The sequence below is a fragment of the Methylibium sp. Root1272 genome, assembly GCF_001425905.1.
In the GTDB taxonomy this organism is placed as follows: Bacteria; Pseudomonadota; Gammaproteobacteria; order Burkholderiales; family Burkholderiaceae_C; genus Methylibium.
In genome coordinates, this window is the sequence record NZ_LMDY01000014.1 from 110465 (window position 1) to 165741 (window position 55277).

Sequence of the window (55277 nt, forward strand, 5' to 3'; positions counted from 1 at the left end):
CGCTGTTCTGGCGCACCTTCATCCTCCTCGCGCTGCTGCTGTGCGGCGGCATCTTCGCGTGGATGCAGACCTTCCGCGCGCTGGAGTTCGAGCCGCGCGCGGTGCAGGCGGCGCGCCAGATCGCCAGCCTGGTGAACCTCTCGCGCGCGGCGATGCGCTACGCCGATGCGATCAACCGCGTGACGCTGGTCAAGACGATGAGCGACCAGGAGTCGGTCAAGATCGTGCCGCGCGAGCCCAAGGACAAGTACGAGCCCTTCGAGGTCGACCGCTTCAGCCGCGCCGTGGGCCAGGAGCTGCGCTCGCGGCTCGGGCCGGACACGCTGGTGGCCAACAGCGTCAACGGCGTCTCGGGCCTGTGGGTCGGTTTCAACATCGAGCACGACCCCTACTGGCTGCAGGCCGACCCGAAGCGCGTCGAAGCCGTCGCGGGCAGCACCTACTTCGTCTGGACGAGCATCGCGCTGATCGCCACGCTGCTGGCGTCGGCGGTGATCGCCGGTCTGATCAACCGGCCGCTGAAGGAGCTGTCGTTCGCGGCCAGCCGCATCCGCGACGGCGAGTTCGAGTCGCGCCTCGACGAGCAGACCATGACCAGCGAGATCCGCGAGGTCAACATGGGCTTCAACCGCATGGCGCGCGAACTCGCGAAGGTGGAGGAAGACCGCGCGGTCATGCTGGCCGGCATCAGCCACGACCTGCGCACGCCGCTGGCGCGCATGCGGCTGGAAGCGGAGATGAGCGTCGTCGACGAGGAGGCCAAGCGCAACATGGCGGCCGACATCGACCAGCTCGACGCCATCATCGACAAGTTCATGGACTACGCGCGGCCCGGCGAGGTGAAGCTGGTGCCGGTGCACCTGAGCAGCGTGGTCGACCGCGAGATCTCGGCCTTCCGCGACCCGACGCAGATCCGCATCGAGTCGCGCGTGGCGATCGACACCCGCGTCATGGCCGACGACACCGAACTCGGCCGCGTGCTCGGCAACCTGTTCGAGAACGCCCGCCGCTACGGCCGCTCCACCGACGGCATCGCCTACGTGGTGGTCAGCTACGCGCGCACTGGGCCGTGGGTGATCGTCAGCGTGCGCGACCACGGGCCGGGCGTGCCGCAGCAGAAGCTCGCGCAGCTGACCACGCCGTTCTACCGTGGCGACGCCGCCCGCACCGCCGCCACCGGCGCCGGGCTCGGCCTGGCCATCGTCGAGAAGGCGGTGCAGCGCATGGGCGGCAGCTTCGAGATCGCCAATGCGAGCGATGGCGGCTTCATCGCGCACATCCGGCTGAAGCGGGCGCCGTAGACGCGGCCGCGCGGCCCGTCACGAAACGGTCACGAGAACCGGGCACGCTCGGCGGGGACGCTCGCGTACTCCCGCCCGCAACTTCCCGCCTGCCCCACCCATGAGCCTCAACGACCGGACCGATCACGACGACGACCTGATACAGCGCCTCCACCGCGATCTCGTCGACAGCTACGACGAAGAGCTCGAGATGGAGATCGACGACCGCGACCTCGTGTCGCCGTCCGGCGTGCCGAGCGATGCCGAGCGTGAGGCCCAGCGCCTGGAGCGCAGCCGCTACTTCCGCGAGCTGCTGCGCCTGCAGAGCGAGTTGGTGAAGCTGCAGGACTGGGTGGCCACCACCAAGCATCGCGTCGTCATCCTGTTCGAAGGGCGCGACTCGGCCGGCAAGGGCGGCGCCATCAAGCGCATCACGCAACGGCTCAACCCACGCGTGTGCCGGGTCGTCGCGCTGCCGGCGCCGAACGACCGCGAGCGCACGCAGTGGTATTTCCAGCGCTATGTGTCGCACCTGCCGGCCGGCGGCGAGATCGTGCTGTTCGACCGCAGCTGGTACAACCGCGCCGGCGTCGAGAAGGTCATGGGCTTCTGCAGCGAGGCCGACGTGGAGGAGTTCTTCCGCTCGGTACCCGAGTTCGAGAAGATGCTGGTGCGCTCGGGCATCCAGCTCATCAAGTACTGGTTCTCGATCACCGACGAGGAACAGCACCTGCGCTTCCTCGGCCGTATCCATGATCCGCTGAAGCAGTGGAAGCTCAGCCCGATGGACCTGGAATCGCGCCGCCGCTGGGAGGAGTACACCAAGGCCAAGGAGACGATGCTGGAACGCACCCACATCCCCGAGGCGCCCTGGTGGGTGGTGCAGGCGGTGGACAAGAAGCGCGCGCGGCTCAACTGCATCGCCCACCTGCTGGGCCAGATGCCCTACCACGAGGTCGAGCGCCCGACGGTCACACTGCCGGAGCGCGTGCGGCATGCGGACTACCTGCGCCACCCGGTGCCCGAGCACATGATCGTGCCCGAGATCTATTGAGGACTTGAGCCCTCTTGAGGGTGAGGGTCACGCGCGCAGCAGCAGGCAGACCGCGCGCGCCTCGATCGCCTCGCCGCGCCCGACCGGGCCCATCTTCTCGGCCGTCTTCGCCTTCACGTTGACCTGCGACGCCGCCACGCCCAGGCAGGCGGCGATGCGCTCGACCATCGCCGGAATGTGCGGCGCCATCTTCGGCGCCTGCGCGACGATGGTGGCGTCGACGTTGCCCACCACCCAGCCCGCCTCGCGCACCCGCTTCGCCGCCTCGGCCAGCAACGCGCCCGAGTCGGCGCCGGCGAAGCGCGCGTCGGTGTCGGGGAAATGGCGGCCGATGTCGCCCAGCGCCGCGGCGCCGAGCAGCGCGTCGGTGATCGCGTGCAGCAGCGCGTCGGCATCGGAATGGCCGAGCAGGCCGTGGCTGTGCGGGATCTCGACGCCGCCGAGGACGAGCTTGCGGCCGGCGACCAGCGCATGCGTGTCCCAGCCCTCGCCGATGCGGAACGGAAGGGGATTCATCAGCGCGTCCTCAGCAGTCGTTCGGCCAGCGCGAAATCGGCCGGCCAGGTGAGCTTGAAATTCTCCAGCGCTCCCGGCACCAGCCGCGGCGCATGGCCCAGCGCCTCGAGCGCGCTCGCCTCGTCGGTGACGGCGTCGCCGGCGGCGATCAGCGCCTCGTGCAGCAGGCCCAGGCGGAACATCTGCGGCGTCTGTGCCTGCCACATCGCGCGCCGCTCGACGGTGGCCGCGACGCGGCCCTCGCCGGGGCCGGTGCCTTCGCGCTTGAGCGTGTCGGCCACCGGCAGCGCGAGCAGGCCGCCGACCGCGTCGCCCTCGCAGGCGACGATCAGGCGCTCCACGTCCGCGGGCTGCAGCAGGCAGCGCGCCGCGTCGTGCACCAGCACCCAGTCGTCGTCGCGTGCGCCGCGCCCGGCCAGCGCCTGCAGCCCATTGAGAACGCTGGCCGCGCGCGTGACGCCGCCGACGCGCGCCACCCAGGCCTGCGCCGCGGGGGCATGGGCTTCGAACTCCCGGTCGTCGAGTGCGACGACGACCAGCGTGCCGGACAGACGTGGCACGCGCGCCAGCGCCGCCAGCGTGTGCGCGACGACGGTCCGGCCGGCGATCTCGCGGTACTGCTTGGGCCCACCTGCACCGGCCCGTTCGCCGACGCCGGCACAGGGCACGAGCGCGTAGCACCGCGGGGACTCGGGAGCGTGATTCGGGGTCATCGTGTGCCGATTCTAGAATTCACCCCGTGGATCGCCCCGCCTGCTCCCGCGGCGGGGCGATCTGCTTTCGACTTTCTTCACCGCATGGACCTTCCCGCCCTCGTTCCCGGCAAGCGCTACACCCTGCCCCGCCCGATCGGCTCGGCCGACGCGCTGCTGCTTGCGCGTTTCGCAGAACAGCGCGCCGCGCAGCGGCAGATCACCGCCATCGTCAGCGCCGAACCGGCCGACACGCAGCGGCTGCAGGACGAGCTGGCGTTCTTCGCGCCGGCGCTGCGCATCGCCGTGTTCCCCGACTGGGAGACGCTGCCCTACGACAGCTTCTCGCCCCACCAGGACCTGATCTCCGAGCGGCTGGCCACGCTGTGGCGCATCCTGCACGCACGCGGCGAGGGCGCGATCGACGTGGTGCTGATGCCGGCCACCACGGCGCTGCTGCGCCTCGCGCCACCGGCCTTCCTGGCGGCCTACACCTTCCACTTCGCGCAGAAGCAGAAGCTCGACGAGGCCGCGCTGAAGGCCCAGCTCACGCTCGCCGGCTACCAGCATGTGAGCCAGGTGGTGTCGCCCGGCGAGTACGCGGTGCGCGGCGGCCTGATCGACCTGTTCCCGATGGGCTCGCCGGTGCCCTACCGGGTGGACCTGTTCGACAACGAGGTCGATTCGATCCGCACCTTCGACCCCGACAGCCAGCGCAGCCTCTACCCGGTGCCCGAGGTGCGGCTGCTGCCGGGCCGCGAGTTCCCGATGGACGAGGCGGCGCGCACTGCCTTCCGCGCCCGCTGGCGCGAGAAGATGGAGGGCGACCCGAGCCGCTCGCGCCTCTACAAGGACATGGGCACCGGCCTGGCCGGCCCCGGCATCGAGTTCTACCTGCCGCTGTTCTTCGACGAGACCGCGACGGTGTTCGACTACCTCGGCGCCGCGGCCCAGCTGGTGCTGCACGGCGAGGTCGACACCGCGCTGAACAAGTTCTGGGGCGAGACGCGGGAACGCCACCGCTTCCTGCAGCACGACCCCGAGCGGCCGATCCTGGCGCCGCAGGAGATCTACCTGCCGCCCGAGGCCTTCTTCGCGCGATGCAACGAGCATGCGCAACTCTCGCTGCGCGGCAGCGATCCTGTGGAATGGGCCCGTCCGCTGCCCGATCTGTCCGTCGAGCGCGGCACGCCCGACCCGCTGCGCAAGCTGGAGCAGCACCTCGCGAGGCAGGGCACCGATGCCGCCGGCCCGCGCGTGCTGCTCGTCGCCGAGAGCGAGGGACGGCGCGAGAGCCTGCTCGAGCTGCTGCGTGATCACCGACTCGAGCCGCCGACGGTCGCATCGCTCGCGGACTTCGAGGCCGGCAACCACCGCTACGCGATCACCGTCGCGCCGCTGGCGAGCGGCTTCTACTGGGTCCGCGGGGCGGGCGGGCCCGGCATCCAGTTCGTCACCGAGACCGAGCTGTTCGACGCCGCGCCCACGGTGCGCCGGCGCCGCAAGCAGGAGCAGACCAGCGACGTCGACGCGCTGATCAAGGACCTGTCGGAGCTGAAGGTCGGCGACCCGGTGGTGCACGCCAACCACGGCATCGGCCGCTACGTGGGGCTGGTCAACATCGACCTGGGCGACGGGCCGAGCGAGTTCCTGCACCTCGAGTACGCCGACAAGGCGACGCTCTACGTGCCGGTCGCGCAGCTGCAGCTCATCAGCCGCTACACCGGCGTCAGCGCCGAGGAGGCGCCGCTGCACCGGCTGGGCTCCGGCCAGTGGGAGAAAGCGAAGCGCAAGGCCGCCGAGCAGGTGCGCGACACCGCCGCCGAGCTGCTGAACCTGTATGCGCGCCGCGCGGCCCGCGAGGGCCATGCGTTCCGCTTCTCCCCGCAGGATTACGAAGCCTTCGCCGCCAGCTTCGGCTTCGAGGAGACGGCCGACCAGCGTGCCGCGATCCACGCGGTGATCCAGGACATGATCAGCCCGAAGCCGATGGACCGGCTGGTGTGCGGCGACGTCGGCTTCGGCAAGACCGAGGTGGCGCTGCGCGCCGCCTTCGTCGCCGTCACCGGTGGCAAGCAGGTGGCGCTGCTGGCGCCCACCACGCTGCTGGCCGAGCAGCACTACTCGAACATCGCCGACCGCTTCGCCAAATGGCCGATCAAGGTGGCCGAGATGTCGCGCTTCCGCTCTGCCAAGGAGATCAAGGCGGCGATGGCCGGGCTGGCCGAGGGCACGATCGACATCGTCATCGGCACCCACAAGCTGCTGAGCCAGGACACCAAGTTCGCCAACCTCGGCCTGCTGATCATCGACGAGGAGCACCGCTTCGGCGTGCGCCACAAGGAGGCGATGAAGGCGCTGCGCGCCGAGGTCGACGTGCTGACGCTCACCGCCACACCGATCCCGCGCACGCTGGGCATGGCGCTCGAGGGCCTGCGCGACCTGAGCGTGATCGCCACCGCACCGCAGCGGCGGCTGGCCATCAAGACCTTCGTGCGCGGTGAATCCAACGGCACCATCCGCGAGGCGGTGATGCGCGAGTTGAAGCGCGGCGGCCAGGTCTACTTCCTGCACAACGAGGTCGAGACCATCGAGAACCGCCGCCGCGCCCTCGGCGAGCTGCTGCCGGAGGCCCGCATCGCCGTCGCCCACGGCCAGATGCCCGAGCGCGAGCTGGAGCGGGTGATGCGCGAGTTCGTGGCGCAGAAGCACAACCTGCTGCTGTGCTCGACCATCATCGAGACCGGCATCGACGTGCCCACCGCCAACACCATCGTGATGAGCCGCGCCGACAAGTTCGGCCTGGCGCAGCTGCACCAGCTGCGCGGGCGCGTCGGCCGCTCGCACCACCAGGCCTACGCCTACCTGCTGGTGCCCGACGTGGAGGGCCTCACCAAGCAGGCCGCGCAGCGCCTGCAGGCGATCCAGGACATGGAGGAGCTGGGCTCGGGCTTCTACCTCGCGATGCACGACCTGGAGATCCGTGGCGCCGGCGAGGTGCTGGGCGAGAACCAGAGCGGCAACATGATGGAGGTCGGCTTCCAGCTCTACAACGAGATGCTGTCCACCGCGGTGCGCGAGATGAAGGCCGGCCGCGAGCCCGACCTGCTGAACCCGGTGAACGTGGCGACCGAGGTCAACCTGCACGCCCCCGCGCTGCTGCCCGACGCCTACTGCGGCGACGTGCACGTGCGCCTGTCGCTCTACAAGCGGCTGGCCACCGCCGACAAGCTCGACAAGATCGACACCATGCTCGAGGAGATCGTCGACCGCTTCGGCAAGCTGCCGGCCCAGGCCCAGACGCTGTTCGACGTGCACCGCCTTCGCGTGCAGGCGCGCGCCTACGGCGTGCTCAAGATCGACGCCGGCCCGCAGGCCATGAGCATCGGCTTCCGGCCCAATGCGCCGGTCGACGCGATGCGCATCATCGAGCTGGTGCAGAAGAACCGCCACATCAAGCTGGCCGGCAACGACAAGCTGCGCATCGAGAAGGCCCTGCCCGACCCGATGGCGCGCGCCCAGTTCATCCGCGACGTGCTGCGCTCGCTAGGGCCTGTTAACGCTACCCCCATCGTTCCCGCATGAGCATGCTCCCTCCCTCCGAGTTCGCCCCGGGCCTGACGGTGCAGCGCATCGCGCCGCCGCTGAAGCTGTCCGACTTTGGCCTGATCGCCTTCGACATGGACTCGACGCTGATCAACATCGAGTGCGTCGACGAGATCGCCGACGCGGCCGGCCGCAAGGCCGAGGTCGCGGCCATCACCGAGGCTGCGATGCGCGGCGAGATTGCCGACTACAAGGACAGCCTGCGCCGACGCGTGGCGCTGCTGAAGGGTGTGCCGGTGGCGGCGATGCAGCAGGTGATCGACCGGCGACTGCAGCTCAATCCCGGCGCCGAGACGCTGGTGCAGGCCTGCCGGGCTGCGGGCCTGAAGACCTTGCTGGTCTCCGGCGGCTTCACCTTCTTCAGCGACCACGTGCGCGACCGGCTGGGCCTCGACTTCACCCGCAGCAACGTGCTCGAGGTGGCCGACGGCGCCCTCACCGGCCGCCTGGTGGACCAGCACTGGGGCGACATCTGCGACGGCGAGGAGAAGCGAAAGATGCTGCTCGCCACCTGCGCGCAACTGGGCCTCGCACCCTCGCGCGCGATCGCGATGGGCGACGGCGCCAACGACCTGCCGATGATGGGCGCCGCCGGTCTGTCGGTGGCCTACCACGCCAAGCCCGCGGTGCGGGCGCAGGCGATGGTGTCGATCGAACAGGGCGGGCTGGACCGCCTGCTCGAGGTGGCGTCGCCGGGCTGAGCGCCGCCCCTTCGCAGGGCGCGCCGGTTCGATCCGGCAGGAACGGTTTGTGCATGGCAGCAATCCACTACCAACCCCGGAGGGCCCCAGCCATGCTCGATCGCACCGCCACGAAGTTCTCCCACGTCAAGCCGACCGACACCAACTTCCGCAGCGATGGCCTGCGCGACTTCTTCCTCTACCGCGACCTGGGCATCGCCGAGGCGACCAACGGCAAGGTGATCGCGCAACTCGTGATCGCGAACAATGCACCGGAGAAAGGCACCGGATGGCACCGCCATGAGGCGGAGTTCCACATCGTGATCATGCTCAGGGGCTGGGCGAAGTTCATGTACGAGGATCAGGAGACGCTCGTCTCGGCCGGTGATTGCGTGCACCAGCGCCCGGGCGTGCGGCATTTCCTGTTCGACTACTCGCCCGACATGGAGTACCTGGAAGTCGTCGGCCCGGCCGACTTCACCACCATCGACGTCGACCCGGTCTGCGACATCCCCGCGCCCAAGGGCTGGTTCTGAAGGAGTCAGGCCCGTTTCCCCGCCAGGGCGGAAACGGGCCGGCTGCAGCCGGCGGCGGTCAGAACTCGACCTCGAGTTCCTCCATCGACTCCGGCTCGGTCTTCGCGGCGGCGATCCATTCCTGCATCTCCGGCATCGCCATCACCCGCAGGCAGTATTCGATGCACGCGCGGTCGCTGATGCGCACGTCGTAGGTCTTGAGCCGCGTGACCACCGGCGCGTACATCGCATCGGCCATCGTGCGGTGCTCGCCGAACAACCACGGGCCGCCGTAGCGCTTCAGGCAGTCCGACCAGATCTCGACCACGCGCTCGATGTCCGACTCGGCCCGGCTCCACACCTTGTAGCCCGGGAAACTGCCCTTCAGGTTCATGGGCAGCGCCGAACGCAGAGAGCTGAAGCCCGAGTGCATCTCGCCGCAGACGGCGCGGCAATGCGCGCGCGCAGCCCGGTCGGCCGGCAACAGCCCGGCCTTGGGCTTGATCTCGTGCAGGTACTCGGCGATCGCCAGGGTGTCCCACACGTCGACCTTGTCGTGGCGCAGCCGCGGCACCAGGATCGACGGCGCCAGCAGCAGGATCTCGGCCTTCACGCCCGGGTCGTCGGGCGGGAGGATGTTCTCGCTGAAGTCCAGCCCGGCAAACCGCGCGAGCAGCCAGCCGCGCAGGGACCACGACGAATAATTCTTGCTGCTGATCGTGAGCGTGGCCTTGGCCATGGTGCATCCATCCTCCTGGTGCACTCCCTCCCGCAATCGCTGTGCCAGCTTGGGGCGGCTCCGCCTCATGGCCTGCAACTTGCCTGCAGTCCCGGGCATAACCCCGCCTGTCGACGGGGGACGAGGCAGCCCATGATGTATCTGGCCTACCAGAACCACACCGATCTGCTGTCGCCGCTCCAGGCGGCGGCCAGCACCGCCGCGAGCTATCTCAGCCACGAGTGGTTCGTCCTGAAACAGCTGCCGGCGGTGCGCAAGGTGGCCGCCGCCTGCGAGGTGTTCTCGCTCGCCAAGCTCACGCACCAGCGGCCCGACTTCCGCATCAGCTCCGTGCGGGTCGGCGAGCGCGAGCTGAAGGTGCGCGAGGAGGTGGTGACCACCACGCCCTTCGCCACCCTGCTGCGCTTCGTGCGCGAGGACGCCCCGGCCGACCAGCCGCGTGTGCTGATCGCGGCGCCGCTGTCGGGTCACTTCGCCACGCTGCTGCGCGACACGGTGCGCACGATGATGGCCGACCACGACGTCTACATCACCGACTGGCACAACGCCCGCCACGTGCCGCTGGTCGAAGGCCCGTTCGGGCTCGACGAGTACATCGAGCACCTGATCCTGTTCCTGGAGACCATGGGCCCCGGCTCGCACCTGATGGCGATCTGCCAGCCCTGCGTGCCGGCACTGGCCGCGGTGGCCCTGATGAGCGAGGACGACAACCCGGCGCAGCCCCGCAGCATGTCGCTGATGGCCGGTCCGATCGACTGCCGCATCAACCCGACCGAGGTGAACAAGCTTGCGACCAGCAAGCCGATCGAGTGGTTCGAGAAGAACCTGGTGCACGACGTGCCGTTGCGCTATGCCGGTGCGATGCGGCGTGTCTACCCCGGTTTCCTGCAGCTCACCGCCTTCATGAGCATGAACCCCGACCGGCACCGCAAGGCCTTCGCCGATCTGTACCACCACATCGCCACCGGCGACATCGAGAAGGCCGAGGCCACGCGGCAGTTCTACGAGGAGTACTTCGCCGTCAACGACCTGGCCGCCGAGTTCTACCTCGAGACCGTGAAGCTGGTGTTCCAGGATTACGCGCTGGCGCGCGGCGAGTTGAACTACCGCGGCCGCAAGGTCGACACCAAGGCGATCCGCCGCACCGCCCTCTTCACCGTCGAGGGCGAGCGCGACGACATCTGCTCGATCGGCCAGACCGTCGCCGCGCACGACCTGTGCGGTGGCCTCGCGCCCTTCCGCAAGACCCACCACGTGCAGCTCGGAGTCGGTCACTACGGCGTGTTCAGCGGCCGGCGCTGGCAGCAGCAGATCTACCCGCGGGTGCGCGAGCTGATCCATGTGAGTCAGTGACGGCCACGCGCTCTGGAAAGCTGCCGTCGCAGGGCGCCGAGGGTCGGCCGGTAGACTGATCCTCCATGAAGCGGATGAAGATCGATTTCGTGTCCGACGTGGTCTGCCCCTGGTGCGCCATCGGCCTGAACGCGCTGGAGCAGGCCCTCCGGCGACTCGAGGGCGAGGTCGCGGCCGAGCTGCACTTCCAGCCCTTCGAGCTGAACCCGCAGATGCCGCCCGAAGGCGAGGAGATCGTCGCCCACCTGACCCGCAAGTACGGCATCACGCCGGAAGACTGCGCACGCAATGCCGAAACGATCCACCAGCGCGGCGAGTCGGTGGGCTTCCGCTTCGAGCCGGGCCAGCGCCGCCGCACCTACAACACCTTCGACGCACACCGGCTGCTGCACTGGGCCGGCCTCGAAGGCCGCCAGCGCGAACTGAAGCATGCGTTGCTGCGCGCCTACTTCACCGACGGCGAAAACGTCGCCGACCCCGGCCTGCTGGTGCGCGTGGCGGGCGAGGCGGGGCTCGACCCGCAACGCGCGCAGGCTCTGCTGGCCTCAGACGAGTTTGCAGCCGAGGTGCGCGAACAGGAGCAGCTCTGGCTCGACCGCGGCATCCACTCGGTGCCCTCGATCGTCATCGACGGCCGGCACCTGGTCCAGGGTGGCCAGCCGGTCGAGGTGTTCGAGCAGGTGTTGCGGGAGCTGGCCGGCAAGGCTTGATCGGCACCCTGTGCCGCCTTGTCGAGATCGGGCCCGCCCGTTCGTCGTGGGAGTGGAAGCCGGACGTTCCCCTCCCAACCTGCACGCAAGGAGACCGACATGCGATTCATGGTGATGATCAAGGCCGACCGCCACAGCGAAGCAGGCGAGATGCCCAACGAACAACTGCTCGCCGAGATGGGCCGGTTCAACGAAGAGCTGGTGAAGGCCGGCGTCATGCAGGCCGGCGAAGGCCTGCACCCCAGCTCCAAGGGCGCACGCGTGCGCTTCTCGGGCCGTGACCGCCGGGTGATCGACGGGCCATTCGCCGAGACCAAGGAACTGATCGCCGGCTTCTGGATCTGGCAGTGCGCCTCGCTGCAGGAGGCGATCGACTGGGTCAAGCGCTGCCCCAACCCGATGCCGGGCGACTCGGAGGTCGAGATCCGGCAGGTCTTCGAGGCCGACGACTTCGGTGCGGAGTTCACGCCGGAGTTGCGCGCGCAGGAAGAGCGGCTGCGCGCGGAGATCGCCAGCCGGTCGGCGACCTGACGATCACTAGTCCGCCCGCGTCGGGCCGACGGGCTCAGCGCGGCGGCGGCGAGACCGGCACCGCCTCCAGGATCCGGCCGGCCAGCGCGTCGTAGTCGCCGCCGAAGTGGTGCCCGCCCGGCAGCACCAGCGCACGCACGTGCTTCGGCGCGAGCTGGGGGCACAGGGAATCGCGTTCGTCGCTGCCGTGGATGCACAGCGTGCCTGCGGCCGACAGCTTCTGCGCCTCGGGGGCGATCGGGCGGTCGCCGCTGGCGCCGATCCAGTGGGTGACGTGGAACTCGAAGGCCGCCTTCTGGCCCAGGCCCAGCAGCGCCGTCAGCCGCACGCTGGCGCGCGTGCGGGCCGGCAGGCGGTTGATCGCGAAGGGCAGCACGTCGGCGCCCTGCGAGTAGCCGATCAGCAGCACCTCGCTGCGTTGCCAGCGCGCGGCGTAGTAGCGGATCAGGCGGTCCAGGTCGGCCGCCAGCCCCTCGGGCGTGCGCGCGCTCCAGAAGTAGCGCAGCGAATCGAAGCCGGCCACCGGCACGCCCTGCTTCGCCAGCGCGGCGGCGATGCTCTTGTCGATACCAGCCCAGCCGCCATCCCCCGACAGCAGGACGGCGAAGCGCCGCGCGTTGCCCGCATCGCCACCGGCGGCCGCCGTCGCCGGCACCTCGACGATCGGCAGGTCGGCCAACTGGGCTGGTGGCGCACCGAGCGAAACGCGGTAGGCAGCCAGGCGCGCATAGGCCGCGTCGAAGCCCGCGGTCGCGTCGCTTTTGCCCGGCGTGGCGGCCCCCGTGCCCGGCGGCAGCGCCACCCAACTGGCCTGCGCGACGCGCGCGACGAAGGCCTGGGCCACGCTCGCGCTGCAGGCTGCGGTCTCGTCGCCGCTCTGCACGGCCGCCCAGGGCGCGATCGCCTGGGTGGCCGGCAGCAACTCGACGCCACGACCACCGGCTGCCGCCTGCCAGCGCAGCGCGTTGGTGGCGCACAGCGGCGTCCTGTCGTCCAGGCGTGGGCAGAAGCCCAGCGACAGCGCCGACACGAAGCTGCCGGCCGGCGCCTGCGCCAGCACGCCGTAGGCGAAGGCGGCCCGCGGCGTGCCGGCACCGACCAGCAGCGGCTCCAGGTAGGTCGGCAGCTTCTCGATGGCCTGCACCTGGTGGGCCAGGTTCTCGAAGGCGCCCGCCGCGTACAGGCAGCTGCCGCCCTGCGCCTCGAGCCGGCGATGGAACGGCGCCAGCGGCACGGCCGCCACCAGGGCGCCGGCCTTCGTCATGGACTGCAGCAGTTGCCGCTCGGTGGCGTCGGGCCCGGCCTCGTCCGCCAGCATCAGCACGAACTGCTTCACCTCGCCCGCGGGACGAAAGACCTGCACGCCGGTGAACAGGCCGTGCGACACCGTCGGCGCGGCAGCGGCGGCCGGCTTCTGCAGCGGCGCCGATGCCGGCGGTGCCGTCCGGGCCGGGGCCGCCACCGACGCCATGACCGCACCGGCCAGCGCCACCGCGAACGCGAGTGCGCGCCGCCCGCTCATCGGGCGATCACGCCCTTGACGCCGCCGCCGATCAGCGCGGCCACGTCGACCAGCACGAACAGCGGCGCCACGCCGCCGGGTGCGGCCAGGTAGCGCGCCTCCCAGACCGGCTCGAACTTGTCCTTGAAGCTGTGCAGGCCGCGGAAGTTGTAGAAGCGCTCGCCGTGCTCGAACAGCAGCCGCCCCAGCCGCTGCCAGCGCGGCGCACGGCGCCGCTCGGCCATGCCGGCCATCGGCGACATGCCCAGGCCGAAGCGCTGGTAGCCCTGGGCCTGCAGGTGCAGCATGATCTTGGCGAACAGGAAATCCATCGTGCCGGGCGGCGACTCCGGCAGGTGACGCATCAGGTCGACGCTGGCCTCGTCCTTCGCGTCGGTCGCCAGCAGGTTGGCGAAGGCGATGATGCGGCCTTCGCGCCGCACCACCGCGACCGGCAACTGCTGCAGGTAGCGCTCGTCGAAGCGGCCGACCGAGAAGCCCTTCTCGCGCGATTTCTGCTGGCCGAGCCAGGCATCGGACACCGCGCGCAGTTCCGGCAGCGCCGCACCGACCGCCGCCGGCGCCAGCACCTCGAAGCTCAGGCCCTCGCGTTCGCCGCGGTTCACGCCGGAGCGCAGGTTGGCGCGCTTGGCGCCCTTGAGGTCGAAGTCGGGCAGGGTGACGTGCGCATGCTCGCCCAGCTTGAAGGCCTGCAGGCCGCAGTCCAGGTAGAGCGGCAGCGCGACCGGTCGCACCTGGTAGAAGGCCGCGCGGCCCCCGTGCGCCGCCGCCAGCTCGACGAAGCGCCACACGAGGTCGGGCCATTCGCGCGCATCGCCCATCGGGCCGAACAGCGACACCCAGGAGCGGCCCTGCTTTCCGAACATCAGGAAGCTGCGCCCCGACGGCGAGAACAGCAGGTGCTTGTCACCCACCAGCGCATAGCAGCCGTCGGACGACGGGCTGCCTCGCACCACGGCAGCCGCGCGCTCGATCTCCTCGGCCGTGGCCGGCGCCGCGCCGCCGGCCGGTGGGCGCAGCAACTGCCACAGGCCGAAGGCCAGGCCGATCAGCGCGACGCCCATCAGCGCGCGCAGCGAGCGCGGCGCATGCGCGTCGAGCTCGAACTGCCACCACAGCCGATGGCTGTAGGCGACCTCCTGGTAGGCGAAGAACAGCACCCACGCGCAGGCGGCGATCACACCGCCCAGCGCCAGCAGCCACTCGGGCTCGAGGCGCTGCGCGAACAGCGAGGAAGGTCGGTCGAACTGCCGGCGCGAGATCAGCAGCAGCAGCGCCAGCGTCGACAGCAGCGTCGCCTCGTGCAGTGCAATGCCCTTGGGCAGCGCCAGCACCGCCGCCACGACCGACAGCACGAGCGCCGCCCACCAGGCGGCATCGAGCCGGTGCAACAAGCCGCGCGCGACCATCAACAGCCCCAGGCCGGCGACGCTGCCGAGGAAGTGCGAGGCCTCGATCAGCGGCAGCGGCAGGTCGAGCGCGGCGAGCATCTGCCGTGCGTCCTCGGTCACCGGCGTGACGCCCGAGACCAGCAGCCACAGGCCGGCCACCAGCGCCAGCGCGGCCATCAGCCGCGGGCTGAGGCGCACCGCCAGGCGGCCGACCGGCGCGGCCACGCCGGAGCGCAGTTCGTAGGACGCGAGCAGGGCCGTGGCGAGCACCAGCGGCAGCACGTGGTAGAGGCCGCGGTACAGCAGCAAGGCGCCCAGCATCGCCTCGGTCGGCACGTGCGGGCCGCTGGCCAGCAGCATCACCGCCTCGAACACCCCCACGCCGCCCGGCACGTGGCTCAGGATGCCGGCGGTGATCGCGATGGCATAGAAGGCCACGAAGGTCGGCAGCGCGATGCGGTCGTCGGGCAGCAGGAACCACAACGCCGCGGCCGATGCACCGAGCTCGAGCGCCGAGATCGCCAGCTGGCGCAACGCCAGGCCTGCCGACGGCAACCGCAGCGTCCAGCGCGATCCCAGGTTCAGCACGCGCTGCCGCAGGCACAGCAGCAGGAATACGGCCAGCGCCAGCAGCAGCACCCCGGCGCCCGCGCGCAGCAGCCCGGGCCGCGTGTGCAGCAGCGACGCCACGTCGTCGGCCCCCCACAGCAGCCCGAGCGCGCCGAAGGCGGTGATGCCCAGCGTGAACGCGGCGGCGTTGAAGGCGATCACGCGCGCGATCTGCGGCGGCGCCAGCCCGGCCGCGGCGTACAGCCGCATCCGCACCGCGCCGCCGGTCAGCGGACCGAGACCGATGGTGTTGGACAGCGCATAGGCGACGAACGAGGTCAGCAGCACCGTGCTGCGCCCGACCCTGGCGCCCGCATAGGCCAGCGACGACGCGTCGTAACCGGCCAGCGCGAGATAGCTCGTCGCAGTGGCGAGCAAAGCGAGCGCGATGTCCGGAGACGGCGTGGCGCGCATCGCGGCCATGACGTCGGCGTAGCGCACCTCGCGCAGCAGGCCGTGCAGCGCCAGCGCGACGGCGCTCGCCAGCAGCACGCCCAGCGTGGTGAGCACCCAGGGCCGCAGGCGCAGCCACCACTCGCCCAGCCAAGGCGCGGGCGGTCGGGGTCCGAGCAGGGACGCTGGGCTGGGCTCGGTCACGGGGTGGCGGCCCAACGGCAGGCGGTCGCGCTCAACCGGCCGGCGGCGGCATCACGACGATGCCGTCTTCATCGGCATACAGCCAGTCTCCTGCCCTCACCCACACGCCCTGCACCTGCACCGCCACGTCGCGCTGGCCCTCGTTGCGCTTCTCGGTCGGCAGCGGCATCAGCGCCAGCGCACGGATGCCGACCGCGCTGGCCGCGAGTTCCGCCGCGTCGCGCACGCAGCCGTTCACCAGCACGCCGGCCCAGCCGTTGCGGGCCGCCGCGGTGCCGATGTTGCCGCCGACCAGCGCACGGCGCAGCGAGGCCCCGCCGTCGACCACCAGCACGCGGCCCCGGCCGGGTTCGTCGAGTGCGAGCTTCACGAGGCTGTTGTCCTCGAAGCACTTCACCGTGCTCACCGGCCCGGCGAACTTGCCGATGCCGCCGTAGCTGTGGAACACCGGCGGCAGCACGCGGAAGGCACCGTCGGTGTCGTTCTTGTGCGCGTCGCACAGGTCGCAGGTCGAGAAGGCAAGCCCCTCGCGCGCCTCGGGGCGGCCCGGCGCCGGGCTCGTGTCCGAGGGGTTGGTCGCTGTCGTCATGCGTTCTCCACTTTCCTGATCGGTGGTTTCACGTCCTCGCGGCGCGGCGGCAGCATCGGCTGGTGCTCGCGCGCAGGGTTGAGGATGATGGCGGTCGAGGTCTCGGTGAGGATGCAGAACTTGGTCACCACCGCGTCGAGATGCGCCACGTCGATCACGGCGATCTCGAGGATCCAGCTGTCCTCGCCGGTCACGTTGTAGGCATTGATGACCTCGGGCGTCTGCTGCACCAGCTTCACCACCCGTGCGTACTCGGCGCGGCCCACGCGGATCATCGCGCGGATGCCGTAGCCGAGCGCCTGCAGGTTGACCGTGGCGCGGTAGCCGGTGATGACGCCGGCCGCCTCGAGCTTGCGCACGCGCTCGGTCACGGCGGGCTGGCTGAGGTGGACGCGACGGCCCAGCTCGGCCATGCTCAGCCGGGCCTCGGCCTGCAGTTCGGCCAGGATGCGCGTGTCATAGGCGTCGAGACTCATCGCGGCAGACATGCTGAAGCCTAGCACGCGACTTTCCTGCAAATCAAAGGCGACGACGCCGTCTTTCCTTGATTGCGCTCTTCAGCCGCCGTGCCCGGCTTCGTAGCATTTCCGCATGAGTTCACTGGCCTCTCCCCTGCACCTGCCGCGCCCTGCTTTGTCGCCGCTGGTCCTCGCCTGCCTCGCCGCCACGTGGCTGGTCTGGGGCTCGACCTACCTCGCGATCAAGTTCGCGCTGATCAGCTTCCCGCCCTTCCTGCAGATGGGCTCGCGTTTCCTCGTCGCCGGCATGCTGCTCGCCGCGTGGATGCGCTGGGTGAGGCGCGCGCCGTGGCCGAGCGCCCGGCAGTGGCGGCACGCATTCCTCGTCGGCGCGCTGATGCTCGGCGGCGGCATGGGCGGCACCGCCTACGCCGAGCAGAGCGTGGGCTCCGGCCTCGTGGTCGCGTTCATCGCCGTGGTGCCGGTGATGATGGCGGCCGGTCTGATGCTGTGGCGCGTGTTCCCGAGCCGGCTCGAGGCGGCCGGCATCGCCGTCGGCCTGGGCGGTGTGCTGATGCTGACCCAGGGCGCCGGCTTCCAGGCCTCGGCCGCCGGCCTGGTGGCGATCGCACTGGCCTGCCTGACCTGGACCGCCGGCAGCCTGCTGAGCCAGCGCCGCACGCCGCTGGCGCCCGGAGCGATGGGCTTCGCGAGCGAGATGCTCTGCGGCGGACTGGTGCTGCTGGCGATGGCCGCGGTGCATGGCGAATACGCCACGTTCGCTCATCAGTGGCCCCCGGCACCGGTCGCCGTGGCCGCCTGGCTCTACCTGGTGGTGTTCGGCTCGCTGATCGCCTTCAATGCCTACATGCTGCTGCTCGCGCAGGCCTCGCCGGGGCTGGCCTCGAGCTACTGCTTCGTCAACCCGGTGATCGCGCTGCTGCTCGGCGTGTCGCTCGGCGGCGAAACCGTCAGCGGCTACGAGTGGGCCGCGGCCGGTGTGGTGCTGGTGGGCGTGGTGCTGCTGCTCGCCGGTCGGCGGCCCGCGGCAGCCTGAGTCCGGAGCGGGCGCTCAGGGCTTCGCGCCGATGCGCGACGCGCGCAGCAGCACGGCACCGTCGGCATCGGCCAGTGTCAGGAAACCGTGCGGCGGGACGCGTGCGGTGGCGGCACGCTCCAGCGCCGTGAGCACGCGATCCTCCTGCTCCATCGTCGGGGTGGCGCAGGCCATGCGCGTGGTGACGATGGGGCCGATCTTCAGCGTGTTGCCGCTGAGCGTGTAGCGACCGCGCAGCGTGTTGCAGCTGCCGTTGCCGGCCAGTTGACCGTCGGGACCGAAGTCGACGCGGGCCGCGCTGCGGTCGAGCAGCGGCTCGCTGCGCGCCTGCTCGATGCGCCATGCGCCGAGCACGGCCGGGTCGGGCGCAGCGGCCACGTTCGGCGGCGTGGGCGCCGGGACCGGTACCGGCGCCGATGCGGGCGGCGACGGTTGTGATGGCGCCGGCGCCGGAATGGGGATCGGCACCACGCAGGCGCCCAGACTGAGACACGCCATCACGGCAAGAGTCGATCGAAGGTGCATGACAGAACTCCTCGGGATTCAGGGGTGACGCCGCTGCATCGCGGTGGCGCGGATCGCGCTCAGCGTGCTGCGCGTGGTGCTGATCTCGGTGTCGAGTATCAGGTGCAGCAGCGTCGGCTCGTCGCGCGCCAGCGCGGCGGCGAAGGCCGATGCGAAGGCTTCTGTGCGCTCGATGCGCTCGGCCGCCCAGCCGAAGGCGCGTGCGAACAGCACGAAATCGGGATTCACCAGCTCGCTGCCGCTGACGCGGCCGGGGAACTCGCGCTCCTGGTGCATGCGGATGGTGCCGTAGCTCGCGTTGTCGACCAGCACGACGACGAGGCGGGCGCCGTGGGCCCGCGCCGTGGCCAGCTCCTGCGCGGTCATCAGCCCGTCGCCGTCGCCAGTGAAGGCGACGACGCAGCGGCCCGGCAGCAACAGGCTGGCCGCGATGGCGGCCGGGATGCCGTAGCCCATGGCACCCGAGGTCGGCGACAACTGCGTGCCGAGGCCTCGATAGCGCCAGTAGCGATGCAGCCAGCCGCTGAAGTTGCCGGCGCCGTTGGTGACGACGGTATCGGACGGGGCCAGCCGCTGCACGGTCTTCACCACCTCGGCCAGATCGAGCGGCGCGACCGGCACCGGCACGAGGTTGGCCTGGTAGTCGGCCTGCGCTGCGGCGGCCCAGTCCGACCACGGCACGACGGCCGGCGCGGCGAGCGTCTCCAGGGCGCGTGCCGCCTGCGGCATCGACGACTGCAGCAGCAGGTCTGCGGCGTAGACGCTGCCCAGTTCCTCGGCCCCGGCGTGCAGGTGGATCAGCGTCTGCCGCGGTCGCGGCGCCTCCAGCAGCGCATAGCCGCCGGTGGTCATCTCGCCCAGCCGCGGGCCGATGGCCAGCACCAGATCGGCCTCGCGCACCCGCGCTGCCAACCGCGGGTTGACGCCGATGCCCACGTCGCCGGCGTAGAGCGGATGGTGGTTGTCGAACAGGTCCTGGAAGCGGAAGGCGCAGGCCACCGGCAGCTGCCAGTTCTCGGCGAAGCGCTGCAGCGCCTGCACGGCACCGGCGTCCCAGCCGCTGCCGCCGGCGATCAGCAAGGGCCGTTGCGCGGCGAGCAGCCGTGTGCGCACCTCGCGCAGCGCGCCGGGCGCGGGCCAGGCCTGGGCCGGCTCGACGCGCGGCAGCACCGGTGCGGCAGTCGGCGTGCGCAACATGTCCTCGGGCAGCGCCAGCACCACCGGCCCGGGGCGGCCCTGCATCGCGAGGTGGAAGGCCTTCGCCACGTACTCGGGCAGGCGGTCGGCGCTGGCCACCTCGCCCACCCACTTGGCGAAGCCGCCGCTGTTGGGTCCGAACACCGCGCGGTAGTCGAGTTCCTGGAAGGCCTCGCGGTCGCGCACGTCACCGCCCACCTGGCCGATGAACAGGACCATCGGCGTGCTGTCCTGGAAGGCGGTGTGCAGACCGACGGCGGCGTTGGCGGCACCCGGTCCGCGCGTGACGAAGCAGATGCCGGGGCGCCGTGTCAGCTTGCCCTGGGCGTCGGCCATGAACGCCGCTCCGCCTTCCTGGCGGCAGCTGACGAAGCGGATGCGCCCGGCGTGCTCGAGGAAGCCGTCGAGCACCGGCAGGAAGCTCTCGCCCGGCACGCCGAAGCAGGTGCCGACGCCTTGAGCGATCAGCGCCTCGACCAGCGCATGGCCGGCCAGACGCGTGACGGGAGTGTGCATGGGCGGCACTGTAGCCGCGGCGCCGCGGCCCGCGCTGTCCGCCCGCTGGCGCCTCGGACTCAGGTGGCGAGCGCCGGCACGGCGCGGCCGCGCGCGATGCGCAGGCCGACCATCGAAGCCGACATCACGCCCAGCAGCATCATCAGCGCCGCGCCGTGGAACACGCTGTTCGGCTGCCCATGGTCGAGCAAGGCGCCGAACAGCGGCGCGGCGAGCGCGAACCCGATGTCCAGGCCGGAGTACACGGTGCCGTAGACGCGGCCGGTGGCCCCCGGCGGCGCGGCGCGCTTGATCAGCATGTCGCGCGACGGCCCGGCGAGACCGGTCCCGAAACCGGCCAGCGAGGCCGCCGCCGCCGCGGCCAGGCCTGGCAGCCAGCCGGTGCCGGTGAGCAGCAGCAGGCCGGCCGATGCCGCCATCGCGACGCCGATGGTGCGCTCCAGGCGTTGGATGCGCGTCACCAGGAAGCCGCCGATCACCATGCCGGCCGCGCCGCACAGCATGTAGCCGGTCACGACGAAGGCGGTCACGGTCAGCGGCAGGCCGTACATCTGCTGCAGCGCCGGGCTGGCGAAGCTCTGGATCGCCGTGAGTGCCGCCGTGGTCCAGAAGAAGAACGCGAAGCACAGCCACACCGACGGCAGCTTCAGGAAGGCCATCGGGTGCTCGTCGACCAGGCCGGCAGCGCCGGGCTTCTTCTCATGAGCCCAGGCACTGGCCCGGTCGTCGATCGCCTCGCGGTTCAGCACCTGAACCACCAGCACCAGCAGCGCCACGCCGCCCGCCGCCGCCGCGGCGATGCGCCAGGAACCGGTGGCCGCGGTCAGGCCGGCCATGAACACCGGGCCGAAGGCCCAGCCGAGGTTGCCGGTGATGCCGTGGACCGAGAACGCGTGGCCGAGACGCGGCTGCGAGACGCGCTTGTTCAGGATCGTGAAGTCGACCGGGTGGAAGGGCGAATTGCCGAGCCCGGCCAGCGCCGAGGCCAGCATCAGCCCGACGTAGCCGTTGGCCGTGGCCGCCATCAGGGCCGACGCGACGAACAGGCTCAGGGCCAGGAACAGCACCGGCCGCGCGCCGACGCGGTCGACCAGGAAGCCGGCCAGCGCCTGGCCGATGCCCGAGACCACGAAGAAGGTGGTGACGAGCAGCCCGAGCTCGGAATAGCTGAGGCCGAAGTCGCGGATGAAGGCCGGGAACAGCGGCGGCAACAGCATGTGGAAGAAGTGCGAGGTGCCGTGCGCCAAGCCGACCAGGCCGATGGTGCGGGCGTCCTGGCGCAGCGTGGCGCCAGCGGCCGGCGAAGAAGCGAAAGCTGGAATCTGCATGCCCCGATGCTAGGTGGGGTCGGCGCGGCGCGCTTACGATAGCGGGACAACTTCTATCGCGATCATGCCAAGACCTGCCTCGCCCCGCACGAAGCCCGCATCGACCAGCGTCGGCCCGCTGACCCCGCACCTGTTCACGCCGACGGCCGAGCGCCCGCTGCGCGCGAAGCAGCACACGCTGGCAACCGACACGCGCGTGGCGCCGCACAACCATGCCTGGGCCCAGCTGGCGTGGTCGGCCACCGGTGTGATGCGGCTGACGGCCGAGCGCGGCACCTATCTCGTGCCGCCCTCGCGCGCGGTGTGGGTGCCGCCCGGCATCGAGCACGCGATCACCGTGGTCGAGACGGCCGAGCTGCGCACGCTCTACCTGCACCAGCGACCCGGCCGCTGCGGACCGCAGCGCGACGACGCGGTGGGCAGCGACTGGCGGCACTGCCGGGTGCTCGAGGTGTCGGAGCTGCTGCGCGCGCTGATGCTGGCGCTGCCGACCGGCCCCGATGGCGAGCCGCCGGGCGCGGACGAGCTGGCGCGCGAGAAACTGATCGCCCCGCTGCTGGCCGACGAATTGAAGCGCGCCGCGCCGGTGCCGCTGGGCGTCGCGCTGCCGCAGGACAAGCGTTTGCGCACGCTGTGCGAGGCGGTGCTCGACGACCCGACGCGCCACGACACGCTGGCCGACTGGTCGCGCGATGTCGGCGCCAGCGAGCGCACGGTGGCGCGGCTGTTCCGCCAGGACCTGGGCACGAGCTTCGTGCAGTGGCGCCAGCAGGTGCTGCTGGCACGCGCGCTGTCCCTCGCTGCGCGCGGCACGCCGATGGGCCAGATCGCCACCGAGCTGGGCTATGCGAGCCCCAGCGCGTTCAGCGCAATGGTGAGGCGCTCGGTGGGCGCGCCGCCGAGCCGCTTCTTCGCGTCGGCTTGAGATGCAGGAACCCCTTGCGACGACGGTCAGTCCTCACAGTAGCCTTCTGTGGGAAAGGCGGTGGAGGTCCCGGACAAGGCGGCCATGTACTTCATATAGCGCGCCGCACGCTCCGGGGTGTTGGCGGTGATCGCTTCGATCTTCAAGCCGATGTCATAGGACAGGCGTCGCTCCGGGTCGAAGCTGTCGGCGAGGCAGGCCGTGGCGGCCATGCTGGCGCGGCCCAACTCGGCGACGGCGGCCTTGTCGTTCACGTTGACCAGCAAGCTGCGCTGCTGGACTCGCGCCGTTTGCTGCGCCGCCTTCCATTGCGCGTCGGTGAGCGAGAGCGCCGCAATATAGGCATCGATGTCGTCACGCACGCCGTTGCCGTTGGCATCGGGCCCTCGAACATCTGGGCTGCGATCCAGCTCCGGCACCTTGCCCTGTTGATTCGGCCGTGCTGTTGCAGTGCGCGATGATTGTGCGGTGTCGGGCGGCACGGGCTGCGCAAGAGCAGCCAGTGATGCGGCGGCCACGAGGAGGCCCCGACGTACAGTGCGTGACCAGCGCAAGACCGGATCCATCTTCATGCTTCCTCCCTTTTTGCAAGGCGCCCATGTTGTCGATGCGGGTGCGATCCGACCTACCGCTCCGAGGTGGGAATAAGGGGCGTCACTTGATCGGTGGGAGCATTTGGGCAGGGGTTTTGCATCTCCGACGGACGCACGCGCCCTGTGCAGTTAGGCTTGAAGGACAAACAGCCCTCGACCACTTCTGAACAGCTCGAGAATGACCCAACAGATCCTCTACGACTTCACCAAGCAGGACGCCACCGGCGCCAGCTGCACCTCGCAGGCCTGGGCCAAGGTGCCCGAGCCGCTGACGCCGGCGCGCCGCGATGAGCTGAAGGCGCGTGCCAGGCGTTTGCTCGCCGAGCGCAATGCCGTGCTGGTGGCGCACTATTACGTCGACGGCGACCTGCAGGACCTGGCGCTGGAGAGCGGCGGTTGCGTCTCCGACTCGCTGGAGATGGCGCGCTTCGGGCGCGACCACGCGGCGCAGACCCTGGTGGTGGCCGGCGTGCGCTTCATGGGCGAGAGCGCCAAGATCCTGTCGCCCGAGAAGACCGTGCTGATGCCCGACTTCGACGCGACCTGCTCGCTCGACCTGGGCTGCCCGCCCGAGGACTTCGCCGCCTTCTGCGACGCCCATCCGGATCGCACCGTGGTGGTCTACGCCAACACCAGCGCAGCGGTGAAGGCGCGCGCCGACTGGATGGTGACCAGTTCCTGCGCCGTCGCCATCGTCGAGCACCTGCATGCGCAGGGCAAGAAGGTGCTGTGGGCGCCCGACCGGCACCTGGGCCGCTACATCGCCGAGCACACCGGCGCCGACATGCTGATGTGGCAGGGCGAGTGCATCGTGCACGACGAGTTCAAGGGCCTCGAGCTCGAGCTGATGAAGCGGGAGCACCCCGACGCGCTGGTGCTGGTGCACCCGGAATCGCCCAAGCGCGTGGTCGAGCTGGCCGACGTGGTGGGCTCGACCTCGCAGCTGCTCAACGCCGTGGTGCAGAGTGAGCGCCAGACCTTCATCGTGGCCACCGACAACGGCATCCTGCACCGCATGCGCCAGCTCGCGCCGGGCAAGACGCTGCTGGAAGCGCCGACCGCCGGGAACAGCGCCACCTGCAAGAGCTGCGCGCACTGCCCGTGGATGGCAATGAACGCGCTGCAGGGCGTGGTCGACTGCCTGGAGCGCGGCACTGGCTCCATCACCGTCCCCGAACCGACCCGCGCGCAGGCGCTGGGCTGCATCGAGCGCATGCTGGACTTCGTGAAGGCCAATCCCGGGGCGATCAGCCAGCCGGCTCGCGGCTTCGTCCCCAACATCGGTGCCGCGTGATGCTTTCCTTCGACATCAACGAGACGCTCGACGAGGCGCGTGCGCGCAATGTCCGCGATGCATTGTTCGAGGACCTCGGCCGCGCCGACTGGACAGGCCGCCTGGTGCCTGAAGGCCGGCGGGTGCGCGCGCGCGTGCTGGTGCGCGAGGCGGCGGTGCTGTGCGGCCGACACTGGTTCTTCGACTGCGTGGTCGCACTCGATCCGCAGGCCGACGTGCAGTGGCACTACGCCGAGGGCGCGCGCATGGACGCCGACACGCTGGTGTGCGAGATCGAGGCCGACGCCCGCGCGCTGCTGGCCGCCGAGCGGCCGGCGCTCAATTTCCTGCAATTGCTGTCGGCCACCGCGACACTGACGCGGCGCCACGTCGACGCGATCGCCGGGGCCTCGCCGAACCCGCGCGGCTGCGCCATCCTCGACACCCGCAAGACCCTGCCCGGCCTGCGCCAGGCGCAGAAGTACGCGGTGCGCACCGGCGGCGGCCAGAACCAGCGGCTGGCGCTGTGGCACGGCATCCTGATCAAGGAGAACCACATCGCAGCGGCCGGCGGCATTGCGCAGGTGCTGGCGGCGGCGCGCGAGCTGAACGCGGGTGTCGACATCCAGATCGAGGTGGAGACCCTAGCGCAACTGCGCGAGGCGCTGGACCACGGCGCCGTCAGCGTGCTGCTCGACAACTTCGACCTGTCGCAGATGCGCGAGGCGGTGGCGGCGAACTCGGGCCGCGCGCTGCTGGAGGTGTCGGGGGGCGTCGCGCTGGATCAGGTGCGCGACATCGCCGCCACCGGCGTGGACCGCATCTCGATCGGCCGGTTGACCAAGGACGTGACGGCGACCGATTACTCGATGCGCGTGCTCGGCACCGCCTGAGCACCGGCCTCGCCGGGCGAAAAGCGGGCGCTCTGCCGCGCAATTCGGCATTTGCCGGCGCTGCACGCTCGTGACAATCAGACCATGAGTTCCGAATTCGCGGGCATCCGCAACTACCAGGAACGCGCGGTGTTCGAGGCCGTGCGCACGTGGCGCGACCACTACCCGCTGATCAGCGACGATCTGCTGCCGGACGTGGCCTGCGTGGCACTGAACCGACTGCCCGCACGCTACATCCGCCACGAGGTGGATCTGGTCTTCTACCAGAGCGAGAAGGAACGGCTGCTGGCCGAGCGCCTGGTGTCCAGCGCGGTCGGTTTCGCGTTCGAGTTCGTGCAGGCGCGCACCGCGATGCGGGCGCGTGCCTGAACCCGAGCCGCGCGCGGCTCAGGCCGCCCAGGGCGCGGCCTTGCGCTTGGGCTTGCGCGTCAGGATGGTCGGGAAGCTGACCGGTAGCGTCTGCGGGAAATCGCGGCTGTAGTGCAGCCCGCGGCTTTCGTGGCGGCTGAGCGCCGAACGCACGATGAGCTCGGCGCAATCGACGAGGTTGCGCAGTTCGAGCAGGTCGCGCGTGACGCGGAAGTTGGCGTAATAGTCGTCGATCTCGCTACGCAGCAGCTTGATGCGATGCAGCGCCCGCTCCAGGCGCTTGGTGGTGCGCACGATGCCGACGTAGTTCCACATCAGCAGCCGCAGTTCGTCCCAGTTGTGCGAGATGACGACCTGCTCGTCGGCGTTCTCGACCTGGCTTTCGTCCCAGGCCGGCAGGATCGGGCGACCGCTCTCGTGCTGCGACAGGATGTGCTCGGCGCAGGTCTTGCCCAGCACCACGCATTCGAGCAGCGAGTTGCTGGCCAGCCGGTTGGCACCGTGCAGGCCGGTGTAGGTGGTCTCGCCCACCGCATACAACCCCGGCAGGTCGCTGCGACCGTCGAGGTCGGTGACCACGCCGCCGCAGGTGTAGTGCGCGGCCGGCACCACCGGGATCGGCTGCCTGGAGATGTCGATGCCGAGCGCGAGGCAGCGCGCGAAGATGGTCGGGAAGTGCGACTTCAGGAAGGCCTCGCCGAGGTGCGTGGCATCGAGCCACACGTGGTCGAGGCCGTGCTTCTTCATCTCGAAGTCGATCGCGCGGGCGACCACGTCGCGCGGCGCGAGTTCGAGCCGCTCGTCGTGGGCCGCCATGAAGCGTGTGCCGTCCGGCAGCTTGAGCTGCCCGCCTTCACCGCGCAGCGCCTCGGTGATCAGGAAGCTGCGCTCCTGCGGGTGGTAGAGGCAGGTGGGGTGGAACTGCACGAACTCCATGTTGCCGACGCGGCAACCCGCCCGATAGGCCATCGCGATGCCGTCGCCGGTGGAGGTGTCGGGGTTGGTCGTGTAGCGGTAGACCTTGCCGGCGCCGCCGGTGGCCAGCACCACCGCCGCGGCCGGCAGTGTCTCGACGCGCTGGCGGTCGATGTCGAGCGCGTAGACGCCGTAGCAGCGCGGCGAGCCGTCGGTCTTGAGATGCCGCGAGGTGATCAGGTCGACCGCCATCCAGCGCTCGCGCAGTGTGATGTTCGGATGGCGCTTGACCTCGTCGAGCAGCACGTCGTGGATGGCCTTGCCGGTCGCGTCGGCGGCGTGCGCGATGCGCCGCACTGCATGACCGCCCTCACGGGTGAGGTGCAGGCCGAGCGGGCCTGCGGGGTCGGGCGAGAACGGCACGCCGCGCTCGACCAGCCACTCGACCGCCTCTGCGCTGTGCTGGGCGATGAAGCGCGCGGTGTGCTCGTCGACCAGGCCACCTCCCGCCTCCTGCGTGTCTCGCACATGGCTCTCGATGCTGTCGTCGCTGCCCAGCACACCGACGATGCCGCCCTGCGCCCAGGCCGTGGCGCCCTCGTCGAGGTTGCGCTTCGCGAGCACCACGACCGGATGGGTCGGGGCCAATTGCAGCGCCACCGTCAGGCCGGCCAGACCCGCGCCGATGATCACCACGGGAGACGGGGACGCAGCTTCGTGGCGGGTCGGCATGTCGGCAGTTTCAGGACCGGACGCACCGCAGCGGCGCGCCATCTGGCTCGGATTCTATCGACGGCCCCTGCCATGCCGGCCGGGTGGAAAGATCGGCCCGATCGCCCTCAGGGTGCGCATTACACTTCGTGACATTCACTCCGGATCGCTGCTCAGCCTGGCGTTGTCCATGAGTTTTTCCTCCGACCCCCACAGCCGATCGAGCCGGCCGCCGACCTCGCCGCCGGCCGCGCACGACTGGGAATCGACGCGCGTGCTGACGCAGATCTCGCCGCGCTTCGCCAATGGCCAGGCGGGTACCGCGGCGCAAACGGACGACGCGCAGGACATCGGTCGAGCGGTCGGAAATGGCGTGCGCGAACTGTTCGTCGCGTGCGAGCCGGCCGATGCGATGACGCAGCAGTTCGACCACCTGCAGCCGGAGTTCGTGGCGGTGCACGACCTGGGCACCTCGGCCTCGCGCAAGCTGCTGGGCGGCATCGCAGCGGCCAGCCAGCGTGCCGTGCAGCGGCTGGTGGTGCGGCGCAACGGTGCCGGCACCGTGCTGGCCACCATCGAATACGTCGACTGCCCCGCGGCCAACGGCCGCAGCGTGCGGCTCTACAGCACCGAGGTCGACGCCGACACCCACACCCGCCAGACCCTCGGACGCGTGCTGCTGGGGCGTGCCCGGTTGGGCATCATGATGGTCGGCGATCTGCCGGCCCATGCGCTGACGACGGCGCTGGCGCCGTGGCGCGAGGCCGTGCTGCGCGGCGGCTGGATCTGCCGCCGCATGCTCTTCATGCCGCTGAGCGCGGGGGCGGCGCTGCCGGCCGAGGTGGCCAAGTTCCGAGCGGCCACCGCGCTGGACGCCACGCCCACGGCCCAGGTCACCCGCCCGGCCGACGTCTGGGGGCAGCTCTGCCTGGCGTGGAATGCCTGGCAGCGCCAGACCAAGCCCGGCCAGGATGTGGCCTCGCTGCCGCTGCTGGGTACCGGATCCACGGCCGCTGCCGCGGCCACGGCGGCCAACGCCAGCGCGGCCCGCGCTGCGACCACGGCGCCGATCCCGATGCCGGTGGTCGGCGCACCCTCACCGACGCACGACGAGCCGCTCGAACGCTATCTGCACGACCTGAGCCAGCTCACCGGCGTCGTGAGTGCCTGCGCCTTCGACATCATGACCGGCCAGCCGATCGGCCACGCAGGCGCACGGCCGGGCCCCGATGAGCTGGGGCGCCACGGCAGTTCCGTGCTGGCCACGATGATGAGCGCCAGCCGTGCCCTCGGGCTGGGTGCGGCGGTACCCGACATGTCGGTCACCCTCGGCCAGCACCACCTGCTGCTGCGACCGCTACCCGGGCACCCGGGCGCGGCGCTGCACGTCGTGCTCGACAAGCCCCACGTCTCGCTGGCCCTGATGCTGCTGCAGCTGCGCCGGCTCGACGACGCGCTGCTGCTCGCAGCCCGGCTGCCGCGCGGCTGAGCGAGCCGTGCGGCCGGGCCCGCCGAGGCGGGCCGGTCGGCCGGTCGAGACTCAGTGGACCACGCGCCCGAAGTGGAACTCGCCCGGCGAACGGATCGGGTCCACGTCGACCGGCACCACGTCCTTCGGCGCGAACTTGCCCTCCAGCAGCAGTTTCGACAGCGGGTTCTCGATGCGCTGCTGGATCGCCCGCTTCAGCGGCCGCGCACCGAATACCGGATCGAAGCCCACCTTCGCCAGCTCCGACAGCGCCGCCGCCGACACCTCGAGCCGGATGTCCAGCTTGGCCAGACGCGCCTCCAGCGCCTTGAGCTGGATGCCGGCGATCGCCTCGATGTGCTGCGCGTCGAGCGCATGGAACACCACGGTCTCGTCGATGCGGTTCAGGAACTCCGGCCGGAAGTGCGCCTTCAGCTCGCCCCACACCGCCTCGCGGATCAGCTCCGGGTCCTGCCCAGCCATCTGCATGATGAGGTGAGAGCCGAGGTTGCTGGTCATCACGATCACGGTGTTCTTGAAATCCACCGTGCGGCCCTGTCCGTCGGTCAGACGGCCGTCGTCCAGCACTTGCAGCAGCACGTTGAACACATCCGGGTGGGCCTTCTCGACCTCGTCGAGCAGCAGCACGCTGTAGGGCTTGCGGCGCACCGCCTCGGTCAGGTAGCCGCCCTCGTCGTAGCCGACGTAACCCGGCGGCGCGCCGATCAGGCGTGCGACCGAGTGCTTCTCCATGAACTCGCTCATGTCGATGCGGATCATGGCTTCCTCGGTGTCGAACAGGAAACCGGCCAGTGCCTTGCACAGCTCGGTCTTGCCGACGCCGGTGGGGCCGAGGAACAGGAAGGAGCCTGTGGGGCGATTCGGGTCGGACAGGCCGGCCCGCGAACGGCGGATCGAATCGGACACGGCGCGGATCGCCTCGTCCTGCCCCACCACGCGCTCGTGCAGCTTCACCTCCATGTCGAGCAGCTTCTGCCGCTCGCCCTGCATCAGCTTGGCGACCGGGATGCCGGTGGCGCGCGCCACCACCTCGGCGATCTCTTCGGCGCCGACCAGCGTGCGCAGCAGCGTCGGCTTGCCGTCGACCCCGCCCTTGGCCTCCTTGGCCTGCGCGTCCTTGAGCTTCTTCTCCAGCTCCGGCAGCTTGCCGTACTGCAACTCGGCGACCTTGTTGAAGTCGCCCTTGCGCTTGAATTCCTCGATCTGCGTGCGGATGCGGTCGATGTCTTCCTTCAGGTGCGCCGAGCCCTGGGCCGTGGCCTTCTCGGCCTTCCACACCTCGTCCAGATCGGCCGCCTCGCGCTCGAGCTTCGCGATGTCCTCCTCGATCAGGCCGAAGCGCTTCTGCGAGGCCTCGTCCTTCTCCTTGCGCACCGCCTCGCGCTCGATCTTCAGCTGGATCAGCCGGCGGTCGAGCTTGTCCATCACCTCGGGCTTGGAGTCGATCTCGATCTTGACCTTGGCCGCGGCCTCGTCGATCAGGTCGATGGCCTTGTCGGGCAGGAAGCGGTCGGTGATGTAGCGGTGGCTCAACTCGGCGGCGGCCACGATCGCCGGGTCGGTGATCTCCACGCCGTGGTGGACCTCGTACTTCTCCTGCAGACCGCGCAGGATGGCGATGGTGGCCTCGACGCTCGGTTCACCGACCAGCACCTTCTGGAAGCGGCGCTCGAGCGCCGCGTCCTTCTCGACGTACTTGCGGTACTCGTCGAGCGTGGTGGCGCCGATGCAGTGCAGCTCGCCGCGCGCCAGCGCGGGCTTCAGCATGTTGCCGGCGTCGATCGCGCCCTCGGCCTTGCCGGCGCCCACCATGGTGTGGATCTCGTCGATGAAGACGATGGTCTGGCCCTCGTCCTGCGCCACTTCCTTCAGCACGCTCTTGAGCCGCTCCTCGAACTCGCCGCGGTACTTGGCGCCCGCCAGCAGCAGCGCCATGTCGAGCACCAGCACGCGCTTGCTCTTGAGCGACTCCGGCACCTCGCCGGCCACGATGCGCTGCGCCAGGCCTTCGACGATGGCGGTCTTGCCGACGCCGGGCTCGCCGATCAGCACCGGGTTGTTCTTGGTGCGCCGCTGCAGCACCTGGATCGCGCGACGGATCTCGTCGTCGCGGCCGATCACCGGATCGAGCTTGCCGGCACGGGCGCGCTCGGTCAGGTCGATCGTGTACTTCTTCAGCGCCTCGCGCTGGCCCTCGGACTCGGCGCTGTCGACCTTCTGGCCGCCACGCACCGCGTCGATCGCGGTCTCCAGCGCCTTGCGGGTCAGGCCGTGGCCGCGCACGATGCCGCCGAGATCGGTCTTGGCATCGGCGAGGGACAGCAGGAACATCTCGCTGGCGATGAACTGGTCACCGCGCTTCGCGGCATCGCGCTCGGCCGCCTGCATCAGGGTGACGAAATCGCGGCCGGGTTGTACGCCCTGCCCGCCGCCCTGCACCTGCGGCAGCCCGTTCAGGGCCACGTCCATCGCGGTCCTCAGGGCCGCGGTGTTGGCCCCGGCCCGCTCGAGCAGGGCCTTGGGGCCGTCAGGCTGCGCCAGCATCGCGGCCAGCACGTGGGCCGGCTCGATGTAGGGGTTGTCGCGCGTGACGGCGAGGCTCTGGGCATCGGCCAGCGCTTCCTGGAATTTGGTGGTGAGTTTGTCGATACGCATGGGGGAAATTCCTCCGGATTGCACCGAAGATGGGCCCGGCGGTGCGGCTTTTCAAGCGGGGCCCGGCTTGACCTGCATCAAGCAGGCCCGCTCAGCGGGCTGCGAGCCAGGCCTGTGCCAGCGCCCAGCCGAGCGCGGCACAGGCCAGCGAGCCCAGCACGTGCGCCAACGTGTGCCCCAGCGCCATGCCGTAGGATCCGCGCTGCAGCAACACCAGAGATTCGAGCGAGAACGCCGAGAAGGTGGTGAAACCGCCGCACAGGCCGGTCACCAGCAGCAGGCGCAGCAGGTCGTCGGGCCGCTGCGACAACCAGGCCGCGGCGGCGCCGATCACGAGGCCGCCCGACGCATTGATCAGCAGCGTGCCCAGCGGGAAGCCGCTCCAGGCCGGGTTGAGCCACAGGCCGACACGCCAGCGCAGCAGCGCGCCGACCGCCGAGCCGGCCGCGACGCACAGCGCCTGCAGCAGCGGCGAGGCGACGGCGGCGCTCATGCGTTGCCGTTCGCTGCGATGCCCCAGCGCCGGAGAGCGTCGTCGTCGGCGACGCGGGCATCGACCCAGCGGGCGCCCTGCGGCGTCTGCTCCTTTTTCCAGAACGGTGCCTGGGTCTTCAGGTAGTCCATCAGGAATTCGCAGGCTTGGAAGGCCTGGCCCCGGTGCGCGGAACTGACCACCACCAGCACGATCTGTTCGCCCACCTCGAGCGCTCCGATGCGATGGATGACCCGGGCGCCGAGCAGGTCGAAGCGCTCGAAGGCCGCGTCGATCATGGCCTCGATCGCACGCTCGGTCATGCCGGGATAGTGCTCGAGCTCCATGCGGCTGATCTCAGCGCCGTCGTTGCGGTCGCGTACGGTGCCGACGAAGCTGGCAACCGCGCCGACGCCGCGCTGATGGGCGCGCAATGCGGCGACCTCGGCGGACAGATCGAAGTCCTCCGTCTGGATGGTCACGCGTCCGGTCGTCATGGCACGGGATTCTCGCACCGCCCCATCCCTGGCCGCGTGCGCGGCCCACGAGCGTTCAGCCCGGCAGTTCGTCGTTCTGGCGCAGCCGCACGCACTGCGCGTGCGCGTAGAAGCGGCTCTGTTCGCACTGCACCTGCATGCAGCGGTACAGCGCGAAATTGGTCCGTGGCGCGCAGGCTTCGGCCGGAGTGCCGGGCACGGGCTCGCGGCGCGCCAGTTCGGCAGCCGGAGCCTGTGTGGGCGGCGCCGGACTGACAGCGGACGGCGCGGACGCGGGCCGCTCCGGCCGGGTCGTCACCGGCGCCGCAGCGGGCGCCACCGCCGCGGTCGTGGTGCGTCCGGGGTTGACCACGGCCGGCTCCAGCGGACGCGACGGGGGCGCGGGGGTGGCGGTCGCTTGCGGGAGCGGCGCCAACACAGGATCGGCAGCGGCCGGCGCCGCCATGCCTGCGGCGGACGGATCGTGTTGCACGAGATCCTGCTCCGCCGACGGCAGCGTGGCCGGCGTGGGCACCGTGCTTGCAAGCCGGGAGACCGGCGGGTAACCGGTCAACTGGTAGGTCGCCAGTCCTGCGACGACCAGGGCGCCCAACACGCCGGCCACCGCCCAGGGCCAGCGACGCTGACGCGGCGCGGCTGGCGCCGCAGGCCGCGCTCGTGGGGCGCTGTGCATCATGGGGTCCGAACGCAGGCCGGCCAGCCCCTGCGGCCGGCTGTCGCGCTCGAGCTCGCCCGGCCCGGACACCGACCACAGCACTTCGCGATCCTGGAAGGGGGCTGTCAGCACCGGGATGTCGGACAGCGCCAGACCGCGGCGATCCGGTGCGACCAGTGGCTCCCGTGCCACCGCCGCGGCGCCGCCGCCCATCGCCTGCAATTGCCGCCGGAACGCCGCCACCGACTGGGGCCGCTCGCGCGGGTCGGCGGCCAGTGAACGCTCGAGCACCGACACGAAGCCATGCGCGTAGCGCCCGACCGTCGAAGCGCCGGTGGCCTGCGGTGTGGCGCCCCCTGCCAGTCGCGGCGCGTTCATGCAGAACTGCACCACGGCGGCCAGAGAGTAGAGATCGGACCAGGGACCCGGCGCGTGCTCGCTCGGCGGCTCGGCCAGTTCGGGCGGCCGGAAGCCGGGCTCCGGCCACGCGGGGTGCTGCGGCAGGCGCGCACCGATCGTCGTCCGCACCGCGGCGGTGTCCAGCAGCATCGGGGTGCCGTCCGGCTGCACCAGGATCTGCCCGGGCCGGACGTTGCCGTGCACCCATCCGGCCTCGTGCAGGCTCTCCAGCGCATCGAGCAAGGGCCCGATCAGCCGGCGCAGCCAGTCCTCGCTCGGCGCCTCGTTCATCGCGGCGCAGGCTTCGGCGAGCGTGCGCCCTTCGACACGCGGCCACAGCCGGTAGGCGGTGCCACGCATCTGCCACACCGCGCCGATGCGCATCAGCGCGGGATGCAGGGGCTTGGCGAGCAGTTCCGACTCCTGCAGGAAAGCCTGCAGGCCCTCCTCCCACAAGGCAGCATGAGCCGGCGAGCGGGGCCGCAGCAGCCCGGTCGTGTCGCGCAGCGAAACCCCGGCCGGCGCGAACTCCTCGATCGTGACTTCGCCTCCCGACGCGCTGGCGGTGGCCAGGTAGCGCAGGCCGAACTCGTCCCGCGCCTGCAGCTTCTGCAGAACGAAGCTGCCCACAGCCGTGCCGGACGGGAGCCGCTGGGGCTCGACGACCGCAGGACGGGCGCTCACCGCGGGTGGACTCGCGGGGTCGGAAGGGCGAGAGATGGGAATCATGTGCAGGTGAATGACAGAGTCCGCAGCATAGACCGCAGTTCCCTGCGTTCTGGTTGCAAAGCGTATACCCGGCGACTCCGCGCAGGATCGGTGTATCCCGCGTGCCGAACCATCCCTCGAAGACAACGCCGAGGGGCTGCGCCCCGCTCAGCCGCCCGTGACCGGCGGGAAGAAGGCGATTTCGGCGCCTTCATGCACCAGCGTGGTTTCATCGTCGACCATCGCCTGGTCCAAGGCCATGCGCAGGGCGCGGCCGCGGCCCAGTGCCTCGGCATGGCGCCCGCCCCGCGCGATGAGCTGGTCTCGCAGCCCGGACAGGCGCGTGCCGGCGGCGAGTTCGACCGTTTCGCCAGGGCCGAGCGCCTCGCGAACCGAGGCGAAATAGCGCAACTGCACCTTCATGGGAGGTCTCTCATGCAAGCAATTCCGCAAACGGCAGAAAGCGGACGATGTCGCCCCGCACGATGGCCCGGCCCGGCGGGTTGTCGATCAGGCCCTCGGCCCAGACGGCGGAGGTCAGCACGCCCGAACTCTGGTTGCCGAACAGCTCGAGCCCGCCGTCGGCATTGCGCCGGGCCCGCAGGAACTCGCGCCGGGCATCCGGCCGTGGCCAGTCGAAATCCGCACGAACCGGCCAGCCAGTCGGCTCCGAGGTCGGCAGGCCCTGCAGGGCCTGCAGGACCGGGCGCACCGCGAGCAGGAAGGTCACGAAGCTCGACACCGGGTTACCGGGCAGGCCGATGAAGAGCGCCGGCCGATCGCCGTCGACCGAGCGCAGCTCGCCGAAGGCCAGCGGCTTGCCCGGCTTGATGGCGATCTGCCACAGGTCGAGCCGACCTTCCGCCTCGACGGCCGGTTTCAGATGGTCTTCCTCGCCGACCGACACGCCGCCAGAAGTGAGGATCAGGTCATGGCCGCTGGCGGCCCGGCGCAGTGCCTCGCGGGTGGCGTCGAGGCGGTCCGGCACGATGCCGAGATCGGCGACCTCGCAGCCGGCCGACTGCAGCAGCGCCTGCAGCGTGTAGCGGTTGGAGTTGTAGATGGCGCCGGGCTTCAGCGGCTCGCCGGGCATCACCAGTTCGTCGCCGGTCGAGAACAGCGCGACGCGCGGTCGGCGCACCACGCTCAGGGCCGCCGCGCCCACCGAGGCGGCCAGCCCGAGCGCCTGCGGCGTGAGCCGGCTGCCGCGCGCCAGCACCACGCTGCCGGCGCGCACGTCCTCGCCGCGGCGGCGCACCCACTGGCCGGCCGCCGGCCGGATCTGGACACGCACGCCGCCACCGTCGACCACCTCGCACTGCTCCTGCATCACGATCGCATCGGCGCCTTCCGGCACCGGCGCCCCGGTGAAGATGCGCGCGGCCGTGCCGGGCGCCAGCACCGCACCGACCTGCCCCGCCGCGATGCGCTGGCTGACGGCCAGCAGCGTGCCGGGCTGGGGCACGTCGGCCGCGCGCAGCGCGTAACCATCCATCGAGCTGTTGTCGTGCGGCGGCACGTCGAGCTGCGAGGCCACGTCGGCCGCGAGCACGCGGCCGAGGGCCTCGAAGCTGGAGACCGTCTCGGTCTCAGCCAGTGCCGTCGTGCCGGCGAGCAGCCGCGCCAGGGCGTCGGGCAGGCTCAGCATCGGCCGCGGGGGCGACATAGGCGGCTTCGTTGTCGGCGTCGTCATAGGGGGACCGGTAGTCGTGGCGCGCGGCCTGGCAGAGCAGAAAGGCCGTCACCGCATCAGCGTCGTTCAGGTCGAGCACCGGAAGCAGCGTCGGCGACGGCAGGGCTTCGGGGCTGTCGGTCGCGATCGCGACCACGAAGGGGTCGTGCGGGTACTGGACGCGCTGCCCCGTCTCGGCACGCCAGATCTCGATTTTCAGCAGGTCGGCATGCTTGAAGCCCTCGACCAGCACCCAGTCGGCGTCGGACAGCTCGGCGATCAGCTGGTGCGGATTCGGATCGGCCTCGATGTCGTACTCGCGGATCTTCGCGAGGCGCCGGTTGGAGGCAATCACCACCTCGTAGGCGCCGGCGGCGCGGTGGCGGTGCGAGTCCTTGCCAGGCTGGTCGATGTCGAAGTCGTGATGGGCGTGCTTGACGACGGAGACGCGGTGCCCGGCGAGGCGCAGGCGCGCCACGAGCTGCTCGACCAGCGTGGTCTTGCCCGAACCCGAGTACCCGCAGAAACCGACGACCTTCATCCGGCGACAGCCCTCATATCGAGCAATTCTCGACGATGTAGGCCTGCACCGTCGGTGCGCTGGCCGGCATGACCTTGAAGCGCCTGGGGAGCTGCTCCAGCCCGTCGAGCCCGGCCGGCCTCGGGGGCTCGTGGCCGAGCGCCTCGAGGATGGTGGCGGCGAACTTGATCGGCAGCGCGGTCTCCAGCACCAGCAGCGGCGTGCCGGGCTTCGCGTATGCACGGCCCACCTTCAGGCCGTCGGCGGTGTGCGGATCGATGGTGACGCCGAAGCGCTGCTGCGTGTCGCGGATGGTCGCCACGCGGTCGGCGTGCGTGCTCTTGCCGGACACGAAGCCGAACTCGCGCACCCGCGCGAACTCGGCGGGTGTCAGCGTGAAGCCGCCGTGCCGTGCGATGTCGTCGCCGAACAGCTGGCGGGTGCGCGCCGCGTCGCGACCCAGCAGGTCGAACACGAAGCGCTCGAAGTTGCTGGCCTTGGAGATGTCCATCGACGGGCTGGAGGTCTCGTGCGTGTCGGCTGCGCCGCGCACGCGGTAGCTGCCGGTGCGGAAGAACTCGTCGAGCACGTCGTTCTCGTTGGTGGCGACCACCAGCTGCTCGATCGGCAGGCCCATCATGCGCGCCACATGACCGGCGCAGACGTTGCCGAAATTGCCCGAGGGCACCGCGAAGCTCACTCGCTCGTCGTTCGTCTTCGTGGCCTGGAAATAGCCGGCGAAGTAATAAACCACCTGCGCCAGCAGACGCGCCCAGTTGATGGAGTTGACCGTGCCGATGCGCCAACGGCGCTTGAACTCCAGGTCGTTGGACACGGCCTTGACGATGTCCTGGCAGTCGTCGAACACGCCCTCGACCGCGAGATTGTGGATGTTCGCATCGGGCAGGCTGAACATCTGCGCCTGCTGGAACGGGCTCATGCGGCCGTGCGGGCTGAGCATGAAGACGCGCACGCCCTGCTTGCCGCGCATCGCGTACTCGGCCGCACTGCCGGTATCGCCGGAGGTCGCGCCCAGGATGTTCAGCGTCTCGCCGCGGCGCGCCAGTTCGTACTCGAAGAGCTGGCCGAGCAACTGCATGGCCATGTCCTTGAAGGCAAGCGTCGGGCCATTCGACAGGGCCTGCAGCGCGACGCCCGGCTCCAGCGGCTTCAGCGGGGTGATCTCGGCCGTGCCGAAGACTTGGCGTGTGTAGGTCTTGCGGACCAGCGTGCGCAGGTCAGCGGCGGGGATGTCGGCGATGTAGAGCGACAGGATCTCGCAGGCGAGGTCGGCGTACGACAGGCCGCGCCAGCGCGCCAGCGTGGCCGCATCGACACGCGGATAGCGCTCCGGCAGGTAGAGACCCCCATCTGGCGCCAGGCCTTCGAGCAGGATGTCGGAGAAGCCGCGCGGCGTGGTATCGCCGCGGGTGCTGAGGTAGTTCATGGACGATTCAGACTCACAACGAGCGTGCCGCCACGGCCCCTTCCAGCAGCCGCCGAGGCTCCGGCTTCGCCGGGCCGATGGTGGCGCCCCCTCGAGGGCGAGCGGCGAGGCCGCAATGGGGGTGGACCATCAAGACAGTTCTTCCTTGCGGATGCGCACGATGGGCGCCAGCACGGTCGGCAGCGCCTGCATCTGCGCCAGCGCCGCGTTCATCTTCCCTTCGAGCGTGTCGTGGGTCAGGATGATCAGGTCGGTCTGGCTTTCGCCCTCGGCCGACTCGCGTTGCAGCACGGCGTCGATCGAGATCGCATGGTCGGCCAGGATGCGGGTGATGTTGGCCAGCACGCCGGCCTTGTCGGCCACCTGCAGGCGCAGGTAGAAGGCGGTGACGACCTGTTCGATGGGCAGGATCGGCGTGGCAGCCACCGCATCGGGATGGAAAGCCAGGTGCGGCACCCGGTGATCGGGGTCGGCGGTGATGAGCCGGGTCACGTCGACCAGGTCGGCCACCACGGCCGAGGCCGTCGGCTCGGCACCAGCGCCCTTGCCGTAATAGAGCGTCGAGCCGACCGCGTCGCCCTGCACCACCACGGCATTCATCGCCCCTTCGACGTTGGCGATCAGGCGCGTGCCCGGGATCAGCGTCGGGTGCACGCGCAGCTCGATGCCCTGCGCGTCTTCGCGGCGCTTGGTGATGCCCAGCAGCTTGATGCGGTAGCCCAGCTGCTCGGCGTAGCGGATATCGGCCGCCTGCAGCTTGGTGATGCCTTCGATGTAGGCGTGCTCGAACTGCACCGGCGTGCCGAAAGCGATCGCGCTCATGATCGTCGCCTTGTGCGCGGCGTCGATGCCCTCGATGTCGAAGGTCGGGTCGGTCTCGGCGTAGCCCAGGCGCTGGGCTTCCTTCAGCACGGTGCCGAAGTCCAGGCCCTTGGAGCGCATCTCCGACAGGATGAAGTTGGTGGTGCCGTTGATGATGCCGGCGATCCAGTTGATGCGGTTCGCGGTCAGGCCCTCGCGCAGCGCCTTGATGATCGGGATGCCGCCGGCCACCGCCGCCTCGAAGCCGACCGCCACGCCGCGCTCGCGCGCCGCCGCGAAGATCTCGGTGCCGTGCACCGCCAGCAGCGCCTTGTTGGCGGTGACCACCGGCTTGCCGGCAGCGATGGCGGCCAGCACCAGCTCGCGGGCCCGCGTCGTGCCGCCGATCACCTCGACGACCACGTCGATGTCGGGGCGGCGCACCAGCGCGTCGAAGTCGTCGGTCAGCACCACCTCGCTGCCGAGCGTCGCGCGCGCCTTGGGCACGTCACGCGCGGCGACCGCGGCAACCTCGATGCCGCGGCCGGCGCGGCGCTGGATCTCGGCCCGGTTGCGCCGCAGCACCTGCACCACGCCGCCGGCCACCACGCCCGCGCCGAGCAGGCCCACTTGGATCGGTTTCATCTTCAATTCGGACACGGTGTCAGACGCTGTGGCGCTTGCGGTAATGGTCGAGGAAACGAGCGATGCGGCCGATCGCATCGCTCAGGTCGTCGGAGTTCGGCAGGAACACGACGCGGAAATGGTCGGGCTGAGGCCAGTTGAAGCCGGTGCCCTGCACGATCAGCACCTTCTCCTCGGCCAGCAGCTCGAAGGCGAACTGCTGGTCGTCCTGGATCGGATAGAGCTTCGGGTCGAGCCGCGGGAACATGTAGAGCGCGGCCTTGGGCTTGACCACGCTCACGCCGGGAATCTGGCTCAGCAGTTCGTAGGCCATGTCGCGCTGGCGTGCCAACCGGCCGCCTGGCGCGACCAGGTCCTTGATGCTCTGGTATCCGCCCAGCGCCGTCTGGATCGCGAGCTGACCCGGCGTGTTGGCGCACAGGCGCATCGACGCGAGCATGTTGAGCCCCTCGATGTAGTCCTTGGCATGGCGCTTGTCGCCCGACACCACCATCCAGCCGGCGCGGTAGCCGCAGGCACGGTAGTTCTTGCTGAGGCCGTTCAGCGTCACGCACAGCACGTCATCGGCCAGCGAGGCGATGCTGGTGTGGGTGTTGCCGTCGTACAGCGTCTTGTCGTAGATCTCGTCGGCGAAGATGATCAATTGGTGCTGGCGCGCGATTTCGATGATCTCGCGCAGCACGCTCTCCGGGTACAGCGCGCCGGTCGGGTTGTTCGGGTTGATGACGACGATGGCACGCGTGTTCGGCGTGATCTTGCGGCGGATGTCGTCGAGGTCCGGATACCAGTCGCTTGCCTCGTCGCACAGGTAGTGCACCGGGTTGCCGCCCGACAGCGACACCGCCGCGGTCCACAGCGGGTAGTCGGGCGCCGGCACCAGCACCTCGTCGCCGTTGTCGAGCAGCGCGTTGAGGCTCATCACGATCAGCTCGGACGCGCCGTTGCCGAGGTAGACGTCGTCGACCGTCACGCCGGAGATCGACTTCTCCTGCGCGTAATGCACCACCGCCTTGCGCGGTGCGAACAGGCCCTTGCTGTCGGTGTAGCCCGCGGTCTGCGACAGGTTGCGGATCATGTCCTGCACGATCTCGTCGGGCGGATCGAAGCCGAACACCGCCAGGTTGCCGATGTTGAGCTTGATGATCTTCTGGCCCTCTTCTTCCATCGCGCGGGCCTTGTCCAGCACTGGACCACGGATGTCGTAGCACACGTTGGCGAGCTTGCTGGACTTGGCGATGGGCTTGGGCACGAGAACTCCTGCATCTCAATGGAACGACCGCGGCGGCACTGCGCGCAGAGCCTAAAATTAGACCACAGCGCTCGCCTTCGAGCCCGCCCCGCCACACTCCCGCGCCCCATGAAACTGCAGCCCGACCGCATCGCCGTCGCCAACGTGATCAGCGGCTACACGCGCAGCAGCGTCCAGATCGGCGAGCGCACCTGGCGCGACAGCGTGGTGCTGCCCTGGCAGGGCGATGTGACACCCTGGCACGGCGCACGTTTCGACGCACTGGGGCCCCAGCATTTCGAGGTGCTCGCGGCTCTCGGTCCGGAGCTGGTGCTGTTCGGCAGTGGCAGTGCACTGCGCTTTCCTCGCCCCGAATGGCTGCGCCCGCTGATCGAGCGGCGCATCGGCTTCGAGACGATGGACACCGCAGCGGCCTGCCGCACCTACAACCTGCTGGTGGCCGAGGGCCGCAGCGTGATCGCCGCACTGCTGATCGATCCGCCGTGAGCCCGGCCCGCCGCCGCGGCGGGGCAACCGCAGTGTGTGGGGTGGCGGCATCGCTTGACAGCGCCTTTATAATCAACAGTTAGCCTTACTCGAGGCGCCTACTCAGCAGCACCCTTCATGACGCCCGCCCTCAATAAAGCCCTCCCGGAATTTGAAGCGCAGGCCACCGGTGGCGTGAAATTCACGCCCCAGGCCTATCTGGGTCAGACGGTCATCCTGTACTTCTACCCGAAGGACAATACCCCCGGATGCACCACCGAAGCGATGCAGTTTCGCGATCGCCACAAGGATTTCGTCAAGGCGGGCGCGGTGGTGTTCGGCGTGTCGCGCGACAACATGGCCTCGCACGACAAGTTCAAGCAGAACCTCGAACTGCCGTTCGAGCTGATCGCCGACACCGAGGAAAAGCTCTGCCACATGTTCGGCGTGGTCAAGAACAAGATCATGTACGGCAAGAAGGTCAAGGGCATCGAGCGCAGCACCTTCCTGATCGACCCCAATGGCGTGCTGGTCGAGGAGTGGCGCGGCATCAAGGTGGCCGGCCATGTCGACGAGGTGCTGAAGTCGGTCAAGGCGCTGAAGAAGGCTGCCTGAGCCCGACGTAACCAAGGCGTCACACAGCGGAGATTGAAGTCGGGCATGCAGTGTGCATAATGGATTCATGCCCGTGAGTCATTCACCGCATCCGAGCAAGCCGCACAGGCGACTGTGCGGCTTTTTCACTTCTTAAGGCCCTCGAAGTCCATGCCCCTGCCCAAACCGCCCGCCAAGAAAGCCTCCCTCCTCAGCGCCAGCGACTTCGATTCCCAGGCCGCACCCAAACCGGGCACCCGCGCCACCAAACAGGACAGCCCCGGCCCCGCCCTGCTCGACCTGTTCGACCCGCACCCCAAGACACCGGCGGCCAAGGCGCCTGTGCCGGCACCGGCCGCCGCGCCGCGCACGGCGCAGACCCCGGTCGCCGGCTACCTGCCGGTCAAGGCCGTCAGCCGCGGCACCGCCACGGAACCGCGCCCGCGCAAGCCGCGCGCCAGCGGCCCGCCCAAGCTGTTCGTCCTGGACACCAACGTGCTGATGCACGATCCGATGTCGCTGTTCCGCTTCGACGAGCACGACATCTACTTGCCGATGATCACGCTCGAGGAGCTCGACGGCCACAAGAAGGGCATGAGCGAGGTCTCGCGCAACGTGCGCCAGGTCAGCCGCGAGCTCGACGCGCTGGCCGGCGGCGCCGACAGCGCGAAATTCGATCCGGCGGCCGGCGTGGCGCTCGCGAAGACCGGCCACAAGGAAGCCGGCGGCACGCTGTTCTTCCAGACCACCTTCCTCGACGCCAAGCTGCCGGCCGGGCTGCCGCAGGGCAAGGCCGACAACCAGATCCTGGGCGTGGTGCAGGGCCTGCGCGAGCAGCACCCCGCACGCGACGTGGTGCTGGTGTCCAAGGACATCAACATGCGCATCAAGGCCCGTGCGCTGGGCCTGCCGGCCGAGGACTACTTCAACGACAAGACGCTGGAAGACGGCGACCTGCTCTACACCGGTGTGCTGCCGTTGCCGGCCGACTTCTGGGAGCGCCACGGCAAGACGATGGAGAGCTGGCAGCAGGGCGGCTCCACGTTCTACCGCATCGCCGGCCCGCTGGTGCCGGTGCTGATGGTCAACCAATTCGTCTACCTCGAGACCCCGGGCGCCGCGCCGCTGTACGCCAAGGTCACCGAGATCACCGGCAAGACCGCGGTGCTGAAGACGCTGAAGGACTACTCGCACGCCAAGAACGCCATCTGGGGCGTGACCGCGCGCAATCGCGAGCAGAACTTCGCGCTGAACCTGCTGATGGACCCGGACTGCGACTTCATCACCCTCACCGGCACCGCCGGCACCGGCAAGACGCTGATGACGTTGGCCGCCGGCCTGTCGCAGGTGATGGACGACCGCCGCTACAGCGAGATCATCGTGACCCGCGTGACCGTGCCGGTCGGCGAGGACATCGGTTTCCTGCCCGGCACCGAGGAAGAGAAGATGGGCCCGTGGATGGGCGCGCTCGACGACAACCTCGAGGTGCTGTCCAAGAACGACTCGGGCGCCGGCGAATGGGGCCGCGCCGCCACCAACGACCTGGTGCGCAGCAAGATCAAGATCAAGAGCCTGAACTTCATGCGCGGGCGCACCTTCCTGAACAAGTTCGTGCTGATCGACGAGGCGCAGAACCTGACGCCCAAGCAGATGAAGACGCTGATCACGCGAGCCGGCCCGGGCACCAAGATCGTCTGTCTGGGCAATCTGGCGCAGATCGACACGCCCTACCTCACCGAGGGCAGTTCGGGCCTCACCTTCGCGGTCGACCGCTTCAAGGGCTGGCCGCACAGCGGCCACGTGATGCTGGCGCGCGGCGAGCGCTCGCGGCTGGCCGATTACGCGTCGGACGTGTTGTAGGCCCACCTGCCCGGGTAGGGGCCCCATCGGGAGGCCGGAGCACAATTGACGCTCTGCACAAAAGGAGACCTGCGATGACCACTTCCCGAGACGTCTTCGTCGTCGGTGCCGCGCGCACCGCCATCGGCACCTACGGCGGCACGCTGAAGGACACGCCCCTGGCCGATCTGGCCACGCTGGCGGTCAGGACGGCGATCGAGCGCAGTGGCGCCGCGGCCGGGAGCATCGGCCACCTGGCGATGGGCAACGTGATCCCGACCGAGCCGCGCGACGCCTACCTGAGCCGTGTCGCCGCGATCAACGCCGGGCTGTCGAAGGAGACGCCGGCCTTCAACGTGAACCGCCTGTGCGGTTCCGGCCTGCAGGCCATCGTCTCGGCGGCGCAGTCGGTGCTGCTGGGCGACTGCGAGCTGGCCATCGGCGCCGGCGCCGAATCGATGTCGCGCGGCCCCTACCACGTGAACTCGGTCCGCTGGGGCGCGCGCATGGGCGACACGGCGATGGTCGACTACACGGTGGGCATCCTGCACGACCCCTTCCACAAGATCCACATGGGCATCACCGCGGAGAACGTGGCCGAGCAGTTCGGCATCACCCGCACGATGATGGACGAGCTGGCGGCCGAGAGCCACCGCCGCGCCGCCAAGGCGATCGCCGAAGGCCGCTTCAAGAGCCAGATCGTGCCGGTGGAGATCGTCACCCGCAAGGGCACGCTGAGCTTCGACACCGACGAGCACGTGAAGGCCGACACCACGGTCGAGACACTCGCCAAGATGAAGCCCGCCTTCAAGAAGGACGGCGGTCTGGTCACGGCCGGCAATGCCTCGGGCATCAATGATGGCGCGGCGGCCGTGGTGCTGGCCAGTGCCGAGGCCGTCAAGGCCGGTGGCCTGAAGCCGCTGGCGCGTCTGGTGGCCTATGCCCATGCCGGTGTGGACCCCAAGATCATGGGCATCGGCCCGGTACCGGCAACGCAACTCGCACTGAAGAAGGCCGGCCTCAAGGTGCAGGATCTCGACGTGATCGAGTCCAACGAAGCCTTCGCCGCGCAGGCCTGCGCCGTGGTGCGCGAACTCGACCTCGACCCCGCCAAGGTCAACGCCAACGGCTCGGGCATCTCGCTCGGCCACCCGGTGGGCGCGACCGGCGCCATCATCACCACCAAGGCCCTGTACGAACTGCAGCGCACCGGCGGCCGCTACGCGCTGGTGACGATGTGCATCGGCGGCGGTCAGGGCATCGCCGCGATCTTCGAGCGCGTCTGAACCGCGCGCTCGGCAGATGAAGCCCAGAGGATGGGCTTCATCCGCCGGGGCCTGCCTCAGCGGCGCAACCCGCCGCTCTGAAGAACGAAGTACTGCGGGTTCAGGCCCTTCAGCGGCTCGCGCAACTGCTCGATGTCGGCCGCCGTCGCGTGCACTTCGACCCGCGTCACCTCAGCGATCTTCAGTGCCTCGCCCAGCAGGGCACCGACATTTTCCAGGTGGGCCAGCAGGCCTGCCGCACCGTCATAGCCTTCACGGCAGTGCGCCGCGTCGCCATCGAAGCTGAAGGCGTAGTACGCGCACTTGGGCTCGCTGCGTGTCTTCTCGATGAAGCGCGCTGTCAGCGCCTTGAACTCATCGAGCTTGCCGGGCGCCACCTTGAAATAAGGCGCGATGCTGCAGCAGGTATCGGGGGTGCTCATCAATGTCTCCTGGGACAGGGTGTGGTGCGGAATGCAAGCGCGAGCGTGCCGGCCTTCACCCTCGCCGCACACCGGATGAACCCGTAAGCCAATCCCGGGGTCCTCCGCCGACGGGGATCCGCATGGGGCGGAACTGCGCACATGGATACTGTATTTATGTACAGTATTCATCTCCGTCCGCTCCTCCGCCATGCTCTCCGACCTCGCCGCCACCGCACCGTCGCCGCCACCGCGCGGCCTGGCCTCCTTCATGGACCGCCCCGGGGCCGCGCTGTGGCGGGCCGGCACGCTGGCCCGGCCGCCGCTGCCGACCCTTCCCACCGGATGGCCGGCGCTCGACGAGCAGCTGCCGGGCGGCGGCTGGCCTGCGAGCGGCCTGACCGAACTGCTGGCCACGCCGGCCAGCGGCGAGCTGGCGTTGCTGGCGCCGTGGCTGCGCAGCCTGGGGCAGCGCCAGGACGCTGCGCAGGAGATGGTCTGGATCACCCCTCCGGGTCGGCCTTGCCTGAGCGCACTGCTGGCCCTCGGCCTGGACGGCTCGCGGCTGCTGTGCCTGGCGCCGCAGACACCGACCGATGCCGCCTGGGCCGCCGAGCAGGCGGTGCGCGCCGGCAGTTGCGCCGCCGTGTTGTGGTGGAGTGAACGGCCGGTCGCCCGTCCCGTGTTGCGCCGCCTGCATCTGGCGGCGCAGGCTGGCCTCACGCCACTGCTGACCGTGCAGGCGCCCGCGGCCCGTTCGCTGAGCAGCCCGGCCCCGCTGCGCCTGGCCTGCCAGTCGCTGCCAGGCCACGCCCTGGCGGTCGACGTGTTCAAGCGCCGCGGCCCGCCGATGGCGAGGCCCCTGCAACTGGCCCTTCCCTGGCCGGAATCGGCACGCCGTGCGCCGTCGATTGCAACGAGTCCCCACGATGCTGTGGATCGCCCTCTACCTGCCCCAGCTGCCGCTGCAAGCCCTGCCCTGGTCGCACACCGGGCTTGAGGCCGCACTGCCGGTGGCGGTGGCCGAGCAGCACGTGCTGCTCGGCGCCAACCGCGCGGCGCACGCCCTCGGCGTGCGGGCCGGGCAGAGCGTGGCCACGGCCTTGTCGCTGCTGCCGCAGCTCGTCGTGATCCCGCGCGAGCGGGCCTGCGAGGCCGCGCTGGTCGAGCGACTGGCCCTGGCGCTCGGTGCGCTCACGCCCCATCTGAGCCTCGCTCCGGACGGCGTGCTGCTCGAGGTGCAGAGCACGCTGCGGTTGTTCGGCGGCATCCATGCCTTGCTGCACCGGGCGCAAGCCCTGGCGCACGCGAGCGGTGTGCAGGCGCGCACGGGTTGTGCGCCGACCCCCGGCGCCGCCTGGCTGTTCGCCACCAGTGGCCTGGCCCGGCCACATGCGCTGAAAGCCCGGAGCAGCGCTCAGCAGCTGGACCGGCTGCCGGTGGCGAGCCTGTCCCGCCTGCTGCCGCCGAGCCCCCGTCAGAGCGAGTTGCTGCAGGCGCTGGGCATCCAGACCCTCGGTGCGTTGCGGGCCCTGCCGCGCGCCGGCCTGCAGCGCCGGCTCGGCGTGGACCTGGGGCTGGCGCTCGACCGCAGCTACGGCGACGCACCCGACCCCCGCCCGTGGTTCGCACCGCCCGAGCACTTCACTGCCCGGCGTGAGCTGATGCAACGTGCCGACGAAGCCGCAGTGCTGGTCGCCGCGGTCGAGGCCCTGCTGCCGGCCTTGCGCGGCTGGTTGCAGCTGCGCTGGCAGGCCGTCACGGAGCTGGCGCTGAGACTGCGCCACGAGCATGGCCGCGAGCCCCGCCCCGACACACGGCTGCGCTTGCGGCTGTCGGCCCCGAGCCGCGACATCGGCCAGCTCGCGCTGCTGTGGCGCGAGCGTCTGCAGCGCCATGCGCTCGCCACGCCGGTGTACGAGATCGCGCTCGAGCTGGAAACCGCCGTGCCGCACGGCGGCACGCCCGGTGAACTGCTGCCCGCGCCGGGCCGGCAAGATGGCGAGCACGCCGCGCTGCTCGACCGGCTGGCCGCGCGGCTGGGGGGCGACCACGTGCAGCGCTGGGTGCCGCAGGCCGATCACCGGCCCGAGCACGCGCAGCGCGCCCGAGCGGCCGGCGAGCCCCCCCCTGCTTCCATCGCGATCCCGGCGGCCGCTCCTGCCGCCCCCCGGCCGCTCTGGCTGCTGCCCCTCCCGCTGCCGCTGGTCAGCGATGCACTGGGCCGGCCGCGGCATGGCGGCCCCTTGCGGGTGTGCTCGCGGGCCGAGCGCATCGAGGCCGGCTGGTTCGACGGCGCGCTGGTGCGACGCGATTACCACGTGGCCGAGGGCGCCGACCACCGGCTGCGCTGGATCTATCGAGAACACCCCAGCGATGTCTCGTCGGGGGGCTGGTTCCTGCACGGCTGGTTCGGGTGAGGCGATGCCGCAGCCGGCCCATCCCAAGACGCCGCAGCCGGCGTCGCCCCCGCCACCGCCGCTGCACTGGACACGACCGGGGCTGCCGGCCTACGCGGAGCTGCATTGCCGCTCGAACTTCAGCTTCCTGACCGGCGCCTCGCACCCGCAGGAGCTGGTGGAGCGCGCCGCCCAGCTCGGCTACGCGGCGATCGCGATCACCGACGAGTGCTCGGTGGCCGGCGTGGTGCGGGCGCATGCGGCGCTGAAGCGGCTGCGCGAGAACGGCGACCCGTCGCTGCCGGCCCTGATCATCGGCAGCGAGTTCACGCTCGCCGCCTCATCCACCGCGCCCGGCTGCCGCCTGGTGCTGCTGGCGAAGAACCGCGAGGGCTACGCCCAGCTCTGCGGTCTGATCACGCTCGGCCGCGGCCGCAGCGCCAAGGGTCACTACCAGCTGAGCGTCGACGACCTCGATGCGCCGCTGGCCGGCCAGGGCCGTGCCGCCGGCGTACCCGACTGCCTGGCGCTGCTGATCCCGCGCCGCGAAGAGGACCACGGCACCCTGCTCGCGCAGGCCCGCTGGCTGGCGGGCCGCTGCGGCGAGCGCGCCTCGATCGCGATCGAGCTGCTGCGCTGGGCCGACGACGAGTCCTTCATCGAACGCCTGCTCGAGGTGTCGGCCGCCTCCGGCCTGCCACTGGCGGCGGCGGGCGACGTGCTGATGCACGTGCGCTCGCGCAAGCCGCTGCAGGACACGCTGACCGCGATCCGCCTGAAGCGCCGCGTCGCCGACTGCGGCTACGCGCTGATGCGCAACGCCGAGCAGCACCTGCGCTCGCGGCTGGCGCTGGCGCGGCTCTGCCGTCCCGAGTGGCTGCAGCGCAGCGTGGACCTCGCACGGGCCTGCGACTTCTCGCTGGAGCAGCTGAAGTACGAGTACCCGGACGAGATCGTGCCGGCCGGCGAGACGGCGGCCAGCCACCTGCGGCGCATGACCGAGGACGGCGCACGCAAGCGCTATTCCGGCGTGGTGCCCGACACGGTGAAGGAGCAGATCGAACGCGAGTTCACGTTGATCTTCCAGAAACGCTACGAGGCCTTCTTCCTCACCGTCTTCGACGTGGTGACGTTCGCCCGTTCCCGGGGCATCCTGTGCCAGGGTCGCGGCTCGGCCGCCAATTCGGCGGTCTGCTACTGCCTGGGCATCACCGAGGTCGACCCGACGCAGACCACGCTGCTGTTCGAGCGCTTCATCAGCGAGGAGCGCAACGAGGCCCCCGACATCGACGTCGACTTCGAGCACGAGCGGCGCGAGGAAGTCATCCAGTACATCTACGGCAAGTACGGCACGCACCGCACCGCGCTCGCCGCCGCACTGGCGACCTACCGCGTGCGCGGCGCGGTGCGCGAGGTCGGCAAGGCGCTGGGGCTGGACGAGCAGCGCATCGCCCGTCTCGCGAAGAGCCACCAGTGGTTCGATGGGCGCGAGGCACTGCCCGCTCGCCTGAGCGAAGCCGGCTTCGACCTGGACGCCCCGGTCACCCGGCAGTGGCTGGAGCTGAGTTCCACGCTGATCGGCTTCCCGCGGCATTTGTCGCAGCATGTCGGCGGTTTCGTCATCGCGCGCGACGAGCTGTCGCGCATGGTGCCGATCGAGAACGCCGCGATGAAGGACCGCCGCGTGATCCAGTGGGACAAGGACGACCTCGAGTCGCTGGGGCTGCTCAAGGTCGACGTGCTGGCGCTGGGCATGCTGAGCGCGCTCAAGCGCGCGCTCGCGCTGCTCACCGACTGGCGCGGCCCGCCGCCCGGCGCCAACGGCGGCGCGCCTGCACCCCCGTCATGGCAGATGCAGGACATCCCGCGCGAGGACATCGCCACCTACGAAATGATCCAGAAGGCCGACACCGTGGGCGTGTTCCAGATCGAGAGCCGAGCCCAGCAGAGCATGCTGCCCCGGCTGAAGCCCCGCGAGTTCTACGATCTGGTGGTCCAGGTCGCGATCGTGCGGCCGGGCCCGATCAGCGGCGGCATGGTGCACCCCTACCTGAAGCAGCGCGAGCTGCAGCGCCAGGGCCTGCGCCCGCCCCCCGTCTATCCGGCCCTCGAGAAGGCGCTCGAGCGCACGCTGGGCATCCCGATCTTCCAGGAACAGGTGATGCAGATCTGCATGATCGCAGCCGATTTCAGCGGCGGCGATGCCGACGAGCTGCGCCGTGCGATGGCGGCCTGGAAACGCAAGGGCGGCTTGCAGCACTTCCACCAGCGCATCGTCGATCGCATGGTGGCAAAGAACTACGACCGCGAGTTCGCCGAGCGCATCTTCGAGCAGATCAAGGGCTTCGGCGACTACGGCTTCCCGGAGAGCCATGCCTACAGCTTCGCGCTGCTGGCCTACCTGAGCGCCTGGCTCAAGTGCCACGAGCCGGCGATCTTCCTGGCCGCGCTGCTGAACTCGCAGCCGATGGGCTTCTACGCACCGTCGCAGCTGGTGCAGGACGCACGGCGCCACGCGGTCGAGGTGCGTCCGGTCGACGTGGGCCATAGCGGCTGGGACTGCACGCTCGAAGCGGCGTCACCCGGCAGCATGCCCTCCGACGCACGGCGGCCACAGCCCGCCGTGCGCCTGGGGCTGCGCCTCGTCTCCGGCTTCAGCAAGGCCGCCGCCGACCGCATCGTGGCCGCCCGTCATGCGGCGGCCTTCGCCAGCCTCGACGACCTGGCGCGGCGCGCCGGGCTCGATCCCCAGGCGCTGCAGGTGCTGGCCCGCGCCGACGCGCTGCAAGGCCTGGCCGGCCACCGCCGGCAGCAGGCCTGGCAGGCGAGCGGCCAGCCCCGCCGCACCGCCCTGCTCGCCGATGCACCGCATCGCGAGGACCCGCTCGCCCTTCCGGCGCCGCCCGAGGCCGAGGAGATCACGCTCGACTACGCCAGCCTCCAACTCACGCTGCGTCGCCATCCGCTGGCGCTGCTGCGCCCGCGGCTCGCGCAACGCGGCTGGCGCAATGCGCGGGAGCTCGGCGCCCTGAAGGATGGCAGCCGCGTCTGGGCCTGCGGCATCGTCGTCGGCCGCCAGCAGCCCGAGACCGCCAAGGGCACGATCTTCGTCACGCTGGAGGACGAGACCGGCTCGGTCAACGTGATCGTCTGGAAGGGCGTGCGCGAGCGGTTCCGCCAGGCGCTGCTGGCTTCACGCCTGCTGGCCGTGGCCGGGGAATGGCAGCGCTCGCCGGAGGGCGTGATGCACCTGCTGGCGCGACGGCTGGTCGACATGACGCCCTGGCTGGGCCGGCTGGCGACGAGTTCGCGGGACTTTCACTGACCGGTGAAAGCGCCCCGCCCCCGGCGCCTTCTCCGCTACTCGCTCTTGAGTCGCTTCACGACCGCAGCCGTGGTCAGCAGTTCCAGCTGGGCTTCGAGCCGGATCACGCGGCCCGTCAGATCCTCGATCTTCTGCTGCTGCAGTTTCATCGCGTCGGACTGCCGGTTGACCTTGTCCTCGAGCTTGATCATCGAGGTGAGCGCGCCCCAGACGCGGTCGGTGACGCCCATCAGGCGGCCTTGCGCACCGCCGTCCGGCCGGAGGCGGACTTCGGCAGTCGGGCCGCCTTCGCCTCCATCGCGGCGATGCGCTTGTTGCTCGCGTCGATGAAGCTCAGCGCATCGTCGATGGCGGCGCCGGCGCGATCGGCGGCATCGCGCGCGGCATCGGCCAGCACTCCCAGCTCCTGGTCCGCCTCCTTGGCCTCGTAGGCGAAGGCGCCGCGGCGCATCAGTTCCGACACGGGCAGGTCCAGGCGTTTCGCCTTGGCGGCGATCGCCTTCTTGTCCTGAGAAGTGGCTTGCACCACGATGCGTTCGACGGCTGCGGCCATGTCGTCACTCCGATCGGGGCCCATCGCCCCTGTCCATGGACAGTGTATGTACATGGAAGCGACTGTCAAGCCGCCGCCCGGAGACCCTGCCGGGCGTCAGTAGTCGCTGCCGCTGCTGCCCGGCGCAAGGTTGTCGAACTTGGTCAGCGGCTTCAGGAAGGTGAGCTTCACCGTACCGACCGGGCCGTTACGCTGCTTGCCGATGATGATCTCGGCGACGCCCGGCTCCTTGGTGTCCTTGTTGTAGTACTCGTCGCGGTAGATGAACATGATGACGTCGGCGTCCTGCTCGATCGCGCCCGACTCGCGCAGGTCGCTCATCATCGGCCGCTTGTCGGTGCGCGTCTCGACGCTGCGGTTGAGCTGCGACAGCGCAATCACCGGGCACTTCAGTTCCTTGGCCAGCGACTTCAGACCGCGCGAGATCTCGCCGATCACGGTGGCGCGGTTCTCCTCGCTCGAACTGGAGCCGCTCATCAGCTGCAGGTAGTCGACCACGATCAGGCCGAGCTGGCCGCACTGGCGCGCCTGACGCCGGGCGCGGGCACGCAGCTCGCTAGGCGTCAGTGCCGCGCTCTCGTCGATGAAGACGCTGGCCTTGCCGAGCTTGTCGACCGCCTCGGTCAGGCGCCCCCACTCATCGTCGCGCAGCCGGCCGGTGCGCAACCCCGACTGGTCGATGCGGCCGAGCGAGCCCACCATCCGCAGCGCCAACTGCGAGGCGCCCATTTCCATCGAGAACACCACCACCGGCAGGCCTTCCTGCACCGCAACGTGCTCGCCGATGTTGAGCGCGAACGCGGTCTTGCCCATCGACGGGCGCGCCGCCAGCACGATCAGGTCGCCCGGCTGCAGGCCGGCGGTCATGCGGTCGAGGTCGTAGAAGCCGGTGCGCACGCCGGTCACTTCCTCGGCACCGTTCTCGGCCAGTTCGGTCACGCGGTCGATCAGTTGCACGACCAGGGTGTCCATGCCCTGGAAGCCCTGCTTGGTGCGCGAGCCGGCCTCGCCGATCTTGAAGATCTTGCCTTCGGCCTCGTCGAGGATCTCCGAGACCGCGCGACCACGCGGGTTGAAGGCGTTGGTGGCGATCTCGTCGCTGGTAGCGACCAGATCGCGCAGGATCTTGCGCTCGCGCACGATCTCGGCATAGCGGCGCAGGTTGGCCGCGCTCGGCACGCTCTGCGCGAGCTGGTTCAAGTAGGCCAGCCCACCCACCTCCTCGGCCTTGCCGAGCGACTGCAACTGCTCGTAGACGGTGATCACGTCGGCCGGCTTACTCGCGTTGATCAGCTTGCCGATGGCGCCGTAGATCAACTGATGCTCATGGCGGTAGAAATCGCCGTCGCTCAGCAGGTCGCCGGCCCGGTCCCAGGCGCCGTTGTCGATCAGCAGGCCGCCCAGCACGCTCTGCTCGGCCTCGATGGATTGCGGCGGGATGCGCAGGCGGGCGACTTCGTCGTCGCCGCGGGCGTCAGGGCGCGCGCCGCCCCCGGAGAAAATGGCTGACATCGTTCGATCTTATGCCGGTCGCCGACCCGCCGTTGTGGGCAAGTCTGTGGAAATCCGGTGGGTGGCCTGGGGGCGGCGCTGTACAAGCGCCGCCGCAAAAACAAAGGCCGGCGAATGCCGGCCTTCGTCGCGAGCGGAACGGAAGACTCAGTCGGTCTCGCCGACCACCGTCACGTTCACGTCGACCACCACGTCGGTGTGCAGCGCCACCGTCACCGGGTGCTCGCCCACGGTCTTCAGCGGACCGTTGGGCAGGCGCACCTGCGACTTCACGACCTTGAAGCCGGCCTTGCCCAGCGCTTCGGCGATGTCGTGGTTGGTGACCGAACCGAACAGACGGCCGTCGACACCGGCCTTCTGCGTGATGCTGATGGCCTTGCCGTTGAGCTTCTCGCCCTCGGCCTGGGAGGCGGCCAGCTTCGCAGCTGCGGCCTTTTCCAGTTCGATGCGCTTGGCTTCGAATTCCTTGACCGCCGACTCGGTGGCACGGCGTGCAGCACCGCTGGGGATCAGGAAGTTGCGTGCGTAGCCGTCCTTGACCTTGACGACCTCACCGAGGTTGCCGAGGTTGGCCACCTTCTCGAGCAGGATGATTTGCATGGCGGGCTCCTCAGGACTTGTGCTGGTCGCTGTACGGCAGCAGGGCCAGGAAGCGGGCGCGCTTGATGCAGGTCGACAGCTGACGCTGGAAGAAGGCACGCGTGCCGGTCAGGCGTGCGGGCGTGATCTTGCCGTTCTCGGCAATGAAGTCGCGCAGCGTGTCGACATCCTTGTAGTCGATCTCGGTGACGCCGGTGACCGTGAAGCGGCAGAAGCGCTTGCGACGGAACAGCAGCGATTGGGTGTTGCGCTTCGGGCGCTTGTCCTTGCCGAAACGGCCTTTACCACGGGGCGGGGGCATAGTGAACTCCTGAAATCTGAAACGGGTTGCTCAAAGCGAAGCGGGCTGGGCGTCGAATTCGGTGATGTGCAGCAGCACGCCCTTGCCGTTGCGGTGGGACCCGAGAAATCCGGCGAATCCGGCGGTGTCTCCCACCGCCAGCTTGCCGAGCTGCTCGGCCACCGCCCCGATCCCCACGGCCCGGATCTCCAGAGAGACCCGGCGCGGGTGCCCGGCTTCCGTCACTTGCGACTCGTGCCTCAGGCTCAAGTCGAGTGCCGGCAAACCGGCGGGCGTGTAGCGCATCACGCCCCGCTCCACCAGCTGCGCCTGAAGAACCACGCGGTTCATGCAGGCGCCTGCGGCAGGCAGGGCTTCACCGGAATCAGGCAGCGGCTTCCTGCGGCTGCGGCGCCTTGCGCGATTCCTCGCGCTCGACGGCCTTCATCATGATCGAGGGCGCGGTCTCGGCCTTGCTCTTGACCACGGTGAGGTGGCGCAGCACGGCGTCGTTGAACTTGAAGCCGGTCTCGAGCTCGAGCAGCGTCTCCTTGCTGCACTCAATGTTGAGGCACAGGTAGTGCGCCTTCGCGAGCTTGTTGATCAGGTAGGCCAGTTGGCGGCGCCCCCAATCCTCGACACGGTGCAGCTTGCCACCGGCAGCGGTGACCAGGCCCTTGTAGCGTTCCAGCATGGCCGGAACCTGCTCGCTTTGATCCGGGTGGATCAGCAGGACGATTTCGTAATGACGCATCGGTACTCCTTGTGGGTGTCCGCCTCGCGGCCGTGCAGGCACGGTGATCGGTCGGCGGGGAAGCCGTCCCCTAGCGTCAACAAGGGGTACGGCAAGGTAAGCCCAAGATTATAGCCGGACAAAAAGAAGCGGCCCTCCGTCACCGGGGCGCCGCTCGCTCGCCGTCGCGGGCCGGCCGGAGCCGGCGCCGCTCTGGGGGTCAGGTGCCGAGGCTCTTCACCGTGTCGCCGCGCAGGTTCGGGTAGCGAACATGCTCGATCAGCTCCTGCACCTTCTTGTTCGGTGCTGGCGTGAACAGGCTCACGATGATGATCACTGCGAAACCGATCGGCACGCCGAAGGTCGCCGCCGAGATCGGCAGGATGCCGAACCACAGGCTGACGGGCTCGGTGATGCCGAACACGCCGCGCAACCAGGGTTGGTTGTGGATCATGTAGTACATGGTCGTCCCCAGGCCGGCGATCATGCCCAGCACGGCACCGGCGCTGGAAGCGCGCTTCCAGAAGATGCCAAGCACCAGGGCCGGGAAGAAGCCCGCCGCCGCGAACGAGAACGCCGCCGAGACCAGGAACAGGATGTCCGCGGGTTTCTGCGAGGCCACGTAGGCCGCCGCCAGAGCCACGACCAGCAGGAGGATCTTCGAGACCGTCACGCGACGGGAGGTCGACGCGTTCGGATCGATCATCTTGTAGTACAGGTCGTGCGACAGCGCGTTGGCGATCGTCAGCAACAGGCCGTCCGCGGTCGACAGCGCCGCGGCCAGACCGCCCGCGGCCACCATGCCCGATACCACATACGGGAGCCCACCGATCTCCGGCGTCGCCAGCACGATGATGTCGCCGCCGAGCTTCATCTCGCCGAGCTGCAGGATGCCGTCCTTGTTGATGTCGGTGACCGACATCAGCGTCGGATCGAC

General features: G+C 70.0%; 52 protein-coding genes (2 of these 52 running past the window's edge). 21 read left to right on the top strand and 31 right to left on the bottom strand.

The genetic code is table 11. The annotated features are described in order from the left end of the window. Both ASC67_RS13020 and ppk2 read left to right on the top strand, forming a co-directional pair. Positions 1-1301, top strand: partial view of a sensor histidine kinase gene (locus ASC67_RS13020; protein WP_056322125.1) — the 3' portion only. The gene continues 4 nt to the left of window position 1, outside the view; only the last 1301 of its 1305 coding nucleotides appear in the window; the start codon falls outside the window, past its left edge; its stop codon occupies positions 1299-1301. Between the two features lie 100 nt (positions 1302-1401). Continuing rightward, positions 1402-2334, top strand: coding sequence for a polyphosphate kinase 2 (gene ppk2, locus ASC67_RS13025; RefSeq protein WP_056321310.1), 933 nt, complete (start codon positions 1402-1404; stop codon positions 2332-2334). Between the two features lie 27 nt (positions 2335-2361). On the opposite strand, the gene ispF is transcribed toward ppk2, so the two are convergent. Further along, on the bottom strand, positions 2362-2850 hold the full coding sequence (ispF, locus tag ASC67_RS13030) for a 2-C-methyl-D-erythritol 2,4-cyclodiphosphate synthase (protein WP_056321312.1): 489 nt from the start codon (positions 2848-2850) through the stop codon (positions 2362-2364). Continuing rightward, positions 2850-3563, bottom strand: a complete 714-nt coding sequence (gene ispD, locus ASC67_RS13035; RefSeq protein WP_056321315.1) for a 2-C-methyl-D-erythritol 4-phosphate cytidylyltransferase — start codon at positions 3561-3563, stop codon at positions 2850-2852. Before ispD ends, ispF begins: the two co-directional genes overlap by 1 nt. An 84-nt stretch (positions 3564-3647) precedes the next feature. Between ispD and mfd the strand changes: the two genes are divergently transcribed. The 3 genes from mfd (at position 3648) to ASC67_RS13050 (ending at position 8364) form a co-directional block, all read left to right on the top strand. Then, entirely contained in the window at positions 3648-7127 is a 3480-nt protein-coding gene (mfd, locus tag ASC67_RS13040) for a transcription-repair coupling factor (protein ID WP_056321318.1), read from the top strand. Beyond that, positions 7124-7849, top strand: coding sequence for a phosphoserine phosphatase SerB (gene serB, locus ASC67_RS13045; RefSeq protein ID WP_404932879.1), 726 nt, complete (start codon positions 7124-7126; stop codon positions 7847-7849). The genes mfd and serB overlap by 4 nt, the downstream gene beginning before the upstream one ends. 92 nt (positions 7850-7941) lie before the next feature. Continuing rightward, on the top strand, positions 7942-8364 hold the full coding sequence (locus tag ASC67_RS13050) for a cupin domain-containing protein (RefSeq protein ID WP_056321326.1): 423 nt from the start codon (positions 7942-7944) through the stop codon (positions 8362-8364). 58 nt (positions 8365-8422) lie between these two features. Here ASC67_RS13050 and ASC67_RS13055 read toward each other — a convergent pair whose 3' ends face one another. Further along, a complete protein-coding gene (locus ASC67_RS13055; RefSeq protein WP_056321329.1) occupies positions 8423-9082 on the bottom strand; it encodes a glutathione S-transferase family protein in 660 nt (219 codons plus the stop codon). A 132-nt stretch (positions 9083-9214) separates the two neighbouring features. Here ASC67_RS13055 and ASC67_RS13060 point away from each other — a divergent pair, with 132 nt between their 5' ends. From ASC67_RS13060 to ASC67_RS13070, 3 genes are all read left to right on the top strand, one after another. Next, positions 9215-10435 (top strand): polyhydroxyalkanoate depolymerase, encoded by a 1221-nt coding sequence (locus ASC67_RS13060; RefSeq protein WP_056321333.1) that lies wholly within the window; start codon positions 9215-9217, stop codon positions 10433-10435. 65 nt (positions 10436-10500) lie between these two features. Then, positions 10501-11145, top strand: coding sequence for a DsbA family oxidoreductase (locus ASC67_RS13065; RefSeq protein ID WP_056321337.1), 645 nt, complete (start codon positions 10501-10503; stop codon positions 11143-11145). Positions 11146-11244: 99 nt separating this feature from the next. After that, a complete protein-coding gene (locus tag ASC67_RS13070; RefSeq protein WP_056321340.1) occupies positions 11245-11676 on the top strand; it encodes a YciI family protein in 432 nt (143 codons plus the stop codon). A gap of 34 nt (positions 11677-11710) precedes the next feature. Here ASC67_RS13070 and ASC67_RS13075 read toward each other — a convergent pair whose 3' ends face one another. The 4 genes from ASC67_RS13075 to ASC67_RS13090 are packed head-to-tail and all read right to left on the bottom strand — an operon-like array spanning position 11711 to position 16872. Next, on the bottom strand, positions 11711-13198 hold the full coding sequence (locus ASC67_RS13075) for a virulence factor family protein (RefSeq protein ID WP_056321342.1): 1488 nt from the start codon (positions 13196-13198) through the stop codon (positions 11711-11713). Further along, the gene (mprF, locus tag ASC67_RS13080; RefSeq protein ID WP_082536009.1) at positions 13195-15795 is read right to left on the bottom strand and encodes a bifunctional lysylphosphatidylglycerol flippase/synthetase MprF; all 2601 of its coding nucleotides are present in this window, start codon (positions 15793-15795) and stop codon (positions 13195-13197) included. The genes ASC67_RS13075 and mprF overlap by 4 nt, the downstream gene beginning before the upstream one ends. A gap of 31 nt (positions 15796-15826) precedes the next feature. Next, positions 15827-16384 (bottom strand): ribonuclease E activity regulator RraA, encoded by a 558-nt coding sequence (rraA, locus tag ASC67_RS13085; RefSeq protein WP_235566318.1) that lies wholly within the window; start codon positions 16382-16384, stop codon positions 15827-15829. Then, a complete protein-coding gene (locus tag ASC67_RS13090; protein WP_056321344.1) occupies positions 16381-16872 on the bottom strand; it encodes an Lrp/AsnC family transcriptional regulator in 492 nt (163 codons plus the stop codon). The genes rraA and ASC67_RS13090 overlap by 4 nt, the downstream gene beginning before the upstream one ends. A gap of 103 nt (positions 16873-16975) precedes the next feature. Between ASC67_RS13090 and ASC67_RS13095 the strand changes: the two genes are divergently transcribed. Continuing rightward, on the top strand, positions 16976-17899 hold the full coding sequence (locus tag ASC67_RS13095) for an EamA family transporter (protein ID WP_056321348.1): 924 nt from the start codon (positions 16976-16978) through the stop codon (positions 17897-17899). 15 nt (positions 17900-17914) lie between these two features. Here the strand turns inward: ASC67_RS13095 and ASC67_RS13100 are convergent, their stop codons facing one another. From ASC67_RS13100 to ASC67_RS13110, 3 genes are read right to left on the bottom strand one after another with little or no spacing between them, the layout of a single operon-like run. Further along, complete coding sequence (locus ASC67_RS13100; protein WP_235566319.1) at positions 17915-18397, bottom strand: META domain-containing protein; 483 nt, start codon at positions 18395-18397, stop codon at positions 17915-17917. A 45-nt stretch (positions 18398-18442) separates the two neighbouring features. Beyond that, the gene (locus tag ASC67_RS13105) at positions 18443-20137 is read right to left on the bottom strand and encodes a thiamine pyrophosphate-binding protein (protein WP_056321355.1); all 1695 of its coding nucleotides are present in this window, start codon (positions 20135-20137) and stop codon (positions 18443-18445) included. A gap of 59 nt (positions 20138-20196) precedes the next feature. Beyond that, on the bottom strand, positions 20197-21465 hold the full coding sequence (locus ASC67_RS13110) for an MFS transporter (RefSeq protein WP_056321358.1): 1269 nt from the start codon (positions 21463-21465) through the stop codon (positions 20197-20199). Positions 21466-21529: 64 nt separating this feature from the next. Here ASC67_RS13110 and ASC67_RS13115 point away from each other — a divergent pair, with 64 nt between their 5' ends. Continuing rightward, positions 21530-22390, top strand: coding sequence for a helix-turn-helix domain-containing protein (locus ASC67_RS13115; protein ID WP_056321361.1), 861 nt, complete (start codon positions 21530-21532; stop codon positions 22388-22390). Between the two features lie 26 nt (positions 22391-22416). Here the strand turns inward: ASC67_RS13115 and ASC67_RS20310 are convergent, their stop codons facing one another. Next, positions 22417-22962 (bottom strand): hypothetical protein, encoded by a 546-nt coding sequence (locus ASC67_RS20310; protein WP_235566320.1) that lies wholly within the window; start codon positions 22960-22962, stop codon positions 22417-22419. Positions 22963-23161: 199 nt separating this feature from the next. Here ASC67_RS20310 and nadA point away from each other — a divergent pair, with 199 nt between their 5' ends. From nadA to ASC67_RS13135, 3 genes are all read left to right on the top strand, one after another. Further along, positions 23162-24277 carry a quinolinate synthase NadA gene (nadA, locus tag ASC67_RS13125; protein WP_056321368.1) on the top strand — a complete coding sequence of 372 codons (1116 nt, stop codon included), beginning with the start codon at positions 23162-23164 and terminating at the stop codon, positions 24275-24277. Next, positions 24277-25149, top strand: a complete 873-nt coding sequence (gene nadC / locus ASC67_RS13130) for a carboxylating nicotinate-nucleotide diphosphorylase (protein ID WP_200946939.1) — start codon at positions 24277-24279, stop codon at positions 25147-25149. Before nadA ends, nadC begins: the two co-directional genes overlap by 1 nt. Before the next feature lie 84 nt (positions 25150-25233). Next, positions 25234-25518 carry a late competence development ComFB family protein gene (locus ASC67_RS13135; protein WP_056321371.1) on the top strand — a complete coding sequence of 95 codons (285 nt, stop codon included), beginning with the start codon at positions 25234-25236 and terminating at the stop codon, positions 25516-25518. Positions 25519-25536: 18 nt separating this feature from the next. On the opposite strand, the gene nadB is transcribed toward ASC67_RS13135, so the two are convergent. Continuing rightward, the gene (gene nadB / locus ASC67_RS13140) at positions 25537-27165 is read right to left on the bottom strand and encodes an L-aspartate oxidase (protein WP_056321375.1); all 1629 of its coding nucleotides are present in this window, start codon (positions 27163-27165) and stop codon (positions 25537-25539) included. Between the two features lie 169 nt (positions 27166-27334). On the opposite strand from nadB, the gene ASC67_RS13145 reads away from it, so the two are divergent. Next, positions 27335-28633: a hypothetical protein gene (locus tag ASC67_RS13145; protein ID WP_056321378.1), complete on the top strand. Its 1299-nt coding sequence runs from the start codon at positions 27335-27337 to the stop codon at positions 28631-28633. Between the two features lie 51 nt (positions 28634-28684). Here the strand turns inward: ASC67_RS13145 and clpB are convergent, their stop codons facing one another. From clpB to ASC67_RS13195, 10 genes are all read right to left on the bottom strand, one after another. After that, a complete protein-coding gene (clpB, locus tag ASC67_RS13150) occupies positions 28685-31288 on the bottom strand; it encodes an ATP-dependent chaperone ClpB (protein ID WP_056321379.1) in 2604 nt (867 codons plus the stop codon). Between the two features lie 91 nt (positions 31289-31379). Next, positions 31380-31781, bottom strand: coding sequence for a fluoride efflux transporter CrcB (crcB, locus tag ASC67_RS13155; protein ID WP_056321382.1), 402 nt, complete (start codon positions 31779-31781; stop codon positions 31380-31382). Further along, a complete protein-coding gene (locus ASC67_RS13160; RefSeq protein ID WP_056321385.1) occupies positions 31778-32257 on the bottom strand; it encodes a molybdenum cofactor biosynthesis protein MoaE in 480 nt (159 codons plus the stop codon). Before ASC67_RS13160 ends, crcB begins: the two co-directional genes overlap by 4 nt. Positions 32258-32312: 55 nt before the next feature. Next, positions 32313-33995: a hypothetical protein gene (locus ASC67_RS13165; RefSeq protein ID WP_162245634.1), complete on the bottom strand. Its 1683-nt coding sequence runs from the start codon at positions 33993-33995 to the stop codon at positions 32313-32315. Positions 33996-34187: 192 nt separating this feature from the next. Continuing rightward, entirely contained in the window at positions 34188-34442 is a 255-nt protein-coding gene (locus ASC67_RS13170; protein ID WP_056321389.1) for a MoaD/ThiS family protein, read from the bottom strand. A gap of 10 nt (positions 34443-34452) precedes the next feature. Next, positions 34453-35667 carry a gephyrin-like molybdotransferase Glp gene (gene glp, locus ASC67_RS13175; protein ID WP_404932880.1) on the bottom strand — a complete coding sequence of 405 codons (1215 nt, stop codon included), beginning with the start codon at positions 35665-35667 and terminating at the stop codon, positions 34453-34455. Continuing rightward, positions 35609-36259, bottom strand: a complete 651-nt coding sequence (gene mobB / locus ASC67_RS13180) for a molybdopterin-guanine dinucleotide biosynthesis protein B (protein WP_404932881.1) — start codon at positions 36257-36259, stop codon at positions 35609-35611. Before mobB ends, glp begins: the two co-directional genes overlap by 59 nt. Next, positions 36246-37658, bottom strand: coding sequence for a threonine synthase (thrC, locus tag ASC67_RS13185; protein ID WP_056321400.1), 1413 nt, complete (start codon positions 37656-37658; stop codon positions 36246-36248). The genes mobB and thrC overlap by 14 nt, the downstream gene beginning before the upstream one ends. 129 nt (positions 37659-37787) lie before the next feature. Then, the gene (locus ASC67_RS13190; RefSeq protein WP_056321403.1) at positions 37788-39104 is read right to left on the bottom strand and encodes a homoserine dehydrogenase; all 1317 of its coding nucleotides are present in this window, start codon (positions 39102-39104) and stop codon (positions 37788-37790) included. A gap of 19 nt (positions 39105-39123) precedes the next feature. Further along, a complete protein-coding gene (locus tag ASC67_RS13195; protein WP_056321407.1) occupies positions 39124-40353 on the bottom strand; it encodes a pyridoxal phosphate-dependent aminotransferase in 1230 nt (409 codons plus the stop codon). A gap of 108 nt (positions 40354-40461) precedes the next feature. Between ASC67_RS13195 and ASC67_RS13200 the strand changes: the two genes are divergently transcribed. From ASC67_RS13200 to ASC67_RS13215, 4 genes are all read left to right on the top strand, one after another. Then, positions 40462-40839: an Mth938-like domain-containing protein gene (locus ASC67_RS13200; protein WP_056321411.1), complete on the top strand. Its 378-nt coding sequence runs from the start codon at positions 40462-40464 to the stop codon at positions 40837-40839. Positions 40840-40956: 117 nt separating this feature from the next. Next, a complete protein-coding gene (locus ASC67_RS13205) occupies positions 40957-41433 on the top strand; it encodes a peroxiredoxin (RefSeq protein WP_056321414.1) in 477 nt (158 codons plus the stop codon). A 150-nt stretch (positions 41434-41583) separates the two neighbouring features. Next, positions 41584-43272: a PhoH family protein gene (locus ASC67_RS13210; protein ID WP_056321421.1), complete on the top strand. Its 1689-nt coding sequence runs from the start codon at positions 41584-41586 to the stop codon at positions 43270-43272. Positions 43273-43346: 74 nt separating this feature from the next. Further along, on the top strand, positions 43347-44537 hold the full coding sequence (locus ASC67_RS13215; RefSeq protein ID WP_056321425.1) for an acetyl-CoA C-acyltransferase family protein: 1191 nt from the start codon (positions 43347-43349) through the stop codon (positions 44535-44537). A 56-nt stretch (positions 44538-44593) separates the two neighbouring features. Here ASC67_RS13215 and ASC67_RS13220 read toward each other — a convergent pair whose 3' ends face one another. Continuing rightward, on the bottom strand, positions 44594-44959 hold the full coding sequence (locus tag ASC67_RS13220; protein WP_056321430.1) for a putative quinol monooxygenase: 366 nt from the start codon (positions 44957-44959) through the stop codon (positions 44594-44596). Positions 44960-45149: 190 nt separating this feature from the next. On the opposite strand from ASC67_RS13220, the gene imuA reads away from it, so the two are divergent. The 3 genes from imuA to ASC67_RS13235 are packed head-to-tail and all read left to right on the top strand — an operon-like array spanning position 45150 to position 50662. Further along, entirely contained in the window at positions 45150-45938 is a 789-nt protein-coding gene (imuA, locus tag ASC67_RS13225) for a translesion DNA synthesis-associated protein ImuA (RefSeq protein WP_056321434.1), read from the top strand. Further along, positions 45868-47358, top strand: a complete 1491-nt coding sequence (locus tag ASC67_RS13230) for a DNA polymerase Y family protein (protein ID WP_056321439.1) — start codon at positions 45868-45870, stop codon at positions 47356-47358. The genes imuA and ASC67_RS13230 overlap by 71 nt, the downstream gene beginning before the upstream one ends. A gap of 4 nt (positions 47359-47362) precedes the next feature. Continuing rightward, a complete protein-coding gene (locus ASC67_RS13235; protein WP_082536012.1) occupies positions 47363-50662 on the top strand; it encodes an error-prone DNA polymerase in 3300 nt (1099 codons plus the stop codon). Positions 50663-50697: 35 nt separating this feature from the next. Here the strand turns inward: ASC67_RS13235 and ASC67_RS13240 are convergent, their stop codons facing one another. The 8 genes from ASC67_RS13240 to ASC67_RS13275 all read right to left on the bottom strand — a co-directional run. After that, positions 50698-50892, bottom strand: coding sequence for a hypothetical protein (locus ASC67_RS13240; protein ID WP_056321442.1), 195 nt, complete (start codon positions 50890-50892; stop codon positions 50698-50700). After that, on the bottom strand, positions 50892-51215 hold the full coding sequence (locus ASC67_RS13245) for a hypothetical protein (protein WP_056321445.1): 324 nt from the start codon (positions 51213-51215) through the stop codon (positions 50892-50894). The genes ASC67_RS13240 and ASC67_RS13245 overlap by 1 nt, the downstream gene beginning before the upstream one ends. 96 nt (positions 51216-51311) lie before the next feature. Further along, positions 51312-52727, bottom strand: a complete 1416-nt coding sequence (gene dnaB / locus ASC67_RS13250) for a replicative DNA helicase (protein ID WP_056321448.1) — start codon at positions 52725-52727, stop codon at positions 51312-51314. 147 nt (positions 52728-52874) lie between these two features. Continuing rightward, positions 52875-53327 (bottom strand): 50S ribosomal protein L9, encoded by a 453-nt coding sequence (gene rplI, locus ASC67_RS13255; protein WP_056321451.1) that lies wholly within the window; start codon positions 53325-53327, stop codon positions 52875-52877. Positions 53328-53337: 10 nt separating this feature from the next. Further along, entirely contained in the window at positions 53338-53628 is a 291-nt protein-coding gene (gene rpsR / locus ASC67_RS13260) for a 30S ribosomal protein S18 (RefSeq protein WP_011829127.1), read from the bottom strand. A gap of 30 nt (positions 53629-53658) precedes the next feature. After that, positions 53659-53958 (bottom strand): primosomal replication protein N, encoded by a 300-nt coding sequence (gene priB / locus ASC67_RS13265; RefSeq protein ID WP_036231689.1) that lies wholly within the window; start codon positions 53956-53958, stop codon positions 53659-53661. A 34-nt stretch (positions 53959-53992) separates the two neighbouring features. Continuing rightward, positions 53993-54361 (bottom strand): 30S ribosomal protein S6, encoded by a 369-nt coding sequence (gene rpsF / locus ASC67_RS13270; RefSeq protein ID WP_056321455.1) that lies wholly within the window; start codon positions 54359-54361, stop codon positions 53993-53995. A gap of 199 nt (positions 54362-54560) precedes the next feature. Next, positions 54561-55277: the end of a sodium:solute symporter family protein gene (locus tag ASC67_RS13275; RefSeq protein WP_056321461.1), read on the bottom strand. 1425 nt of this gene lie beyond the right edge of the window; only the last 717 of its 2142 coding nucleotides appear in the window; the start codon falls outside the window, past its right edge; it ends in the stop codon at positions 54561-54563.

What these genes read in the sequence shown, in the direction of transcription:
- ppk2 (WP_056321310.1), top strand. Translation starts at nt 1,402, where the DNA reads ATGAGCCTCAACGACCGGACCGATCACGACGACGACCTGATACAGCGC.
- ispF (WP_056321312.1), bottom strand. Translation starts at nt 2,850, where the DNA reads ATGAATCCCCTTCCGTTCCGCATCGGCGAGGGCTGGGACACGCATGCG.
- ispD (WP_056321315.1), bottom strand. Translation starts at nt 3,563, where the DNA reads ATGACCCCGAATCACGCTCCCGAGTCCCCGCGGTGCTACGCGCTCGTG.
- mfd (WP_056321318.1), top strand. Translation starts at nt 3,648, where the DNA reads ATGGACCTTCCCGCCCTCGTTCCCGGCAAGCGCTACACCCTGCCCCGC.
- serB (WP_404932879.1), top strand. Translation starts at nt 7,124, where the DNA reads ATGAGCATGCTCCCTCCCTCCGAGTTCGCCCCGGGCCTGACGGTGCAG.
- ASC67_RS13050 (WP_056321326.1), top strand. Translation starts at nt 7,942, where the DNA reads ATGCTCGATCGCACCGCCACGAAGTTCTCCCACGTCAAGCCGACCGAC.
- ASC67_RS13055 (WP_056321329.1), bottom strand. Translation starts at nt 9,082, where the DNA reads ATGGCCAAGGCCACGCTCACGATCAGCAGCAAGAATTATTCGTCGTGG.
- ASC67_RS13060 (WP_056321333.1), top strand. Translation starts at nt 9,215, where the DNA reads ATGATGTATCTGGCCTACCAGAACCACACCGATCTGCTGTCGCCGCTC.
- ASC67_RS13065 (WP_056321337.1), top strand. Translation starts at nt 10,501, where the DNA reads ATGAAGCGGATGAAGATCGATTTCGTGTCCGACGTGGTCTGCCCCTGG.
- ASC67_RS13070 (WP_056321340.1), top strand. Translation starts at nt 11,245, where the DNA reads ATGCGATTCATGGTGATGATCAAGGCCGACCGCCACAGCGAAGCAGGC.
- ASC67_RS13075 (WP_056321342.1), bottom strand. Translation starts at nt 13,198, where the DNA reads ATGAGCGGGCGGCGCGCACTCGCGTTCGCGGTGGCGCTGGCCGGTGCG.
- rraA (WP_235566318.1), bottom strand. Translation starts at nt 16,384, where the DNA reads ATGACGACAGCGACCAACCCCTCGGACACGAGCCCGGCGCCGGGCCGC.
- ASC67_RS13090 (WP_056321344.1), bottom strand. Translation starts at nt 16,872, where the DNA reads ATGTCTGCCGCGATGAGTCTCGACGCCTATGACACGCGCATCCTGGCC.
- ASC67_RS13095 (WP_056321348.1), top strand. Translation starts at nt 16,976, where the DNA reads ATGAGTTCACTGGCCTCTCCCCTGCACCTGCCGCGCCCTGCTTTGTCG.
- ASC67_RS13100 (WP_235566319.1), bottom strand. Translation starts at nt 18,397, where the DNA reads ATGGCGTGTCTCAGTCTGGGCGCCTGCGTGGTGCCGATCCCCATTCCG.
- ASC67_RS13105 (WP_056321355.1), bottom strand. Translation starts at nt 20,137, where the DNA reads ATGCACACTCCCGTCACGCGTCTGGCCGGCCATGCGCTGGTCGAGGCG.
- ASC67_RS13110 (WP_056321358.1), bottom strand. Translation starts at nt 21,465, where the DNA reads ATGCAGATTCCAGCTTTCGCTTCTTCGCCGGCCGCTGGCGCCACGCTG.
- ASC67_RS13115 (WP_056321361.1), top strand. Translation starts at nt 21,530, where the DNA reads ATGCCAAGACCTGCCTCGCCCCGCACGAAGCCCGCATCGACCAGCGTC.
- ASC67_RS20310 (WP_235566320.1), bottom strand. Translation starts at nt 22,962, where the DNA reads ATGAAGATGGATCCGGTCTTGCGCTGGTCACGCACTGTACGTCGGGGC.
- nadA (WP_056321368.1), top strand. Translation starts at nt 23,162, where the DNA reads ATGACCCAACAGATCCTCTACGACTTCACCAAGCAGGACGCCACCGGC.
- nadC (WP_200946939.1), top strand. Translation starts at nt 24,277, where the DNA reads ATGCTTTCCTTCGACATCAACGAGACGCTCGACGAGGCGCGTGCGCGC.
- ASC67_RS13135 (WP_056321371.1), top strand. Translation starts at nt 25,234, where the DNA reads ATGAGTTCCGAATTCGCGGGCATCCGCAACTACCAGGAACGCGCGGTG.
- nadB (WP_056321375.1), bottom strand. Translation starts at nt 27,165, where the DNA reads ATGCCGACCCGCCACGAAGCTGCGTCCCCGTCTCCCGTGGTGATCATC.
- ASC67_RS13145 (WP_056321378.1), top strand. Translation starts at nt 27,335, where the DNA reads ATGAGTTTTTCCTCCGACCCCCACAGCCGATCGAGCCGGCCGCCGACC.
- clpB (WP_056321379.1), bottom strand. Translation starts at nt 31,288, where the DNA reads ATGCGTATCGACAAACTCACCACCAAATTCCAGGAAGCGCTGGCCGAT.
- crcB (WP_056321382.1), bottom strand. Translation starts at nt 31,781, where the DNA reads ATGAGCGCCGCCGTCGCCTCGCCGCTGCTGCAGGCGCTGTGCGTCGCG.
- ASC67_RS13160 (WP_056321385.1), bottom strand. Translation starts at nt 32,257, where the DNA reads ATGACGACCGGACGCGTGACCATCCAGACGGAGGACTTCGATCTGTCC.
- ASC67_RS13170 (WP_056321389.1), bottom strand. Translation starts at nt 34,442, where the DNA reads ATGAAGGTGCAGTTGCGCTATTTCGCCTCGGTTCGCGAGGCGCTCGGC.
- glp (WP_404932880.1), bottom strand. Translation starts at nt 35,667, where the DNA reads ATGCTGAGCCTGCCCGACGCCCTGGCGCGGCTGCTCGCCGGCACGACG.
- thrC (WP_056321400.1), bottom strand. Translation starts at nt 37,658, where the DNA reads ATGAACTACCTCAGCACCCGCGGCGATACCACGCCGCGCGGCTTCTCC.
- ASC67_RS13190 (WP_056321403.1), bottom strand. Translation starts at nt 39,104, where the DNA reads ATGAAACCGATCCAAGTGGGCCTGCTCGGCGCGGGCGTGGTGGCCGGC.
- ASC67_RS13200 (WP_056321411.1), top strand. Translation starts at nt 40,462, where the DNA reads ATGAAACTGCAGCCCGACCGCATCGCCGTCGCCAACGTGATCAGCGGC.
- ASC67_RS13205 (WP_056321414.1), top strand. Translation starts at nt 40,957, where the DNA reads ATGACGCCCGCCCTCAATAAAGCCCTCCCGGAATTTGAAGCGCAGGCC.
- ASC67_RS13210 (WP_056321421.1), top strand. Translation starts at nt 41,584, where the DNA reads ATGCCCCTGCCCAAACCGCCCGCCAAGAAAGCCTCCCTCCTCAGCGCC.
- ASC67_RS13215 (WP_056321425.1), top strand. Translation starts at nt 43,347, where the DNA reads ATGACCACTTCCCGAGACGTCTTCGTCGTCGGTGCCGCGCGCACCGCC.
- ASC67_RS13220 (WP_056321430.1), bottom strand. Translation starts at nt 44,959, where the DNA reads ATGAGCACCCCCGATACCTGCTGCAGCATCGCGCCTTATTTCAAGGTG.
- imuA (WP_056321434.1), top strand. Translation starts at nt 45,150, where the DNA reads ATGCTCTCCGACCTCGCCGCCACCGCACCGTCGCCGCCACCGCGCGGC.
- ASC67_RS13230 (WP_056321439.1), top strand. Translation starts at nt 45,868, where the DNA reads ATGCTGTGGATCGCCCTCTACCTGCCCCAGCTGCCGCTGCAAGCCCTG.
- ASC67_RS13235 (WP_082536012.1), top strand. Translation starts at nt 47,363, where the DNA reads ATGCCGCAGCCGGCCCATCCCAAGACGCCGCAGCCGGCGTCGCCCCCG.
- ASC67_RS13240 (WP_056321442.1), bottom strand. Translation starts at nt 50,892, where the DNA reads ATGGGCGTCACCGACCGCGTCTGGGGCGCGCTCACCTCGATGATCAAG.
- ASC67_RS13245 (WP_056321445.1), bottom strand. Translation starts at nt 51,215, where the DNA reads ATGGCCGCAGCCGTCGAACGCATCGTGGTGCAAGCCACTTCTCAGGAC.
- dnaB (WP_056321448.1), bottom strand. Translation starts at nt 52,727, where the DNA reads ATGTCAGCCATTTTCTCCGGGGGCGGCGCGCGCCCTGACGCCCGCGGC.
- rplI (WP_056321451.1), bottom strand. Translation starts at nt 53,327, where the DNA reads ATGCAAATCATCCTGCTCGAGAAGGTGGCCAACCTCGGCAACCTCGGT.
- rpsR (WP_011829127.1), bottom strand. Translation starts at nt 53,628, where the DNA reads ATGCCCCCGCCCCGTGGTAAAGGCCGTTTCGGCAAGGACAAGCGCCCG.
- priB (WP_036231689.1), bottom strand. Translation starts at nt 53,958, where the DNA reads ATGAACCGCGTGGTTCTTCAGGCGCAGCTGGTGGAGCGGGGCGTGATG.
- rpsF (WP_056321455.1), bottom strand. Translation starts at nt 54,361, where the DNA reads ATGCGTCATTACGAAATCGTCCTGCTGATCCACCCGGATCAAAGCGAG.